Annotated in this window: 64 protein-coding genes and 1 tRNA gene (2 of these 65 only partly in view); 31 read left to right on the plus strand and 34 right to left on the minus strand. The window is 61.5% G+C overall.

The window, feature by feature from the left end; translation table 11 throughout:
- A protein-coding gene (locus AC1DIJ_RS04975) for a glycine betaine ABC transporter substrate-binding protein (RefSeq protein ID WP_112387094.1) crosses the window boundary here: on the plus strand, window positions 1-65 show its 3' portion. It extends 934 nt beyond the left edge of the window; 65 of the gene's 999 nt are visible here — the last part of the coding sequence; the start codon falls outside the window, past its left edge; the stop codon is at window positions 63-65.
- Between the two features lie 88 nt (window positions 66-153).
- Entirely contained in the window at window positions 154-504 is a 351-nt protein-coding gene (locus AC1DIJ_RS04980) for a hypothetical protein (protein WP_112387093.1), read from the plus strand.
- Here the strand turns inward: AC1DIJ_RS04980 and AC1DIJ_RS04985 are convergent, their stop codons facing one another.
- Together AC1DIJ_RS04985 and AC1DIJ_RS04990 are read right to left on the minus strand one after the other, a co-directional pair.
- On the minus strand, window positions 505-660 hold the full coding sequence (locus tag AC1DIJ_RS04985; RefSeq protein WP_112387092.1) for an entericidin domain-containing protein: 156 nt from the start codon (window positions 658-660) through the stop codon (window positions 505-507).
- Window positions 661-756: 96 nt separating this feature from the next.
- Window positions 757-1,698, minus strand: coding sequence for a LysR family transcriptional regulator (locus tag AC1DIJ_RS04990; protein ID WP_477831255.1), 942 nt, complete (start codon window positions 1,696-1,698; stop codon window positions 757-759).
- 68 nt (window positions 1,699-1,766) lie between these two features.
- Here AC1DIJ_RS04990 and AC1DIJ_RS04995 point away from each other — a divergent pair, with 68 nt between their 5' ends.
- The 3 genes from AC1DIJ_RS04995 to AC1DIJ_RS05005 all read left to right on the plus strand — a co-directional run bounded on the left by AC1DIJ_RS04995 (window position 1,767) and on the right by AC1DIJ_RS05005 (window position 3,560).
- A complete protein-coding gene (locus AC1DIJ_RS04995; RefSeq protein WP_112387090.1) occupies window positions 1,767-1,988 on the plus strand; it encodes a hypothetical protein in 222 nt (73 codons plus the stop codon).
- Window positions 1,989-2,052: 64 nt separating this feature from the next.
- The gene (locus AC1DIJ_RS05000) at window positions 2,053-2,247 is read left to right on the plus strand and encodes a hypothetical protein (protein ID WP_112387089.1); all 195 of its coding nucleotides are present in this window, start codon (window positions 2,053-2,055) and stop codon (window positions 2,245-2,247) included.
- Between the two features lie 293 nt (window positions 2,248-2,540).
- The gene (locus tag AC1DIJ_RS05005) at window positions 2,541-3,560 is read left to right on the plus strand and encodes a GlxA family transcriptional regulator (protein ID WP_112387088.1); all 1,020 of its coding nucleotides are present in this window, start codon (window positions 2,541-2,543) and stop codon (window positions 3,558-3,560) included.
- Between the two features lie 37 nt (window positions 3,561-3,597).
- Here the strand turns inward: AC1DIJ_RS05005 and AC1DIJ_RS05010 are convergent, their stop codons facing one another.
- The 7 genes from AC1DIJ_RS05010 to AC1DIJ_RS05040 form a co-directional block, all read right to left on the minus strand.
- Window positions 3,598-4,929 (minus strand): diguanylate cyclase, encoded by a 1,332-nt coding sequence (locus AC1DIJ_RS05010; protein WP_112387087.1) that lies wholly within the window; start codon window positions 4,927-4,929, stop codon window positions 3,598-3,600.
- 210 nt (window positions 4,930-5,139) lie between these two features.
- Window positions 5,140-5,970 carry a response regulator gene (locus tag AC1DIJ_RS05015; protein ID WP_112387086.1) on the minus strand — a complete coding sequence of 277 codons (831 nt, stop codon included), beginning with the start codon at window positions 5,968-5,970 and terminating at the stop codon, window positions 5,140-5,142.
- 213 nt (window positions 5,971-6,183) lie between these two features.
- Entirely contained in the window at window positions 6,184-6,447 is a 264-nt protein-coding gene (locus AC1DIJ_RS05020; protein WP_112387085.1) for a hypothetical protein, read from the minus strand.
- Between the two features lie 123 nt (window positions 6,448-6,570).
- The gene (locus tag AC1DIJ_RS05025; protein ID WP_112387084.1) at window positions 6,571-9,159 is read right to left on the minus strand and encodes a mechanosensitive ion channel family protein; all 2,589 of its coding nucleotides are present in this window, start codon (window positions 9,157-9,159) and stop codon (window positions 6,571-6,573) included.
- An 88-nt stretch (window positions 9,160-9,247) separates the two neighbouring features.
- Entirely contained in the window at window positions 9,248-9,799 is a 552-nt protein-coding gene (locus AC1DIJ_RS05030) for a DUF924 family protein (protein ID WP_112387083.1), read from the minus strand.
- 13 nt (window positions 9,800-9,812) lie between these two features.
- Window positions 9,813-10,868, minus strand: coding sequence for a response regulator (locus tag AC1DIJ_RS05035; RefSeq protein ID WP_112387082.1), 1,056 nt, complete (start codon window positions 10,866-10,868; stop codon window positions 9,813-9,815).
- A gap of 272 nt (window positions 10,869-11,140) precedes the next feature.
- Complete coding sequence (locus AC1DIJ_RS05040) at window positions 11,141-12,580, minus strand: MFS transporter (RefSeq protein WP_477831256.1); 1,440 nt, start codon at window positions 12,578-12,580, stop codon at window positions 11,141-11,143.
- A 227-nt stretch (window positions 12,581-12,807) separates the two neighbouring features.
- On the opposite strand from AC1DIJ_RS05040, the gene AC1DIJ_RS05045 reads away from it, so the two are divergent.
- The 4 genes from AC1DIJ_RS05045 (at window position 12,808) to AC1DIJ_RS05060 (ending at window position 14,698) form a co-directional block, all read left to right on the plus strand.
- Complete coding sequence (locus tag AC1DIJ_RS05045; protein ID WP_112387080.1) at window positions 12,808-13,068, plus strand: hypothetical protein; 261 nt, start codon at window positions 12,808-12,810, stop codon at window positions 13,066-13,068.
- A 98-nt stretch (window positions 13,069-13,166) separates the two neighbouring features.
- Window positions 13,167-14,102, plus strand: coding sequence for a DMT family transporter (locus AC1DIJ_RS05050; protein WP_112387079.1), 936 nt, complete (start codon window positions 13,167-13,169; stop codon window positions 14,100-14,102).
- A 70-nt stretch (window positions 14,103-14,172) separates the two neighbouring features.
- Window positions 14,173-14,403: a hypothetical protein gene (locus AC1DIJ_RS05055; RefSeq protein WP_112387078.1), complete on the plus strand. Its 231-nt coding sequence runs from the start codon at window positions 14,173-14,175 to the stop codon at window positions 14,401-14,403.
- 58 nt (window positions 14,404-14,461) lie between these two features.
- The gene (locus tag AC1DIJ_RS05060) at window positions 14,462-14,698 is read left to right on the plus strand and encodes a hypothetical protein (RefSeq protein WP_112387077.1); all 237 of its coding nucleotides are present in this window, start codon (window positions 14,462-14,464) and stop codon (window positions 14,696-14,698) included.
- A 15-nt stretch (window positions 14,699-14,713) separates the two neighbouring features.
- Here AC1DIJ_RS05060 and AC1DIJ_RS05065 read toward each other — a convergent pair whose 3' ends face one another.
- Window positions 14,714-14,902 carry a hypothetical protein gene (locus tag AC1DIJ_RS05065; RefSeq protein ID WP_112387076.1) on the minus strand — a complete coding sequence of 63 codons (189 nt, stop codon included), beginning with the start codon at window positions 14,900-14,902 and terminating at the stop codon, window positions 14,714-14,716.
- Window positions 14,903-15,213: 311 nt separating this feature from the next.
- Here AC1DIJ_RS05065 and AC1DIJ_RS05070 point away from each other — a divergent pair, with 311 nt between their 5' ends.
- Window positions 15,214-15,618 carry a hypothetical protein gene (locus AC1DIJ_RS05070; RefSeq protein WP_112387075.1) on the plus strand — a complete coding sequence of 135 codons (405 nt, stop codon included), beginning with the start codon at window positions 15,214-15,216 and terminating at the stop codon, window positions 15,616-15,618.
- Window positions 15,619-15,663: 45 nt separating this feature from the next.
- On the opposite strand, the gene AC1DIJ_RS05075 is transcribed toward AC1DIJ_RS05070, so the two are convergent.
- Window positions 15,664-15,819 carry an entericidin gene (locus AC1DIJ_RS05075; protein WP_112387074.1) on the minus strand — a complete coding sequence of 52 codons (156 nt, stop codon included), beginning with the start codon at window positions 15,817-15,819 and terminating at the stop codon, window positions 15,664-15,666.
- 251 nt (window positions 15,820-16,070) lie between these two features.
- On the opposite strand from AC1DIJ_RS05075, the gene AC1DIJ_RS05080 reads away from it, so the two are divergent.
- From AC1DIJ_RS05080 to AC1DIJ_RS05090, 3 genes are all read left to right on the plus strand, one after another.
- Window positions 16,071-16,277: a hypothetical protein gene (locus AC1DIJ_RS05080; protein ID WP_112387073.1), complete on the plus strand. Its 207-nt coding sequence runs from the start codon at window positions 16,071-16,073 to the stop codon at window positions 16,275-16,277.
- A 93-nt stretch (window positions 16,278-16,370) separates the two neighbouring features.
- A complete protein-coding gene (locus AC1DIJ_RS05085; protein WP_112387072.1) occupies window positions 16,371-17,087 on the plus strand; it encodes a YoaK family protein in 717 nt (238 codons plus the stop codon).
- 58 nt (window positions 17,088-17,145) lie between these two features.
- Window positions 17,146-17,454: a hypothetical protein gene (locus tag AC1DIJ_RS05090; RefSeq protein ID WP_112387071.1), complete on the plus strand. Its 309-nt coding sequence runs from the start codon at window positions 17,146-17,148 to the stop codon at window positions 17,452-17,454.
- Window positions 17,455-17,544: 90 nt separating this feature from the next.
- On the opposite strand, the gene AC1DIJ_RS05095 is transcribed toward AC1DIJ_RS05090, so the two are convergent.
- From AC1DIJ_RS05095 to AC1DIJ_RS05125, 7 genes are all read right to left on the minus strand, one after another.
- Window positions 17,545-17,620: transfer RNA gene (locus AC1DIJ_RS05095), tRNA-Lys, on the minus strand.
- A 146-nt stretch (window positions 17,621-17,766) separates the two neighbouring features.
- Window positions 17,767-18,681 carry a PhzF family phenazine biosynthesis protein gene (locus AC1DIJ_RS05100; protein WP_112387070.1) on the minus strand — a complete coding sequence of 305 codons (915 nt, stop codon included), beginning with the start codon at window positions 18,679-18,681 and terminating at the stop codon, window positions 17,767-17,769.
- Between the two features lie 65 nt (window positions 18,682-18,746).
- Window positions 18,747-19,493: an NUDIX hydrolase gene (locus AC1DIJ_RS05105; RefSeq protein WP_112387069.1), complete on the minus strand. Its 747-nt coding sequence runs from the start codon at window positions 19,491-19,493 to the stop codon at window positions 18,747-18,749.
- Window positions 19,490-20,599: an endonuclease/exonuclease/phosphatase family protein gene (locus AC1DIJ_RS05110; RefSeq protein ID WP_112387068.1), complete on the minus strand. Its 1,110-nt coding sequence runs from the start codon at window positions 20,597-20,599 to the stop codon at window positions 19,490-19,492. Before AC1DIJ_RS05110 ends, AC1DIJ_RS05105 begins: the two co-directional genes overlap by 4 nt.
- A 70-nt stretch (window positions 20,600-20,669) precedes the next feature.
- A complete protein-coding gene (locus tag AC1DIJ_RS05115; RefSeq protein WP_112387067.1) occupies window positions 20,670-21,698 on the minus strand; it encodes an ABC transporter ATP-binding protein in 1,029 nt (342 codons plus the stop codon).
- Window positions 21,686-23,380, minus strand: coding sequence for an ABC transporter permease (locus AC1DIJ_RS05120; protein ID WP_112387066.1), 1,695 nt, complete (start codon window positions 23,378-23,380; stop codon window positions 21,686-21,688). Before AC1DIJ_RS05120 ends, AC1DIJ_RS05115 begins: the two co-directional genes overlap by 13 nt.
- A gap of 16 nt (window positions 23,381-23,396) precedes the next feature.
- A complete protein-coding gene (locus AC1DIJ_RS05125; protein ID WP_112387462.1) occupies window positions 23,397-24,377 on the minus strand; it encodes an ABC transporter substrate-binding protein in 981 nt (326 codons plus the stop codon).
- Window positions 24,378-24,555: 178 nt separating this feature from the next.
- On the opposite strand from AC1DIJ_RS05125, the gene AC1DIJ_RS05130 reads away from it, so the two are divergent.
- On the plus strand, window positions 24,556-25,614 hold the full coding sequence (locus AC1DIJ_RS05130; protein ID WP_112387065.1) for an aldo/keto reductase: 1,059 nt from the start codon (window positions 24,556-24,558) through the stop codon (window positions 25,612-25,614).
- 57 nt (window positions 25,615-25,671) lie between these two features.
- Here the strand turns inward: AC1DIJ_RS05130 and AC1DIJ_RS05135 are convergent, their stop codons facing one another.
- The gene (locus AC1DIJ_RS05135; RefSeq protein ID WP_112387064.1) at window positions 25,672-26,118 is read right to left on the minus strand and encodes a GNAT family N-acetyltransferase; all 447 of its coding nucleotides are present in this window, start codon (window positions 26,116-26,118) and stop codon (window positions 25,672-25,674) included.
- A 103-nt stretch (window positions 26,119-26,221) separates the two neighbouring features.
- Complete coding sequence (locus AC1DIJ_RS05140) at window positions 26,222-27,445, minus strand: aminotransferase-like domain-containing protein (RefSeq protein ID WP_112387063.1); 1,224 nt, start codon at window positions 27,443-27,445, stop codon at window positions 26,222-26,224.
- Window positions 27,446-27,728: 283 nt separating this feature from the next.
- Between AC1DIJ_RS05140 and AC1DIJ_RS05145 the strand changes: the two genes are divergently transcribed.
- Together AC1DIJ_RS05145 and AC1DIJ_RS05150 are read left to right on the plus strand one after the other, a co-directional pair.
- On the plus strand, window positions 27,729-28,829 hold the full coding sequence (locus AC1DIJ_RS05145; protein WP_112387062.1) for a branched-chain amino acid aminotransferase: 1,101 nt from the start codon (window positions 27,729-27,731) through the stop codon (window positions 28,827-28,829).
- Between the two features lie 79 nt (window positions 28,830-28,908).
- On the plus strand, window positions 28,909-29,496 hold the full coding sequence (locus AC1DIJ_RS05150) for a class I SAM-dependent methyltransferase (protein WP_112387061.1): 588 nt from the start codon (window positions 28,909-28,911) through the stop codon (window positions 29,494-29,496).
- A 52-nt stretch (window positions 29,497-29,548) separates the two neighbouring features.
- Here AC1DIJ_RS05150 and ilvC read toward each other — a convergent pair whose 3' ends face one another.
- The 3 genes from ilvC to AC1DIJ_RS05165 form a co-directional block, all read right to left on the minus strand.
- Window positions 29,549-30,568 (minus strand): ketol-acid reductoisomerase, encoded by a 1,020-nt coding sequence (gene ilvC / locus AC1DIJ_RS05155; protein WP_112387060.1) that lies wholly within the window; start codon window positions 30,566-30,568, stop codon window positions 29,549-29,551.
- A 51-nt stretch (window positions 30,569-30,619) separates the two neighbouring features.
- On the minus strand, window positions 30,620-31,285 hold the full coding sequence (locus tag AC1DIJ_RS05160; RefSeq protein ID WP_310294738.1) for a TetR/AcrR family transcriptional regulator: 666 nt from the start codon (window positions 31,283-31,285) through the stop codon (window positions 30,620-30,622).
- 96 nt (window positions 31,286-31,381) lie between these two features.
- The gene (locus AC1DIJ_RS05165; RefSeq protein WP_112387058.1) at window positions 31,382-32,290 is read right to left on the minus strand and encodes an AraC family transcriptional regulator; all 909 of its coding nucleotides are present in this window, start codon (window positions 32,288-32,290) and stop codon (window positions 31,382-31,384) included.
- A gap of 190 nt (window positions 32,291-32,480) precedes the next feature.
- Here AC1DIJ_RS05165 and AC1DIJ_RS05170 point away from each other — a divergent pair, with 190 nt between their 5' ends.
- Window positions 32,481-33,527 (plus strand): NAD(P)-dependent alcohol dehydrogenase, encoded by a 1,047-nt coding sequence (locus tag AC1DIJ_RS05170; RefSeq protein ID WP_112387057.1) that lies wholly within the window; start codon window positions 32,481-32,483, stop codon window positions 33,525-33,527.
- A 108-nt stretch (window positions 33,528-33,635) separates the two neighbouring features.
- Here the strand turns inward: AC1DIJ_RS05170 and AC1DIJ_RS05175 are convergent, their stop codons facing one another.
- A complete protein-coding gene (locus tag AC1DIJ_RS05175) occupies window positions 33,636-34,901 on the minus strand; it encodes an NAD(P)/FAD-dependent oxidoreductase (RefSeq protein ID WP_112387461.1) in 1,266 nt (421 codons plus the stop codon).
- Window positions 34,902-34,990: 89 nt separating this feature from the next.
- Complete coding sequence (locus AC1DIJ_RS05180; RefSeq protein ID WP_112387056.1) at window positions 34,991-35,455, minus strand: Lrp/AsnC family transcriptional regulator; 465 nt, start codon at window positions 35,453-35,455, stop codon at window positions 34,991-34,993.
- Between the two features lie 156 nt (window positions 35,456-35,611).
- Between AC1DIJ_RS05180 and AC1DIJ_RS05185 the strand changes: the two genes are divergently transcribed.
- From AC1DIJ_RS05185 to AC1DIJ_RS05200, 4 genes are all read left to right on the plus strand, one after another.
- The gene (locus AC1DIJ_RS05185; protein WP_112387055.1) at window positions 35,612-36,325 is read left to right on the plus strand and encodes an aspartate/glutamate racemase family protein; all 714 of its coding nucleotides are present in this window, start codon (window positions 35,612-35,614) and stop codon (window positions 36,323-36,325) included.
- Window positions 36,326-36,384: 59 nt separating this feature from the next.
- Window positions 36,385-37,302, plus strand: a complete 918-nt coding sequence (locus AC1DIJ_RS05190) for a helix-turn-helix domain-containing GNAT family N-acetyltransferase (RefSeq protein ID WP_112387054.1) — start codon at window positions 36,385-36,387, stop codon at window positions 37,300-37,302.
- 61 nt (window positions 37,303-37,363) lie between these two features.
- Complete coding sequence (locus AC1DIJ_RS05195; protein WP_112387053.1) at window positions 37,364-37,981, plus strand: TetR/AcrR family transcriptional regulator; 618 nt, start codon at window positions 37,364-37,366, stop codon at window positions 37,979-37,981.
- Window positions 37,982-38,056: 75 nt separating this feature from the next.
- Window positions 38,057-39,265 (plus strand): MFS transporter, encoded by a 1,209-nt coding sequence (locus AC1DIJ_RS05200; RefSeq protein WP_112387052.1) that lies wholly within the window; start codon window positions 38,057-38,059, stop codon window positions 39,263-39,265.
- 8 nt (window positions 39,266-39,273) lie between these two features.
- Here AC1DIJ_RS05200 and AC1DIJ_RS05205 read toward each other — a convergent pair whose 3' ends face one another.
- Window positions 39,274-39,693, minus strand: a complete 420-nt coding sequence (locus tag AC1DIJ_RS05205) for a winged helix-turn-helix transcriptional regulator (protein ID WP_112387051.1) — start codon at window positions 39,691-39,693, stop codon at window positions 39,274-39,276.
- A gap of 114 nt (window positions 39,694-39,807) precedes the next feature.
- Here AC1DIJ_RS05205 and AC1DIJ_RS05210 point away from each other — a divergent pair, with 114 nt between their 5' ends.
- Entirely contained in the window at window positions 39,808-40,695 is an 888-nt protein-coding gene (locus AC1DIJ_RS05210) for an SDR family oxidoreductase (protein ID WP_112387050.1), read from the plus strand.
- Between the two features lie 47 nt (window positions 40,696-40,742).
- Here AC1DIJ_RS05210 and AC1DIJ_RS05215 read toward each other — a convergent pair whose 3' ends face one another.
- Window positions 40,743-41,495 carry a pyridoxine 5'-phosphate synthase gene (locus AC1DIJ_RS05215; protein ID WP_112387460.1) on the minus strand — a complete coding sequence of 251 codons (753 nt, stop codon included), beginning with the start codon at window positions 41,493-41,495 and terminating at the stop codon, window positions 40,743-40,745.
- Here AC1DIJ_RS05215 and AC1DIJ_RS05220 point away from each other — a divergent pair.
- Both AC1DIJ_RS05220 and AC1DIJ_RS05225 read left to right on the plus strand, forming a co-directional pair.
- Window positions 41,494-41,787 (plus strand): hypothetical protein, encoded by a 294-nt coding sequence (locus AC1DIJ_RS05220; RefSeq protein WP_148194310.1) that lies wholly within the window; start codon window positions 41,494-41,496, stop codon window positions 41,785-41,787. The genes AC1DIJ_RS05215 and AC1DIJ_RS05220 overlap by 2 nt on opposite strands.
- Before the next feature lie 141 nt (window positions 41,788-41,928).
- Window positions 41,929-42,621, plus strand: a complete 693-nt coding sequence (locus AC1DIJ_RS05225) for a MerR family transcriptional regulator (protein WP_112387049.1) — start codon at window positions 41,929-41,931, stop codon at window positions 42,619-42,621.
- A gap of 65 nt (window positions 42,622-42,686) precedes the next feature.
- On the opposite strand, the gene AC1DIJ_RS05230 is transcribed toward AC1DIJ_RS05225, so the two are convergent.
- The gene (locus tag AC1DIJ_RS05230; RefSeq protein WP_112387048.1) at window positions 42,687-43,814 is read right to left on the minus strand and encodes an ATP-dependent DNA helicase; all 1,128 of its coding nucleotides are present in this window, start codon (window positions 43,812-43,814) and stop codon (window positions 42,687-42,689) included.
- A gap of 172 nt (window positions 43,815-43,986) precedes the next feature.
- Between AC1DIJ_RS05230 and AC1DIJ_RS05235 the strand changes: the two genes are divergently transcribed.
- The 6 genes from AC1DIJ_RS05235 to AC1DIJ_RS05260 all read left to right on the plus strand — a co-directional run bounded on the left by AC1DIJ_RS05235 (window position 43,987) and on the right by AC1DIJ_RS05260 (window position 48,232).
- Window positions 43,987-44,538: a DUF922 domain-containing protein gene (locus AC1DIJ_RS05235; RefSeq protein ID WP_112387459.1), complete on the plus strand. Its 552-nt coding sequence runs from the start codon at window positions 43,987-43,989 to the stop codon at window positions 44,536-44,538.
- A 22-nt stretch (window positions 44,539-44,560) separates the two neighbouring features.
- Complete coding sequence (locus AC1DIJ_RS05240) at window positions 44,561-45,769, plus strand: YcaO-like family protein (protein WP_162705948.1); 1,209 nt, start codon at window positions 44,561-44,563, stop codon at window positions 45,767-45,769.
- Entirely contained in the window at window positions 45,766-46,479 is a 714-nt protein-coding gene (locus AC1DIJ_RS05245; RefSeq protein ID WP_112387047.1) for a TfuA-like protein, read from the plus strand. The genes AC1DIJ_RS05240 and AC1DIJ_RS05245 overlap by 4 nt, the downstream gene beginning before the upstream one ends.
- Window positions 46,480-46,546: 67 nt before the next feature.
- Window positions 46,547-46,927, plus strand: a complete 381-nt coding sequence (locus tag AC1DIJ_RS05250; RefSeq protein WP_112387046.1) for a COG4315 family predicted lipoprotein — start codon at window positions 46,547-46,549, stop codon at window positions 46,925-46,927.
- A 10-nt stretch (window positions 46,928-46,937) separates the two neighbouring features.
- A complete protein-coding gene (locus AC1DIJ_RS05255; protein ID WP_112387045.1) occupies window positions 46,938-47,453 on the plus strand; it encodes an RNA polymerase sigma factor in 516 nt (171 codons plus the stop codon).
- Window positions 47,450-48,232 (plus strand): anti-sigma factor family protein, encoded by a 783-nt coding sequence (locus AC1DIJ_RS05260; RefSeq protein WP_112387044.1) that lies wholly within the window; start codon window positions 47,450-47,452, stop codon window positions 48,230-48,232. Before AC1DIJ_RS05255 ends, AC1DIJ_RS05260 begins: the two co-directional genes overlap by 4 nt.
- Window positions 48,233-48,234: 2 nt before the next feature.
- Here AC1DIJ_RS05260 and AC1DIJ_RS05265 read toward each other — a convergent pair whose 3' ends face one another.
- The 4 genes from AC1DIJ_RS05265 to AC1DIJ_RS05280 form a co-directional block, all read right to left on the minus strand.
- Window positions 48,235-48,606, minus strand: a complete 372-nt coding sequence (locus AC1DIJ_RS05265; RefSeq protein WP_112387043.1) for a nitrile hydratase accessory protein — start codon at window positions 48,604-48,606, stop codon at window positions 48,235-48,237.
- Window positions 48,593-49,252, minus strand: a complete 660-nt coding sequence (gene nthB / locus AC1DIJ_RS05270; protein WP_112387042.1) for a nitrile hydratase subunit beta — start codon at window positions 49,250-49,252, stop codon at window positions 48,593-48,595. Before nthB ends, AC1DIJ_RS05265 begins: the two co-directional genes overlap by 14 nt.
- On the minus strand, window positions 49,249-49,902 hold the full coding sequence (gene nthA / locus AC1DIJ_RS05275) for a nitrile hydratase subunit alpha (RefSeq protein ID WP_112387041.1): 654 nt from the start codon (window positions 49,900-49,902) through the stop codon (window positions 49,249-49,251). Before nthA ends, nthB begins: the two co-directional genes overlap by 4 nt.
- 73 nt (window positions 49,903-49,975) lie before the next feature.
- Complete coding sequence (locus AC1DIJ_RS05280; RefSeq protein ID WP_112443972.1) at window positions 49,976-50,569, minus strand: LysE family translocator; 594 nt, start codon at window positions 50,567-50,569, stop codon at window positions 49,976-49,978.
- 162 nt (window positions 50,570-50,731) lie between these two features.
- Between AC1DIJ_RS05280 and AC1DIJ_RS05285 the strand changes: the two genes are divergently transcribed.
- On the plus strand, window positions 50,732-51,580 hold the full coding sequence (locus AC1DIJ_RS05285) for an aldo/keto reductase (protein WP_112387457.1): 849 nt from the start codon (window positions 50,732-50,734) through the stop codon (window positions 51,578-51,580).
- A gap of 73 nt (window positions 51,581-51,653) precedes the next feature.
- Here the strand turns inward: AC1DIJ_RS05285 and ilvN are convergent, their stop codons facing one another.
- Entirely contained in the window at window positions 51,654-52,226 is a 573-nt protein-coding gene (gene ilvN, locus AC1DIJ_RS05290; protein WP_112387039.1) for an acetolactate synthase small subunit, read from the minus strand.
- Window positions 52,227-52,248: 22 nt separating this feature from the next.
- Window positions 52,249-53,188: the 3' portion of an acetolactate synthase 3 large subunit gene (locus AC1DIJ_RS05295; protein ID WP_112387038.1), read on the minus strand. 857 nt of this gene lie beyond the right edge of the window; 940 of the gene's 1,797 nt are visible here — the last part of the coding sequence; the start codon falls outside the window, past its right edge — the gene reads right to left on this strand; it ends in the stop codon at window positions 52,249-52,251.

A 53,188-nucleotide genomic window follows, 5' to 3' on the forward strand; every position in this document is an offset into this window, starting at 1 on the left:
ACCCGGAGCTCTGGACCCTGTGGGTGCCCGAAGAAGTGGCGGCCCGGGTGAAGCGAGCGCTTTAGCAAGCTTCGCGAAGGCCAGCGCCGTCATGATATGGCTTCGACAACGAAAACGCAGCCAGGCTGCGCCCATTGATATTGCAGGTGCTTAATGACCCCCGCCGCTTCCTTTCCCGATCGCGACACTGTTGCCCAGAAATTTGCCGGCAGCAGCGATGCCGACAAGTCCTACCTCCAGCTCCTGATGGAGAATGCGGCGCAGGACGACAATCTGGTCGACGGCCTGCACCGCTATCTCGATCAATCGGCCGAGAGCCGGTTTCTCAATTCGCTGAAGCTTGAAACGACGGGGAAATGGATCGGCTCAGCCGCTCCGGACCGCCTTCAAGTCCGCCTGATGGAAGCCGCCAAGTCCAGCCAGCATCCGGCCTATGAGGCCTTCCGCACTGGACTGGTGCGCTCCGGCGGCCTTGAAAGGGCCTATCCGGCAGCCAAGATCTGATTAGCGGCGTGCGGCCCGATCGACGGACCGGCCGGCATCCTGTGTCGCATTGACGGCGTTGGCCGTATCGCGGCCGACGCCGCGGATCGTGTTGCCGCAGGACGAAAGAGCAAGCAGGAGCATGAGGGCAGCGCCGATTTTGGCTGTGGTCGTCATCGTGGAATTCCTTTGAAAATATGACCTCTCCGAAGCGGCGAACGCCGCTCCGGCCGATAAACGCATCAAAGCCAAAAAGGTTCACGCCAGAATGGTTTAGGCAGCCGCGGCCTTCGCTTTTTCAGCAAAGGCAAAGCGGATGCTGTCGGCAACCGCCTGCATCGGACCAGAGAGTTGCGACGCCGTCAGAAGGCGAATCTCGAAGGAGCCGAGCTCCGGCAGGCCCTCCTGCGCGCCGAGGATCACCATATCGTCGCTGACATAAGAGCGCGGTAGCGGCGCAATCGCCAGATCGGAAACCACAGCCGCCCTCTGCGCCATCGTATGGCCGCTGAGATAGGCAACGCGATAGGGCCGCTTGTTGCGCTCAAGCTGCGATAGCGCTTCCTGGCGCCAGATGCAGCCCTCTTCCCAGATCGAGATCGGCAGGGGTTCCTTGCGGTGCGCCGTGCCGCACTTGGCGCCGGCCCAGACAAGCTTCTCGCGGTAGACGATCTCTCCGCCGGTCGGGAACGGCCTGGTGGCGAAATTGACGAGCGCCAGATCGAGGCGCTGCTCTTCCATCCGCTTCTTCAGCCCGATGCTCATATCGATGGTCACATCGACCATGATGCCGGGATAGCTTTCGGCGAAACTCTTGAGAATGCTCGGCAGCAGCCGTTCGCCGATATCTTCGGGCGCGCCGAGGCGCACCACGCCGCTGAGCTCGGGCATGATGAAGCGCGACACGGCTTCGTTCGACAGCGCCAGGATATTGCGCGCATAGGTGAGCAACAGCTCGCCATGCTGCGTCAGCGTCACCGAGCGGGCGTCGCGCAGGAACAATGTCGCGCCGAGCTGCTCTTCGAGCTTCTTGATCTGCATGGAGACGGCAGAGGGTGTTCTGAACACCGCTTCGGCGGCCGTCGAAAAATTGCCGGTTTCCGCGATCGCCACGAAGGTGCGCAGAACATCGTTATCGAGAAGCGGGATTGGCCTGCGAAAGGGCATCGTCATCGGCGCATCTTTCAATTTTTCTGATCTTAAGCACCATATCATTTCGTTTGGCTGAAAGTCAATCGAACCTTATATTTCACCCATGGCTGATAGACAAAGAGGAGGCCATGATGACTGACACCGTCCATTCTGCAATCGACGCCTTCTTCGCGTTCCGTTCGCGGCAGATCCAGCGGGCCGCATGGGACAACACCATGCGTCAGATGACGGCCTTGCCGCACCACCTTATCGCCGATGTCGATCCCTACGCTTCCGCATCTGCCGAACGCGAATTGATGCGAAAGACCTTCAACAAAACTGATGGTATCCATAAAATCTATTCGTTTGATTGATGGATACCAAAGGCCCATATCAGGTAACGGGCGCAAGACGCTCAACGATCAAAGGACAAGGAAAATGACCACCATCACCTATCGGGATAGCAAGAGCTCATCCGGCCTGCATTTCGACGTCGGCAGCCTTCTGCACAAGGCGTCGCACGCATGGCACCAGTGGAAGGCAGCACGCGAAATCGAATCCATGCCGTTCGACGTCCGCAAGGACGTTGGCTATCCGTCGGCAGAAGCAGCGGATGACCGCAAGGATATGTAATGAATGCGACATACCTCCCAGCGTGAGGGCGGCGCCCTGCTAATGGCAGCGCCGCCCTCATCGTTTCCGGACTGGTGAAATTTAATCTTGAATTTCAGACGCATATATTTGAAATCAGTTTCAGCTTGCGACTTTTGACGAAGCCGTCGCGCATTTGGCAGGCCACTTAGAGCGGCATGTCGCAAAATAGCGCTTATCAGCCGCAGATTTCCATGCGAATGTCGCTTTCAGAACATCTAAGCGACGCATTCCACGCACCAATAGCGCATCGCCCTCCAGCATGGATTTTGCTCATGAACAAGATGCTGACCAAGAAGCGCTCACTCGTCTTCTTTATGGTTCCCCAGTTCACCATGCTGCCCTTTTCGGCGGCGATCGACACGCTGCGTATCGCCAACCGCATGCTCGGCTATCAGGCCTATACGTGGCGCCTCACCTCGGTTGACGGCAACAAGGTCTATTCTTCCTGCGGCATCGGCGTCGAAGCCAATTCCTCGCTCGCCGAAGAGCGCCGCCATCTCGGCGGCGAGAACCGCCCGAGCATGGTGCTGGTCTGTTCGGGCATCGATGTCGAGGATTTCAACAACAAGTCGGTCAATGCCTGGCTTCGTGAAAGCTATAACCGCGGCGTCGCCGTCGGCAGTCTCTGTACGGGCGCGCATGTGCTTGCTCAGGCCGGGCTCCTGAATGGCAAGCGCTGCGCGATCCACTGGGAAAACCTGCCGGGCTTCTCCGAAGCCTTCCCGCAGGCGGAGGTCTATGCCGACCTCTATGAAGTGGACAGCAATCTCTATACCTGCGCCGGCGGCACTGCCTCACTGGACATGATGCTGAACCTCGTCGGCCAGGATTTCGGCGAGAGCCTCGTCAACCGCATCTGTGAGCAGCACCTGACGGACCGCGTCCGCAGCCCGCACGACCGCCAGCGCCTGCCGCTGCGCGCTCGCCTCGGCGTCCAGAACGCCAAGGTTCTCTCCATTATCGAGCTGATGGAAGGCAATCTTGCGGAGCCGCTGTCGCTGCTGGAAATCGCCGATGGCGCCGGTCTTTCGCGCCGCCAGATCGAGCGCCTGTTCCGTCAGGAAATGGGCCGCTCCCCTGCCCGCTACTATCTCGAGATCCGCCTCGACCGCGCCCGCCATCTGCTGGTGCAGTCGTCGATGCCTGTCGTCGAAGTGGCGGTCGCCTGCGGTTTCGTCTCCGCTTCGCACTTCTCCAAGTGTTATCGCGAACTCTACAACCGCTCGCCCCAGCAGGAGCGCGCCGAGCGCAAGATGACGATGGCGACCGCGCGTCAGGCGCTGGCAGCCTGAAAACCAGACGATTGAGATCGAAAATGCGAAGCGGCGTCTATTGCGCCGCTTCCTGCGTCATGCGGGCATCCGAATAGACCATGTTGCGGCCCTTGTGCTTGGCCATATAGAGAAACTGGTCAGCAGCATTCAGATAGTTCTCGAAGCTCTCGTAGCCGGCAATCTCGGCAACGCCGATCGAAACGGTCACCGACAGCTCCTCGTCATCAGCCGATACCTTCAGCCGTGACAGATCGGACCGGACTTCGTCGCACAGCTTTGTGGCGGCATGCGAATCCATCATCGGAAACAAGATCGCGAATTCCTCGCCGCCGAGCCGCGAGAGAAGATTGTCGCTGCCCTCGAAGATCGTTGCCAGGCGCGCGGCGACGGCGATCAGAACCTTGTCGCCGATCTCATGGCCATAAGTATCGTTCAGCCGCTTGAAGTGGTCGATGTCGAGAATGGCAACCGAGCTTACCGCCTTCTGGCGCAGACACTGGTTCACGACTTTGGGGCCTGAATCGTAGAAATAGCGGCGATTGTAGAGGCCGGTGAGATAATCGCAGGCCGCCGCCGCCCTCAGCTGCTTCAACTGCGTCAGCGTCTCGACATTGTTGGCGATCCGGCACTGCAGCTCTTCGGCAACGAAGGGCCGGTAGACGAAATCGCTGGCGCCGGCCTTCAGGAAACTCGCCGACAGCATCCTGTCGTTCGACGAAGACACGCCGATCACCCGGATCTTGTCGGATCCGAACCGGTGGCGGATACGCCGCGTCAGCTCGTAGCCGCTCATATCGGGCATATGATGGTCGGTAACCACAAGCTCAATATCGCTGTATGCCTCCAGCGCCGCCAGCGCCTCAAGTCCGGAATTCGCCTCGACCACCATATATTGCTGCGCCGTCAGCAGATCGACCAGGACCTGGCGGGCGGATTGGACGTCATCGACGACGAGAACCCGGGTCTTGCGGTTCAGGATTGCCCTGCGCACGGTGCCAACCAGGTTATCGAGCGCAAACTCGTTGTCCTTGAGCACATAGTCGATGACGTTGCGCTCCATAATCCGGTTGCGCGTCGCAATGTCGAAGGTGGCGGTGAAGACGATGGCCGGGATCTTGTGCTCGATGGCGCAATCCAGTGCCTCGCCATAAGGCGAATCCGGCAGGTTCAGATCGACGACGGCCATCGTATAGCCATGCGGATCCTGGGCCAGCGCTTCCTGAAGCGCCTTGAGCGAAGGGCACGTCTTGACGTTGAGACCGAGCTCGGTCTGGAAGCGGTGGCACAAAACGGCAGAAAACATCCGGGAATCTTCAACCAGAAGTATTTTGTGCCCGCCAAAACGCGGCACAGAGCTATCCCGATTGAAATCCGCCTGAAAAGCCATCCAGTCCCTTACTCCCCGCGGCGCCTGGAGCAGCCGAATCGGCTGTCCCCATAACAGCTTGGACGATAGCGGACACACCCAATTGGGTGAAGAGGCAGAACAGGCTCAAAATAACCTGAAATTGCAGAAATTCGAAGTCTCTTAACAACGGCAGCAGGTCCCCGCGTCGATCGGGGACCTTCCATACTCCGCGGCTCAGGATCACTCGTCTCAGGCAACCGCCCGTTCCCGTTTCATCGTCTTGATTTGCAGCAATGTGTCGAGGTTCTGATTGACGCGGCAATAGAACTCCTCGTCGATGAACGGACGCAGCATGAAATCGTTCCCGCCGGCCTTCAGGAAGCGCGCCGACAACAGCCGGTTCGACGACGACGAGACGCCGATGATGCGCAGTTCGTGGGAGCCGATGCTGGCGCGAATGCGGCGCGTCAGTTCAAAGCCGTCAATGTCAGGCATGTTGTAATCGGTGACCATCAGGCCGATATCGCGGTTGGCCTTGAGGATCTCGAGCGCCTTGGCTCCGCTTTCGGCAACGCTGACGCGGAAATTATAGCGCTTCAGGCGGCTGGAGAGCAGCGCGCGGGCCGTGGCGCTGTCATCGACGATCAGCACGTGATGACGCTTGTTGGTGAGGAATCGGCAAATGGATTCGGCCAGCAGATCGACGGCGAAAACATTGTCCTTGAGGATGTAGTCGACGATATCCTTGGCCATCAGTTCGTCGCGCAGGCCTTCGTGGAAAGTGCCGGTAAAGACGATCGTCGGGATGCTGAGATCCACCAGATATTCGAGCGCTTCACCCTTTTCGGCGCCGGGAAGATTGATGTTCGAGATTGCTAGCGTGATCGGGTCGGAGGACTTGTCATAGGCCAGCTGGAGGTCTTCGAAATTGCGGCAGACCTCGACATTGATATCAAAAAGCTCCTTGAGCCGAGCGCTGATCATCGACGTGAAGACATTGGAATCTTCCGCGAGAATAATACGCGCACCCGCAAACATTTCGCCGGAATATTGCATTCCCGAAATACCTAAAAACGACATAGCAAAACCTTTGAATGAAAATGTGTCCCTGGATGAGACAGATATATCAATTCATTTGAATAATGATTAATCGAGGCACCCGGAAAACCCGCCCGGAAGTTCTTGCAGATCGCGGCAAATGCTTTCTTATTCTTATGATTAAGAGAGTGTGCGCGCGCATACCGGTGAGGCTGCGAAAACCGCAGCCCTGCGCGGCCAGGGTGCAGGCCCCGGCTACTTGATGACGGCCGAGCCCTTGACGATATCGATCGTCTCTCCGCCATCAAGCCCGATCCGGTCGCCATCAGGTGCGGTCATGAAGCACCCGGACGCACACAGCGTCTCGGAAGCGCCGCTATCGACGACGATCTCGACCTTGTTGCCGCCTTCGGTGATGACAACCACGACGGCGGCGGGATCGGTATTGGTGACGGTTGCCGCCCACACGTTTGCAGCGGCAAAGAGGGAAAGAAGCAGTCCAACGGCAAGTCTTGCCATTCACAACGGCGCCTGTAGGCGCCCTCCCCAAGGGCTTATCGGCGCTGCTGCCCCCAGCAGCGAAAACCCGATTGCCAGGATCTTATAGCCAACGGCGCGTGAATGGCCGCTGAATAAGACCCCTTACCCCTTGAGAGTGCCATCGGCGGCCTTGCCGCGCAACTGGCGGACGGAGCCACCATCATCCTTCGGCGTTTTATCCTGAAGATTTTCCTCCATCGACGGCTTTGCCGCTGGCGCTGGAGGCAAAGCATTCTCGCGATGATAGGTGATGTCGCTCTGCGGCAGCGGAATCTCGATGCCCTCTTCCCTGAACCGCTTGAGGATGGCGATGCGCAAACCGTTGCGCACCTTCAGGCCGTCGCCCATATCGGCGAGCATGAAGCGCAGTTCGAAATCCAGCGAATAGGTGCCGAAGCGCAGGAACTCCACATGCGGTTCCGGATTACGCAGCACCTGCGGTACGGCGTTCACCAGCTCCAAGAGGATATCCATCACCTTCTGCGGATCCGCCTCGTAGCTGACGGACACCGGAATTTCCGAACGGCCGACCTTGTTGCGATGCGTCCAGTTGCCAACCGCGGCATTGATCAGCTCCGAATTCGGCACGATGATCGACTGCTTGCGGAAGGTCTCGATCTCTGTGGCGCGCACCGAGATACGCGTGACAATACCCTCGGCCGTGCCTGAGACGACATGGTCGCCGACCTTGAACGGCCGCTCGACCAGCAGGATCAGGCCGGAAACGAAATTCGAGACGATGTTCTGCAGGCCAAAACCGATACCGACCGACAGGGCAGAGGCGACGAGCGCCAGGCTCGAAAGGTCGATGCCAGCAGCCGAGACGCCGACGATCGCCGCAACGCCGACACCGAGATAGCCGATGCCGGTCTTGACCGAGTTGCGAACGCCGATATCGACATGGCTCCGCGCCATGACATTGCCGTCAAGCCAGCGCTGCACCCAGCGCGTCACCAGATAGCCGCCGGCAAACAGCAGGATGCCCGTAAATATCCCCACCAGCGAAATGCTGATGCCGCCAAGGCGAACCTCGGTGAACAGCCTGTAGGCGATCTGCTGGAGATCCTGGATATGGAAGCCCCAGAGAAGGAGCACGAGCGGTATGCCGGTCATCAACGCCACGGCATAGATCGCAAGACCTGCTACAAGGCCCGCCTGATCGATGGCAACCGCCCCCAGCTTGAAACGCTGGCTGAGGAAGCGGCCGATGAAAGTGTCGCCGAACGTCTCCGTCTTCGAGATCGCCTTGCCCGACAGCAAGCCGATATAAGTGGTGACGACGATCGCGCCCGTGATGATCAACTGGGTTGCGACGAAGCGTGCCAGGCCAACATAGCCCGTCAGCGCGGTGACGATCAGGCCGACGCCAAGCACCCTCAGGATGATCGCCATGCCGCGCGGCCAATGGCGGCCCGGCGCATCCGGATCGCCGCCCCGGGCGAGCATCGGCCGTCCGAAAGAAGCGGCAATCAGGATCAAACCGATGATCATCGCGGCGATCAGGCTGCGCACCACGGTCAGAACCAGCGGCGATCCCATCGCCTCGCTGACGCTGCCGAACAGATAATCGAGCGCGTTGACGACAGCCATGGCCAGCAGGCAGGCGCCGATCGACTGTGCGCCGCGATTGGAAAGCCTGACCAGCCGCCAATGCGGTTCGCGCGGTGCAAACACGGCATTGGTGAAACGCCGAACGAAATAGATGAGCCCGATCGCACCAAACAGCGCGGCAATCACAGGGGCGATATCCGGCCGGAGCACATTGAAACTGTCGAGGAAGAAATAGGACGTGACGAGCAGTGCGGCCAGCGACGATGTGCGGATCACCGTTGCCCAGAACGCAATCGACAGGCGGCTGATGTAGCTCGGATGCTCGATGCCATCGTCGCGCTTCAGGTAGCCGCCGAAGATCCGGTAGCCCCCCGACAACAGGATCAGCGCGGTCGCCAGCGACAGCAAGAGCGCGGTGAACAGCGGCAACCGCTTGAACTTCCAGACGAACACCATCCAGCCGGTCATGGCGTCGTTGAACTTGCCGATCTCGGTGAGGAAGGCGCTGCCGGCATCGTCGAGAACCGACATCGACACATCGGTGCGGCGCAGAAGCGTTGCGGCAAACAGACGGCGGCGGGTTTCGGCAACCTCGTTGATCAGCTTGTTGACCGCCATCGACAGGTTCTCGGCATCACCAGTCACGGCGTTGATCTGCGACCGCTCGGCGGTCAGCGCGTTGCGCTCGTTGGTGACGATCTCCGCTTCCGGCGGCTGCCCGTCCTTCGGCGGCTCGCCGATTTCGGCAAGGCGGTTCTTGATCTGGTCGAAGCGCGGACGCAGGCCGACGGATGTAGCGATCACGGCACGGCCGAGCTCGTCGACCTGACCGGAGAGCGTCACCAGCCCATCGTCATTGTCGGAATTGACTTTGGCGCTCTCCTGATAGGCCGCGAGCTTCTTCTTCGCCGCCTCGATATCCTTCAGCGCCTGATCGAGGCCGCTATTAGCAAGCGGCGCATCTGCGGCCGGGGCCGGAGTTGCGGCGGCCGCAGGAGCGGGTGCCGGCTGCGGTTGGGAAACGGCGGGAGCAGCGGGCTGTGTGACCTGCGCCAGCGGCACACCCACGGACTGAACGAGCGTCGCCAGCGTCAGCGCCACGAGTACGAAGGGTCGAAGCAGGAAATGGTTGAGCCGCAAAATAATCCCCGCAGGATTCGCTTTTATCGATGAGGCCGCTTCTTATAGCAAAGAAAGGCGACAGAAAGGCGGAAGTCGAAATCCGCCGTTAGAAGCCTGCGCCGGGCTTTGACAGATACGCAAGTTCTGCCGCGCTGGAATCGCGCCCGACAATGGGGTTCCGATGCGGGAAGCGTCCGTAAGCAGCAATCACCTCCCGGTGACGCCGGGCATAATCTGCATATTCCTCATCGCCGAGAGCCGCAAACAGCGCCACCGAGCGATCCTGCTCTGCCAGCACCTCGGAATGCTCGAACGGCATGTAGACGAAACAGCGATGCGCCGCGTCGATCGCCATGTCGGCGCCCGCATCGACGGCAAGCTTCGCTTCACGCAGTGCCAGAGGATCAGTGGCAAAAGCGAGAGGCGTCGCTCTGTAGATATTCCGCGGAAACTGGTCGAGCACGATGATTGCCGCCAGCCGCTGCTCCGGGCTCGCCCGCCATGTTTCCACGGCACCTCCGGCCAGAGCCAGATGCGTGTCGCGAAACCGCGCCGTGATTTCCGAGTCCAGCTCCGGGGACGAACGGAACCATTGATCGCGTCCGCATTCCTCCAGCCAGAAACGCAAAACCTCATCGGGCGTACAGATCGCTGCCAATACGGCCTCCAGCTCAGTTGATCGAAAAGACGAGCGTAGCCCGGGTGCCGCGGTGCTGGCGGTCGTAACCGAGCTCGGATTTCAGACTTGCGGCCATTGCCGTCAGTATCTTTGTGCCGAGACCGGTTCCCTTGGCCGGGCTTGCATCGTCGAACCCCGCACCGTCGTCCTCGACGATCACGGAAAGCTGGCCATCCGTATGGTCAATGATGACGCGAACCTCACCCTCGACGCCGTCGCCATAGGCATATTTGAAGGCGTTGGTCACCAGTTCGCTGACGATCAAGCCGAGCGTGATCACCTTGTCGGTGGCGAGATTGACCGCCTGCGCCGTCAGTACCACGCGATGCGGCCGCTTGTCGTCACGCATCGACGCTTCGAGTTCGCTGAGCAGGCTGCCTAGATACTCATCGATCTGGACGGTACCGACCTGCCGGTTCGTATAGAGGCGGCGGTGTACGCTGGCGATCGCGTTGATGCGCATCTGCGTTTCCTGCAGCGCGTCGATCGCCACCTGATCCGTCGTCACCGAAGACTGCATGCGGATCAGCGCGCCGACAAGCCCAAGGCTGTTGGCGATGCGGTGGTTGACCTCGGCGAGCAGCATTTCCGCGTGGTCGCGCTGCTGGCGGATAACCTCCTGCGCATGCGCCGTGTCGCGGCGGAACCGCGCCCGCTCCAGCCCCTGCTGGAGGGCCGCCGCCAGAAGGTCGAAATAGTCGTGCGAGATTCCCTTCAGCACATAGTCGTCGGCGCCGGCCTTCAGGGCCGCGACGGCAACGCTGGTATCGCCGGAAGCCGTTGCATAGATGACCGGCGGATGATCCGGCAGCTCCATCAGCTTCGGCAAAATGTCGAGCCCGGTCTCGGCCTTCAGGAAATGGTCCAGAATGACGGCATCGATTGCACCTTCGGCAACCCGCTTCAGGCCGGTTGCGCCATCTTCGGCCCATTCGACGGTGAAGCCGCGCCGCGACAGATTCCGGCGCATTAGCATGGCCAGTGCTTCATCGTCGTCGATGTAGAGGATACGGATCGTCTTCTCCGTATCGCCTTTGACCTCACCCATTCCGCCTCCGGACTCTGCCGCGCAGAAACGTGGCAGCCTGTCGGCCGAATCGTCTGCTCCCGATTGTGGTATTGCATCGATCATCGCGCGTAAACAGCGGCAAATCCTCCGCTTCCCGGCAACTGAATCGACTGTCCGATTTCAAACGAACTCATCCGGCAATAAGACCTCAGCCTCCCGGAAGAACCGGCAGAGGCGCAATATGTGAAAGGTAAAACTCAGGAAGACACACTCACCCGCGCTGAAAACGCCTGCGGGCGGAAATGGTTCCATCACTTTTCCAGTTTTTTCACATAACGGCGGTGGCGCGAAACCTCGGCCCCTGCATTATCGGGAAGCTTGATAAAACGCAGGCAGGCGATCACACCGATGATGCCGATGGTTAGAAACGCCCAGCGGAAATCCGCAAGCTCCGGACGCTGCGCGCCGCGGCTCGCAGCCGAGATGTTGAGGGCGGCCGCAGCGACCGCCACGCCAAGCAGCATCGACACCTGCTGCAGCATGCTCGACAGGGTCGACGCAGAACTGCGCTGCGCTGCATGGATATCGGCGAAAGATAGCGTGTTGAGCGCCGTAAACTCCATCGATCGCGAAAGCCCGGCAATGAAGAGAACCGCGTAGATCAGCAGCGTCGATGTATTCTCGCCGAAAAATCCGCAGGCGATGATCGAGCCCGAGGCGATGAGACCGTTGACGACAAGGACGTTACGGAACCCGAAGATCGCCAGCAACGGCGTCGTCACCGTCTTCATGCCGAGATTGCCAAGGAAATAGACGAGCAGATAGGCGCCAGCCGCAATCGAGCTCATGCCGAAGCCCAATTGAAACAGCAGCGGCAGCAGGAACGGCGTCGCATTGATGGCGACCCGGCAGGCAGTACCCGCCGATAGTGTCGACAAGGCAAACGTCTGCACTTTGAAGGCCGACAGGTCGAGCAGCGGATTGGGCACTTTCAGGAAATGTCGCGTCGCAAGATAGGAAAACAGCACGCCGCCGCCAAACATCGCCGCGACGGGCAGCAGCCCGCCGCTCCATTTCACCGACAACTCAAGTGCCGCCAGCAGCAAAGTCAGCCCTGCAGCACTCAGCACGAAGCCGAGGACATCGAGCCGCCCGGCCTCCTCCTCCCGCTGTTCAGGAACGAAGCGCAGCACCAGCGCAAGGCCGATCAGGCCGATCGGAATATTGATGAGAAAATTCCAGTGCCAGCTGGCATAGGTTGTGATGAAGCCGCCGAGCACGGGGCCGACGACCGGCGCCGTCAGCGCCGGCCAGGTGATCAGTGCGATCGCCTGGACGAGCTCCGATTTCCGGGCGTTCTTCAGGACGATGATCCGTCCGACGGGCGTCATCAGGGCGCTGCCTGCGCCCTGGATCGCCCTGGCAATGATGAATTCGCCCAAGCTGCTCGAAAGACCGCAGAACAGCGACGCCGCAGTGAACACGGCGATCGAGAGCAGGAACACCCGCCGGGCGCCAAAGCGGTCGCCGAGCCAGCCGGACAGCGGAATGAAGGCCGACATGGTCAGCATGTAGACGGTGATGCCGATGCTCATCGAGACAGGCTGCACACCAAAACTCGCCGCCATCTGCGGCAGCGAGGTCGCGACGATGGTGCCGTCGAGGATCTGCATGAAGAAGGATACGGCGACGACGAGCGCCACGATCTTCGCCTGGCGTGCGCTGGCGGCTTCGTTAGAAGTGTCTGTCATGTCCGCCGGGGTCATCGAGTGGCCAATGCGATTGCAACTTTGTGGCACCGGCATGAAGCAGCCGAAAAGGCCAGCCGGCAGGGCGATGACAGTGCATACGCCGGTTATCGGATACCGGAAAGGCCAAATCTTGCATCATCTGACGGTTCGCTTGGCACAAAACGCCTCGCCGCACGTTCTTCGATCGTAAGGGCAATTCGCCACTTTTTTCGATTGAGGACATTTTCATGACGCCGGAAGACAGACGCACCGTTTTCAGCAACCGTAAGATTGAAGCCGTCGTTGAAGGAATGACCCAGGATGACGGCACAGACAATCCGATCACCGGCAAATCGCTTGGTGATGCCATTCTCTTCGTCGTCGAACAGGCGGCCACCGATGCATCGAGCGTCCATATCATCTATGGCGGCAAGGGCACGCTCAGCTATACGGATTGCCTGAGCATCTATCGTGAATACGGAGCGCAGCTACGCAGCGAGGCAAGCTGACCGGGTACCGCATGGCAGCTATTCGCGGTCACCCCTGCCCGCGCCTGCTTTTCTTGCGTATGTGAGGGTGCGATCCCTCTCAAACGCGATTCTATATCATGCCCTCTTCTGCCTCGCCGCTCCGCGGCGTTCTCGTCGCGTTTGCGGCTTACGCCGTTTTTGCCTTCAGCGACGCTTCCATCAAGATCCTGCACGGCGCCATCCCCGCCTATCAGATCGCCTTCCTCGGCTGCGCTTTCGGTCTCGTCGTCATGCCGTTCATCAAGTCCAGGGACGATAGCTGGTTCGACATGGTCAAGACGTCGAACCGCACGCTCTGGATGCTTCGTTTCGTCTGCGGTGCCGTCGGCGCCATCGCCTCGATCATCACCTTCACCAAGCTGCCGATGGCCGAGGCCTTCTGCCTACTCTTCCTGCTTCCGTCCTTCGTCACCATCCTGTCGGTCATCTTCCTCAAGGAAGATGTCCGCTGGCAGCGCTGGACCGCTGTCGTCGTCGGCTTCATCGGCGTGCTGATCGTCCTTCGCCCGGGCTTCCGCGAATTGTCGGTCGGCCATCTGGCGGCCGCGATCGGCGGCCTCAGCGCGGCGATCTCGATCGTCATCCTGCGCGCCATGGGACCGGCCGAAAAGCGGCTCTCCCTCTACGGCGCCGGTCTTCTTGGAACATTGACGGTCAGCGGCCTGCTGATGATCTCCAACATCGCTGTGCCGACCGCGCAGGAATGGTTCTTCATTGCCAGCTACGGCATACTCGGGGCGATCGGCAACGTGCTGCTGATGAGCGCCGCCCGCCTGGCGCCGGCCAGCCTCGTCGCCCCGCCGCAATACAGCCAGATGATCTGGGCGATCGCCTTCGGCTACCTGATCTTCGACGACGCCATAGACCTGCCGATGGCAGGCGGCATCGCGCTGATTATCTGCTCCGGACTGCTGACGCTGATCCGCGAACGCAAGCGCGGCACACCGCTGCCAACGGCCGTGGTATCGACCGACAATCAGGCGCCCGCAGTCACCACGGCAGCAACCGACTGATCCGATTTGAGGCTTCGTAAGCGGAACAATCCCGTCAGCGGCCTGTTCCCCATAAAACAACGGAGGCTTCATGGCTGACACAAAACCAGACGAGGGCCGGCAACCCTCGCTTTCCCCGGCAGAGGAAGAACAGCGTATCTACGCGGCGGAGCGCCGCAGCTGGCTGATCTGGACCTTCGGGATCGCCGGCGCCATCGTCGCGGTCATCATCGCCGGAACGGTGGCGATTTCGCCCTGGCCGGATCCGGCAACCACAGGCTCGACGCCGAAACCACAGCATATCGAGGCGCCGGCGCCGTGAACGGCTTTCCCGGCGCGGATTTCGTCTGTATGACCGGCTCAGTTGAAGAGGATAGCAGATGGCCGCACGCGACCGTTTTTCGAAGAAGCTCACTTGCCCGCAATGCGGCAACAGCGGTATCGCGGAAGTCTCGGAAGACGATCACCCGACCCGCAAGCACCCGGCTTTCCTGGTCGATAAAATGCCGCGCGGGTTCTTCGAGGAAAAGGCCTCCAACTTCCAGGAGACCTATATCATCCGCTGCGAATGCGCCCGGAAATTTCCCTTCCGGGCATTGACGGAAAAGACTGCCTGACGCCGGAGAAAGCGCTCAGGCAAGCCCGAGCGGCATTTCTGCAACCTTGCGGCCCGGACCGTAGTCACGCTCATGCGAAGAGCGGTAGCGCCCGTCGCGGCGGGTGCTGACATCGATGCGCTGGCTGTCGAAAAGGCCATCCGCATAGGTACCGGTATCGTCGCTCTGGACTTCCGATTTTGCGGCAAAAATTTTAAAGATCATCGTTTCCTCCAGTTCGCTGCCTTAACGGCAAGCAGCTCGCTTCCGTTCCACCCTAACGCCCATATAGTTAAAAAATTAACCATAACCCGGCCAGAAATTTCCACTCCCCAGGGCTGGCCTGTCGCTGGCCGTGCCCTACCTCATTCCTGGCGATGGAGATCGCTTTTACTCTCACTTCCCCAGCTACCCCCGCTTCGGCGGGGTTTCTTTTCCCTCGAAGAAAAAATAGGGCGAGACCACTAACAAAGCATGGATTTTCCCATGCCGGAACAGGTGGTATTCTTGCTGTGGGTTAACAGAGGGAAAATGTCATGCCGCGCCTAGCAGAACTGTACTTCAAGACTGCCGTTATCTTCTTCATCATCGGTATATCGATCGGACTGAAGATGGCGATATCGGAAGATCACACCGTCATCGGCGCCCATGCGCACTGTAATCTCTTGGGTTGGGTCAGCATGGCGCTGTTCGGAGGCTACTATGCGCTCAATCCGAAGAAGGCAGAGCGGCGGATCGCGATGATTCAATATTATGTCTATACGCTGGGCGTCGCGATCATGGTCCCGGCGCTCTACATGATGCTCGAAGGCAACATGGCGATGGAGCCGCTGGTGGCGGTCTCCTCTCTGATCGTCTTCGCCGGCGTGCTGCTGTTTGCTTTCGTCATCTTTTCGCCGAAAGACAGCGTCGCCACACCGACGCCGCAGCCGCTGCGCTAGCCGCATCCGGCATCAGCATCAGGCGCCGTTCGCCAGCGGACGGCGCTATTTCTTCGCGCCTGCAGACAGCACGCGATGCGTGGCATTGTCCATCGCGTGGCTCGCGTCCTGGCCGTCACGCTTCAAGCCCCAGGCGGTATTTCCGCAGGACGCAAGCAAGAGAGCGGAAAGGCAGACGAAAGCGAGAGAAAATTTCGGCATTGATATCCCCTGTGTCGAAACTGGCAATGGGATGAAGATGTTACCAAGCTCGCCGAAATCAATAGCCGCGGCAGGCACGCGCCGCTTTATTCAACACGGCCGTGAAAAAGCCTGTGTCACGGCCATGTCACGCGAAATCCTCAGCGGCGGATGTTACAAGAATAACGAGGCGCCTGTTTTGCGTTATGCCTCCTGTTCGTAGGCCCGCCTCACCCCAAAAGCGGCGGGCCTCTCCACCTTCGGGATCCGACATGTTCAAGAGATTGGCCAAGTTCCTGAATCCGCCACCGCCGAACAGCTATATCTGGCACGAATGCACGCCACCCTACCCGCCGCACAGCACCATCGACGGCGCCTTCACGCGCGACGGCCAGCCGACATGGCGCCGGATCACCGCTGATGGCTGGGAGTACCGCCAGGACGGCGAAACCGCAGCCCTCCACCGCCTCTCCGCCTGAGGCCGCCACCGGCTATTTCTAGCAGCTTGCGCTACAGCGAGACTCACGGCTGACTGCGGCAATCGCAAAGCCGTTTCAGCGAGCCGTCTGCACATGCTGGTCCATGAAGGCGAAAGCCGGACATCGAAGATCGATCTGCTTCTTGCAACCGCCCTCGCCTTCGTCGCTGGCGGCGTCAACAGTGCCGGATATCTGGCCTTCGGCTATTTCTCGGCGAACATGACAGGCAACGTCTCGATGATCTCCGATCATCTGTCCATCCGTGAACTCAACGCCGCCATCGCCTTTGCGACCATCGTCGTGATGTTCATCCTCGGCGCCTTCTGCGCCTCGTTGTTCATCGAGATTGGCAGGCAACGGCGGCTTTCGAATATCTATGCGCTGACTCTGCTGGCCGAATCCGCCCTCCTGATGGGCGTCGGCGTCTACACCGCTTCATCGGCCTTCGGCGGAATCACCATTGCCGGCCTGCTTGCCTTCACCATGGGCATCCAGAACGCCGCCTCGACTCGCATATCAGGCAGCCGGGTGCGAACTACCCATGTCTCCGGCATCGCAACTGATATCGGTGTCGGTCTTGCGCTTCTGATCGGCAACAGCACCGCATCCGACCGGGCGCAGACCGTCCGCCGCCTGAGCCTGCACGGTACCACGATCCTTTCCTTCCTGCTGGGCGGCGTCGCTGGCGTGCTTGGCTACAAGCTGGCAGGCGGGATGGTCTTCTGTGTCTTCGCAATCATCCTGCTGGCTCTGTGTGCCGGCTATCTGCGCGGCCGCACGGCAGCGGCCTTGCCGGGGACGAAAACATAACCATCTGATTGGGATGAGGCCGCAAGAGAGCGATCAGTGGCCCGAACTGGAGGCTAGAATGAAGATCCTGATTGCCGCGCTTGCCGCAGCCGCCCTGTTGCCATCGGCAGCCCTTGCGCTCGACGCGATCGAGGTCAAGGCGCGCGACCATTCCTGCGAGGAACTGGCAAAGATCATCCGCCAGAACCCGGCGGTCTTCGTCCGGATCGGCATCGGTGGCCGCAGTTTCCGTCACCCGCCGTCGCAGTGCCGTCTGGGCGACAAGTGGGCAACCACGAGCCTCAGAGACGCCACGGGCAAGCAATGCGTGCTCGACTATGCCTGCGTCTACGATCCGGAATCTTTTTACAACAAATTCCCGCACTGACAGCCGCAGACGCATGGCCGAAGAAACGAAAAAGCGGCCTTTCGGCCGCCTGCGTCATCAGCGATATATCTAATCTTTTCAAAGAGAAGATGGTGGGTGATGTAGGGCTCGAACCTACGACCCGCTGATTAAGAGTCAGCTGCTCTACCAACTGAGCTAATCACCCATTCCCTAGCGTTTCCGCCGGTGTCCCGTGCATCTCTGCGCGGTGTGAGGGGGCGTATAAACAGGATATTCGACCTTGTCTAGCGCCCCTGGAAAAATTCTTCGATTAATTCGGAGATTTTTCTGCATGGCTGAAATGCAATGAAATCAAAGGTCGAGCGAACCCGTTGCCAGACGCACTGCCTGGCCGCCGATCCGGGCATTCGAGATCGCCCCGCCCTCCACATCCATGTGAAGATGGATCATCGAGGGCCGCCCCATTTCCACACCCTGCTCGACGGTGATCGGGTGATGGCCATCGGGCAGCCGGTCGAAATGATGGATCGCGCCCGACAATGCGGCGACCGCGGAGCCCGTCGCCGGGTCTTCGGTGATCCCCATTCCGCTCGCAAACATCCGGGCATGGAACCTCGCCGAATGGTTCGGTCCGCCGCGGCAATAGATATAGGCGGACGCCAAGGCCCCGTCGACGAAGGGCACGGTCTTTTCCCAAAGCTGCGGATCGAACTCCATGCGCTTGGCCGCGCCGATATCGTGGATGGGCACCAGCAGGAACGGCACGCCGGCGCTCCAGATGCAGGGCACGTGATTCTCGAAGCCGATCTCGGTCACCTTCAGCGAGAGCGCGTTGGCGATCCCGAGCTTTTCGAGCGGCATGCTGATCTGCTGCGATTTGCGCGGCAGGTCGAACTCGGCGAAGCTCGCCTCGCCCTCGCGAAGCTTCACGGCACAGCGCACCGGGCCGACATTCTCCTCCAGCACGCAGACGAGATCGAGCGCCCCATCCTTGCCATGTGTCCGCTCGGCCAGCGCGATCGCGGTGCCGACGGTCGGGTGACCAGCAAACGGCAGTTCGCGCCCCGGCGTGAAGATGCGGATCCTGGCGCTGTAAGCCGGATTCGTTGCCTTCTGGACGAAGACGGTTTCGGAAAGATTGGTCTCACGGGCGATCGATTGCATCGCCTCATCGCTCAAGTCCTCGCCGTCGAAGATGACGGCCAGCGGATTGCCGGCGAGCTTGCGGTCGGTGAACACGTCATAGACGCTGTAGCTGCGCGCCACATCGGCCTCCTTGAATCGGTCATCGAAGGCTCAACCTGCCCGACCGGCGAAACGAGTGCAAGATATCAGGTTTCGATTGGATTACCGAAATACCAATCGATCACCGGGAACATCGCGACGTTATAGGGAAAGGCGGCGTGATCGGCCGAACGGATAGCAACCGCACCGGCGATTTCCTTGTCCTCGGCAACAAGCATATGGGCCGCGATCCTCTCGACGATCTCGTCGGCGGTCAGATCGAAGCGGAACAGCCGGAAGACCGTCACCGTGCGCCTGAAATGGCTGGCATAATAGCGTTCGCCCGGCGTCGAATCGGCAAGGTCGAGGCCGGTTTCCTCCAGCACCTCGCGGCGCATGTTGAATTCGACATCGCAGACACCGGATACGATATCCTCGGGCTCCAGCGAACCGGCGGCGAAATAGACCTGCCCGGGATTGGCGGTATGCGCGCCCATGCGGATCGCCACCAGCGCGCCGTCGGAGCTTTCGATGACAGGATAGGCGAAGAGATGCATGCCGCCCATGCGATCCTGCTGGCGGCGCCAGTACATGAAGGTCGAGAAGGGTATGATATATCCCTGCCCCTGTAGCCCCTCCTCCCCGAATGCCAACTGGTGCTGAAACACCATGCGCCCGTCGAACAGAGCCGGATTGGCCTCGACTTCAGCCTTCCAGTTCGCGGCGATCTCGTCTCGCCGCGATTCGCGGTACGGATGTTCGCCATCGAGCACCCGAAGGTTCAGGGCGGCGACGGGAAATACGGTCTGCTTCGGCGGCCAGCCGGCAAGATCCTCGGAAAATATGGAATTCATTTTAAATCCAATGTCATGACTACGGGGCAATGGTCGGATGCTTTCGGCCGGTCCCAGCCTGTGCGCGGATAGCGCTCCACCTCCTGGCCCGGCGGAAACACGGTGCGGAAGGGCTGGCCGTTGCGGATGATCTCGGGCTTGCGCCCGGCATTGGCGGCGGAAAGCGCCGGTGACAGCCAGATATAGTCGAGCTGACAAAGCCACTGCTCCTGCGGGCCGCGGGCGTGGTAAAGCGTCCAGCGATCGATCGGGTCGCGGCGGCGCATGACATTCTCCGCAAAACCGTCATGGCTGAAAGCGTCGAGCGCACTTTCCGTCTCGTCGCGATGCTCGAAGCGGTAGCCGGTCCGCCGGCTTCCGATCACGTCGACGCGCTCCTGATAATCATTCATGTCGCCGCAGATGGCGAAATTCTTCGAGGCTGTCGCGCCCGCGCCGAATCGATCCTCGATGATCCGCCGCACCGCCCTCACCTCGGCCCGCCGCACCGGCATGGTCGATTGCCTTCCATCGAGGCCATCGCGCGGACTGCCCATCGATTTGAAATGCACGACATAGAGCGTGAACGGCACGCCGCCGATCAGGAGATCGAGCTCCAGGCAGTCGCGCTTGAACACCTTGTCGTCCATATGTCCATGCGGCGCCAGTGTGTCGTCGAACAGGCCGAGATCGCGATAGGTCATCATCGCGTGGCTCTTGATCTCGCGAAGCTCGATCTTCTGGCCGTCGCGGGTCTCCTCGCGCATCAGCACGGCGACGTCGATGCCGCGGCTGTCATTGCCCTCGACCAGATATTTCTGCCGGTAGCCATTGCCGACCATGCGGAAGAGGTAGCCGTATTCGAAGGCCTGCAGCGCCGCCATGTTGTCGATCTCCTGCAGGCAGAGGATATCGGCGTCGGCATCGGCAATCGCGAGCGCCGTCATCTGCCGCGTGTCATCGGTGGAGGCAACCACACGCGCCTGCTCCAGCTGCTGGTAGACACCTTCGTTGCGCACTTCGAAGAGCTGGATGACGCGGTCCTGGCGCAGCTGGTTGCGAAAGCCGGTGAAGTCGAAACGCGTCATCAGGTTTTCGACGTTGAACGTGGCAAGGCGAAGCGACATCAGGCATTCCCGGTTGGCATCGCAGCCATTAGTAGAGTCGAAAATCGCGTTCGTGAAGGCCGCAAAGCGATCAGAGCCGCCAGGCCGACCGCACGGTGACAGCCAGCCGGTCGCCCGCCGAAACCGGCTCGCGGCTGAAAGCGCGCAGGATCTGCCCATCGGCCAGCGACAGCTTCAGCGCGTAGCGCTCGCCCTCGAACAGCACGGATTCGACCAGCGCAGGGATACCTTCGCCGCCAACGCTCACATCTTCAGGTCGAACGAGGATATCGCTGCCGGCGCCATCGGCGGCCGCGCCGCCGAGCGCCTCGCGCATCGCTTCCCAGTCAAGGCTTCTGGCATCACCGGCAGGAGACCTCAGGCGAAGGATCGCACCGCGGCCGATCAATCCGCCGACCATGCGCCCCTCCGGACGGGCATAGATTTCGGCAGGTGGCGCGACCTGCAGCAGCCGTCCTTCGGACATCACGGCGACATCGGTCGCCAGGGCCATCGCCTCGCTCTGATCATGCGTGACATAGATCATCGTCGCGCCCGAACGCTGGTGAAACTCGCGAAAGGTCTCTTCCATTTCCTGCTTCAGGTGGCGGTCGAGATTGGCCAGCGGCTCGTCGAGCAGCACCACATCCGGCGACGTTACCAGGCAGCGGGCGAGCGCCACACGCTGCCGCTGGCCGCCCGACAGGTCCGCGGGGCGCCGCTCGGCATAATCGCCAAGCCTGACGGTCGCCAGCGCCTCCTGCACCCTGCGGCGATAGGCATCGCCGGTGATGCCCCTGACCTTGAGCGGATAACCGGCATTGTCGGCAACGCTCATATGCGGCCACAGCGCATAGGACTGGAAGACCATCGCCATGTTGCGCTTCTCGGGCGGCAGCGCCTGCGATGCATCGGCCAGCAGCCGCTCGCCGAGATGGATCGACCCGTCGGTCGGCGTCTCGAAACCGGCGATCATCCTCAGAACAGTCGTCTTGCCGCAGCCGGAAGGGCCGAGCAGCGCCAGGAAACCGCCTTCCCGCACATCGAGCGATAGCCCATCGACCGCCGTTCGCCCGGTGCCGAAATCCTTGCTGACATGATTGAGCGTCAGTTTCGCCACGGCACCACTCCCTTGGGCAGCCGCTTTGCCAGCAATTCCAGAAGCAGCATCATGAAGACGACCATCAGCACGACCAGCACGGACAGAGCCGAAGCGAGATCCGAGCTGCCGCTGTCGTCGAGATTATAGATCGCCACGCCGAGCGTCTGCGTCCCCGCCGACCAGAGCAGCGCCGAAATCGTGAGCTCATTGCAGGCGATCAGAAAGACGAGAATGACCGAGGCACCGGCCGCCGGCGCAATCAGCGGCACGATGATATCGGCCAGCCGGCGGAAGAAACCGGCGCCCGAAAGGCGCGCCGCCTCTTCCAGCGCCGGATCCAGCTGATGGAAGGCGCTGACGACGGGCTTCAGGCTGACGGCAAAGAAGCTCGACAGATAGGCAAGCAAAATGATCCAGACCGTGCCGTAAAGCGTGATGTTGAGCACCGGCAGCGGCGCGGCAAAGACGAGGATGAACGAGACTGCGACGACGATGCCGGGCAGCGAATAGGGAATTTCGATCACGCTCGAGACGGTCCGCGCCAGGAGATCGCGGCGACGGCTCAGCGCATAGGCGGTCAGGATCGTCACCAGCAGGAGACATACCGCGGCACCTGCGGCCAGCGACAGCGAATTGACGAAGGCCGTCCGCGTCACCGCCTGCCGGAAAAGGATTTCGTCGAAGGCATGGAAGGTCATGGTCTTGAAGGTCAGCGGCACGCCATAGGCAGGCACCAGCGCACCGGCGACGAGCGCGAAGAACGGCGCGGCCAGCATAAAAAACAGGATGAGCCAGAGGAGCGGCGTCAAGAGAAGCTTCCACGATCCGAGCTCGAAGGCAGCGGTCGCCCCCGACAAGCCCAGCACCCGGTAGTCGCGGCCGCGCAGCGCCCGGTCCTGTATCGCCAGACCGGCGACCGAGATCAGCGCGATGATGGCCGAAAGCAGCGCGACGTCGCCGAACGTCCGGCTGGTGAAGGCGGAGAATTTCGAGAAGATCAGCGTCGGCAGCGTATAGATCGATGCCGGAATGCCGAGAATGGCGGGAATGCCGAAATTGCCGGTGCAGGAAACGAAGGATATCGCCGCACCCGCGATGACACCGGGCAGTGACAGCGACAGAATGATATCGCGGAACACGCGAAGGCTCGACGCACCCGATAGCCGCGCCGCCTCGACGCCATCGCGCGGCAGGCTCATCAGACTGGCCCGCAGCGCCAGGTGAACCAGCGGCGCATGCTGTACCCCATAGAGCAGCGCGATGCCGCCAACCGAATAGAGCGGCTGAGGCGTACCGAGCGGCGGCGCGATATGAAGCGCCTTCAGAAGCGGACTGGAGGGGCCGGACATCTGCACCCAGGCAAGTGCCGTCACCTGCGGCGGGATCATCATCGGCAGCACGAAAAGGAAGCTGACGAGCCCCCTGCCGCGGATATCCGTCAGCGTCAGCACGAAGGCGAAGATGCAGCCGATCACCAGCGAAATGATGGTGCCGAGAATGGCGGTCACCAGCGTGTAATAGGTCGCGGACCAGAGCGCCGGATCGGAGAGCACCGCTGCTGCGCCGCCCTCTGCGAATGCCTCAATGCCGGCGGCAGCAAGCCGCACCAGCGGCAGGACGCTGAGAATAAGCACCACCAGAACGATAAAAGGAAACAGCCAGACTGGCTGGCTGTTTCCCGGACGAACATAACCTTGCATCGGCGATCCGGTTCGATCAATTCGATCCGTAGATGCCCGAGAAGGTCTTCAGATCCTGATCCGTGTTCTTCAGTGCTTCAGCGGCGTTGATCGGCAGCACCTTGATGCTGTCGCGTGCCGGAAAGCCTTCCGGAACGTTCATGCCGTTGCGGGCAGGAATATAGCCGAGTTTCAGAAAGCCTTCCTGGCCTTTTTCCGACAGAACGTAGTCGACGAATTTCTTCGCCGCGTCGGCATTTTTGGCACCGGCGAGAATGCCGACCGGTTCGGTCACGGCCGAAACACCCTCTTCCGGGAACACGAACTCGACAGGCGCGCCCTTGGCCTTTTCGCGGATCGGCATGTAGTCGACGACGACGCCGTAAGCCTTTTCGCCCGAAGCCACCGACTTCAGGATCGCGCCATTGCCACCGGCAGCCGTCGCACCATTGCCGGCAAGCGCCTTGTAGTAATCCCAGCCGAGGCCCGGAACAGCCGCCAGCGTCTGCGCGTGGATCAGTGCCGCACCGGAGGTGAGCGGGCTCGGCATGGTCACGAGGCCCTTGGCCTCAGGCTTTGCCAGATCCTTCCAGCTCGTCGGCTTCATGCCGGCGGAGGTGTTGTACATGATGCCAGTGGTGATCAGCTTGGTCGAATAGTAATAGCCATCGGCGTCGTAGAGCGCAGCGTCGTAGTTGACTGCTTCCGGCGACTTGTAGGCGAGCAGCTTGCCCGCTTCCTTCAGGCGCTCGAGCGTCACGGTATCTGCGATCAGCAGCACGTCGGCAACCGGATTGCCGGCTTCGATCTCGGCCTGCAGCTTCGCCATGATCTTCGGCGTGCCGTCGCGGACCCAATCGACCTTGATATCGGGATTGGCGGCCATGAAGCCATCGACGGTCGCCTGCGCGTCTTCGTTCGGCTGGCTGGTATAGAGAACCAGATTGCCGGCATGGGCCGAAACGGAGGCAAGACCTGCCGCGATCAGCGCGGCCAGTGCGGAGAGCTTCTTGTTCATGGCGATATCCCTGAGCGTGAATGTTAGCCGTTCCATAGACAGGCCGAATAACATGATTGTGACATCCGGCCAAAGATGCCGGATGCGTGACATCAGCTCTGCGCTTGACCGCAGCGCGCCAGCGCTATTTTCTTGCGGCGGATTGCGTGTTTCCGTTCAAATTTTGGGAGAGAGAATTATGGAATACCGTCTGCTTGGCCGTTCCGGCCTGAAAATCTCGACAGTCACCATGGGCACCATGACCTTCGGCGGCGTCGGCTGGGCCAAGGCAACCGGCAGCCAGGATGTGGCCGAAGCAAGCCGCCTCGTCGACATGTGCCTGGATGCCGGCGTCAACCTGATCGATACCGCCGACGTCTATTCGTCCGGCGCCTCGGAGGAAATTATCGGTGAAGTGCTCGGCGGCAAGCGCAAAAGCGGCGTCATGCTCGCCACCAAGGCCCGCTTTCGCATGGGCGACGGGCCGAACGATGTCGGCTCCTCGCGCCAGCACCTTATCGAAGCCTGCGAGGCAAGCCTGCGCCGCATGAAGACCGATGTCATCGATCTCTACCAGCTGCATGAATGGGACGGTCAGACGCCGGTCGAGGAAACCATGGAAGCGCTCGATACGCTCGTGCGCCAGGGCAAGGTCCGCTATATCGGCTGCTCGAACTTTTCCGGCTGGCATATCATGAAGGCGCTCGGTATTTCCCGCGAGCACAATTACCAGCGCTTCGTCAGCCAGCAGATCCACTACACGCTGGAAGCCCGCGACGCCGAATACGAGCTGCTGCCTGTGTCGATCGACCAGGGCCTCGGCGTTCTCGTCTGGAGCCCGCTGGCCGCCGGCCTGCTCTCCGGCAAGCACCGCCGCAACCAGGCGACACCAGAGGGCACCCGCCAGTTCGCCGGCTGGCCGGAGCCGCCGATCCGCGACGAGAACCGCCTGTGGAATATCGTCGATGCGCTGGTCTCGGTTGCCGAAAGCCGCGGTGTCTCGGCCGCCCAGGTAGCCCTCGCCTGGCTGATCGGCCGCCGGGCGGTGACTTCAGTCGTCATCGGCGGACGCACGGAAGCGCAGTTCAAGGATAATCTCGCCGCCGCAGAACTGACGTTGACCGCCGAAGAGCGCAAGCGCCTCGACGATGTCAGCGTCCCGCCGCTCCTCTATCCCTACTGGCACCAGCGCAACACCGCGAGCGACAGGCTGAGCGAGGCCGATCTCGAGCTGCTCGCCCCGCATCTCAACCCGTAAAAATCAGAGCATAATCGGCGCCCTCGGGCGCCGATTTCCTTTGCGATCAGCGAAGCGTTATCCGCCGAGCCCTTCAAGCGCCTTCGTAAATCTCAAGCCGGTATGTTGATACCCGCAACGTTCATAGAGGCGGTGCGCGTCTTCGCGGCGGGAGCTGGGTTTCACTGTCGCGAGGCGGGCGCCGCGGTCATATAGCCAGCGCTCGCCATGAGCAATCAACAGTCCGGCGATGCCTTTGCCTCTGAAGTTCGAGGAAACCACCAGCGCTGTAATGGCGCCATCGAGATCGTCTCGATAGAGAGTAGGAATGACGGACAAGGCGATCATTCCCGCCACTGCACCGTCTTCATCGGCGACAAAGATCGCATAGTCCGGACGGTCGCTCAGCCGCTCGATTCGGGTAGCCATTTTGTCCGACGTTGTCGGATACCCCAGCTCAGCCATCAGTTTTGCCAATTCCTCGACATCCGACGGAGTAGCACTCCTGACCTTGATCCCGCTCATCGTCTTCCCTCAAACTTCGAAATTGGCGGGAAGATGCAGCGCGAGGCGAGTCGATGCAACCGAGCATCCGGCGTGAAAAAGCCAACCTTTGCCGGACCGGCTCCTAAAGCGCACCAATCTCACCGGCCACCAGCCTGCCGAGGCGGCCGATGCCCTCCTCGATCACCGCATCGTTGGCGCAGGAGAAACTGAGGCGGATGGTGCTGGCGCCCGAGCCGTCGGCGAAGAACGCCTTGCCGGGCACGAAGGCGACCCTCGTGGTCTCGATCGACTTGGCAAGTAGCGCCGCGCCATCCATGCCCTCAGGCAGGGTGATCCAGATGAACATCCCGCCCTCGGGCTTGGTCCAGCTGACGCCGGCAGGCATATGCCGTGCAAGGGCATCAAGCATCGCATCGCGGCGATGGCTGTAGGCCGCCTTGATCTTCGCCACCTGCGCATCGAAGCCACGCTCGGCCACCTCGGCAATGGCCATCTGGTTGATGGTCGAGGAATGCAGGTCGGCCGCCTGTTTCATCAGCACCAGCTTGCGGATGACCTGGGTATTGGCAACGATGAAGCCGACGCGCAGACCCGGCGCCAGCGTCTTCGAGAAACTGCCGCAATAGATCGTGCGGGTATCGTTGATATGACCCTTCCTGGCGATCTCGAGCGCCAGTATCGGCGGGATCACCTCGCCGTCATAGCGCAGGTTCTGATAGGCAGCGTCTTCGATGACGGCGACATCCAGCTCTTCGGCCAGTGCCAGCACCTTTTCGCGCCCTTCGCGATCGACACTCTCGCCGGTCGGATTGGAGAAATCGGCGGAGAGATAGGCGAACTTCACCTTGCCGCCATGCTTTTCGGCCGCCGCGCGATAGCTGTCCGGCGTCCGGTTGCCATTGGGCGTCAGCTGGTCGTAGGAGGGCTCATAGGCGTTGAACGCCTGCAGCGCACCGAGATAGGTCGGCCAGGTGACCAGCGCGGTATCCTTCGGCGACAGGAACAGCTTGCCGAGATAATCGAGCCCCTGCTGCGAACCCGAGACGATGAAGACGTTCTCGGTCTCGCAGGCAATACCGAGCCCGGCCATCTGCGTCACCAGCCATTCGCGCAGCGGCTTGTAGCCTTCGCTGACGGAATATTGCAGCGCCGAATTCACCGCCGCGCCGTCGAAGATGCCGGCATAGGCCGCCTTGAATTCCTTGTCCGGAAACAGCGCCGGATCCGGAATGCCGCCGGCAAAGGAGATGATATCGGGCTGGTCGAGCAGTTTCAGCAGCTCGCGAATCTCAGACGCACGCATCCGCGACGAACGCGTCGCAAACATTTCATCCCAGTTCAACATGGGGTTTCCTCGCACTCTTTTTATAATATCAGCAGATCATCACGGTCCGGAATTTATGTCAACAATGCTGACCTATTTTCTTGTCGCGGTGACAAGTTCGTACGGATTGGCATCCAGAAGGCCTGCTCATACGGAAATCGGGCGGAACTCCCCGGACATTCGCCGCATCCCGCCGCGATTCCGCTCACGAAATGCCGAAACTCGGTGAAACAGACCTTTCCAAAACGGGGGCGGCGGCAGTAGTGTGCCGCGCATTATTCAATGGACTACCAAGGTGCCAGCAATGACCGCGACGTCGCCCTCTCCTGAAATCACAATCGAATTCCACAAATCTCCCGTCTCCGACGCAGACCGCATCAAGGCGATCGAAACGCCCGGCTTCGGCAAGGTCTTTACCGATCACATGGTTCTGGCGAAATGGACGGCCGACAAGGGCTGGCACGACGCAAAGGTCACCGCCCGCCGCCCGCTGGAACTCGACCCGGCAAGCGCCGTGCTGCACTACGCCCAGGAAATCTTCGAAGGCATGAAGGCCTACAAGGCCGATGACGGCCGCGTGCTGCTCTTCCGGCCGGAAGAAAATGCCCGCCGTTTCGCCCAGTCTGCAGCCCGCATGGCAATGCCCGCAGTGCCGGAAGAACTGTTTCTGAAGGCCGTCGAGGAGCTCGTCCGCGTCGACAAGAACTGGATCCCCACGGGTGATGCCAGCCTCTACCTTCGCCCCTTCATGTTCGCCAATGAAGCATTCCTCGGCGTACGCCCGGCGCAGGAATATATCTTCTGCGTCATCGCCTCGCCGGTCGGCGCCTATTTCAAGGGCGGCGCCAAGGCCGTCTCGCTCTGGGTCGAGACCGAATATACCCGCGCGGCCGCCGGCGGCACCGGTGCAGCAAAATGCGGCGGCAACTATGCAGCCAGCCTCGTAGCACAGGCAGAAGCCTCAAAGAAAGAATGCGATCAGGTCGTCTTCCTCGATGCAGCCGAACACCGCTGGGTCGAAGAACTCGGCGGCATGAACGTCTTCTTCGTCATGAACGATGGATCGGTCGTCACCCCGCCGCTCGGCGGCACGATCCTGCCCGGCATCACCCGCGCTTCTGTCATCGTGCTTGCCGAAGAAAAGGGCCTGCGCGTCGAACAGCGCCCCTATTCCTTCGCTGAATGGCAGGCCGATGCCAAGAGCGGCAAGCTCGTCGAAGCCTTCGCCTGCGGCACCGCGGCCGTTCTCGCCGGTATCGGCCTCGTCCGCCATGCCGGCGGCGAGTTCCTGGTCGGCGACGGCCATACCGGCAAGCTGACCACCGATCTACGCCAGCAGCTCGTCGGCCTGCAGAAGGGCACCACCAATGACGAGCGCGGCTGGACCCGTCTCATTCCGGCCTGATCAGCATTTGGCCGAAACACCAAACGTTTTACGGAAACCGGGCCTCTCGCCCGGTTTCTTGCTTTAGGGAGCAGAGCAAGTGTCCAAAGACGAAACCTCAGCCTTTTATGACGGCAACGCCGAGACCTACGCGTCCCGCGAGCGCCGGCTTCCAACCGCAAGGCTCGACGCTTTGCTCGCAGCCCTGCCATCGGGCGCGAACATCCTCGAACTCGGCTGCGGCGGCGGGCAGGACAGCGCCTACATGCTGGAGAAAGGTTTCGATGTAACGCCGACCGATGGCTCCTCCGAACTCGCCAAACAGGCGGAAAAGCTGATCGGCAGGCCTATAACGGTGATGCGCTTTCAGGATCTGGAGACGGTGGACACGTTCGATGGCGTCTGGGCCGAAGCCAGCCTGCTGCATGTTCCCCGCGGCGAACTCCCCGATGTCTTCACCCGCATCCACCGCGCCTTGAAGGCCGGCGCCCCACTGCATGCAAGCTTCAAGAGCGGCGAGGCAGAAGGCCATGACGGCCTCGGCCGCTATTACAACTATCCCTCGGCCACTTGGTTGACGGAATGCCTGTCTTCAGGCGGCTGGCGCGACATTGCACTATCGGAAGCCGATGGCGGCGGATACGACGGCAAGCCGACCCGCTGGCTCTTTGTTACCACCCGCAAATGAAAAAGGCCGGAGCTTTCGCCCCGGCCTCCCGAAATTCCAATCACAGAAGCGACTAATTGACCGACTTGTCGACCAGCTTGTTCTTGCCGATCCACGGCATCATGCCGCGCAGCTTGGCGCCGACTTCTTCGATCTGGTGGCTGTCGTTCATGCGGCGGATGCCCTTGAAGCGCGAGCCGCCTGCGCGGTATTCCTGCATCCAATCCGAGGTGAACTTGCCGGTCTGGATGTCGTGCAGGACGCGCTTCATTTCAGCCTTGGTTTCAGCCGTGATGATGCGCGGGCCGGTGACGTATTCGCCCCATTCTGCCGTGTTCGAGATCGAGTAGTTCATGTTGGCGATACCGCCTTCATAGATCAGGTCGACGATCAGCTTCACTTCGTGCAGGCATTCGAAATAAGCCATTTCAGGAGCATAGCCTGCTTCCGTCAGGGTTTCGAAACCGGCGCGGATCAGCTCGACGAGACCGCCGCAGAGAACGACCTGTTCGCCGAAGAGGTCGGTTTCGCACTCTTCGCGGAAGTTGGTTTCGATGATGCCCGAACGGCCGCCGCCGACGCCGCAGGCGTAGGAGAGAGCGAGTTCAAGAGCGTTGCCCGAAGCGTTCTGGTGAACGGCAACGAGGCAGGGAACGCCGCCGCCCTTCTGGTATTCGCCGCGAACCGTGTGACCCGGGCCCTTCGGCGCGATCATGACGATGTCGACGGATGCCTTCGGCTCGATGAGGCCGAAATGGATGTTGAGGCCGTGGGCGAAAGCAATCGCAGCGCCGTCACGGATGTTGGCGGCGATATCGGCCTTGTAGATGTCGGCCTGGAGCTCATCCGGGGTCGCCATCATCATCAGGTCGGCCCAGCCGGCAGCTTCGGCAACGGTCATGACCTTGAAGCCGTCGGCTTCGGCCTTCTTGATCGTCGGCGAACCGGCCTTGAGGCCGATGACGACGTTCTGTGCGCCTGAATCCTTCAGGTTCAGCGCATGGGCGCGGCCCTGCGAACCGTAGCCGATAATGGCGACCTTCTTGGACTTGATCAGGTTGAGATCGGCATCACGATCGTAATAGACGCGCATTGTAAAGTTCCTTCCCTTTTGCTTGTCGCATCGTTTGATAGAAGCGGAAAATCAGGCGAGTGCCGGCATTTCCGCGAGAACCTTCTCCGTTCCGTACAGACGCAGGAAGGCGGTGACCGCCCTCTCCGCCTGACGGGCGGTATCCTTGAGGCCCGGTTCGCCGAGCAGCATGCGCACATGCAGATCGGAGACAACAAGGCCGTAAAGCGTGTGATATGCCTCATCGGCATCATGGAAGCGCAGGAGCCCTGCCCGCTTGCCGGCATCGATCAGCGCCATGGCGCGGCGGTCGATCTGGCGGCGGCCGCGTTCGAGCAAAAGCTTTCCGAGCTTGGAGCCGTCGCGATGAGACTGGCCGATCGCCAGCCGGTTCAACGCCAGCGACACGTCGCCCGCCAGAACCTCCAGCAGATCGCGTGCAAAGATGACGACATGATCGTGCAGGCTGGCCGATGTCAGGCGTTCGCCGTTGCGCTCGAAAGTGCGTACCTTGCTCGCCTGATAGGCGATCATCGCCGACAGCAGGCCGTCGCGGTCGCCGAACCACTTGTAGAGGCTTTCCTTCGAGCAGTTGGCGGCGCGCGCCACACCCGAGGTCGTCAGTGCTTTTTCTCCGCCATCGACGAGAAGCTGCAACGCCTGCTCCAGAACAGCGTTCTGACGCGGCGAAAATTCGCTGGGCTCCAAGGTTTCGACAGACACGATATGCGCTCCCAAATACGTACCGTACCGTACGGTTCGCGACGTCTTATGCCGGAGCCTATAATCGCCGTCAAGCGAAATTCGTTGCTGCAACGCATCAAAAAACAGCGGCTATTCGGCGGCTATCTGCCCGCGCATGGCGTCGATGTCCTTCAGCGGCGGCAGACCGTAGAGGCGGCCATATTCGCGGCTGAATTGCGACGGGCTCTGGTAGCCGACGCGGTAGCCGGCGGTGGCGACATCCACACGCTCGGTCAAAAGCAGGCGCCGCGCCTCGTGCAGCCGCAGCTGCTTCTGATATTGCATCGGCGTCATCGCCGTCACCGCCTTGAAATGGTGATGCAGCGACGAGACGCTCATGCTGACATGATCGGCCAGCGCCTCGATCCGCAACGGTTCGGCAAAATTCGTCCGCAGCCAGGCGACGGCGCGGGCAACCTTGTGGCTCTGGCTTTCCGCCAGCGTCATGTCGAGCAGCCGCGAACCATCAGGTCCCGTCAGCAGCCGGTAGGAGATCTCCTGCTCGATCAGCGGCGCCATGGCGGCGATATCATCGGGATTGTCGAGAAGCCGCAGCAGCCGGGCCGATGCATCGATCAGCTCCGGCGGTGCCGTCTTGACCACCAGGCCGCGCGAATCTTCGGGCGACGGCGTGGCGCGCGAAACCTTGGTTCGCGGCAACAGGTCGCTCAGCTTCTCGCTGTCGATGAACAGCGTGAAGCAGAGATAGGGAACATCGGCCGTCGCCTGCGTCACATGCGAGGCGACAGGCAGATCGAGCGACGTCAGCACATATTGCCCGGCGCCGTAGACATGCACGTCGGAGCCGACCATCAGCCGCTTGCTGCCCTGCAGGACGAGCGAGAAACTCGGCTTGTAGGCCACATGCTGCAGCCGTGTCGGACAGCTGCCCTTGAACACATGCAGGTTCTCGATCGCCGTTTCGGAATTCCCGTCCTTCTTGGCATAACGGGCAATGATCGATGTCATTTCATCGAAGGGGCCAATATGTAACGTCATAACATTACCGTTTATTTTCTTGATATTACGCCTGCGGCGCTTGCCCAAATGATGGGATGGATCGTGCTCTTGCGCAAGGAGATTTGCAGGATCGTACAAAAAGCTTGCAGGATCGCTATACCGCTTTTGATGCGACCCGGGGCATAGTCCGCCATCCCTTCCACCCTCCCTGAAATGAAGGAAACTACCCATGCCCATCGCAAAAGGCTACGCCGCTACCGATGCATCCAAGCCGCTGACGCCGTTCACCTTCGAACGCCGCGAACCCAATGCCGATGACGTCGTCATCGACATCAAGTTTGCCGGAATTTGCCATTCGGACATTCACACTGTCCGCAACGAGTGGAAGAACGCCGTTTATCCAATCGTTCCGGGCCACGAAATCGCCGGCGTCGTCACGGCCGTCGGATCCGCCGTCACCAAGTTCAAGGTCGGCGACCACGTCGGCGTCGGCTGCTTCGTCGACAGCTGCGTTGGCTGCGCCAGCCGCGATGTCGACAACGAACAGTATATGCCCGGTCTCGTCGGCACCTACAACAGCGTCGAAGCCGACGGCAAGACGGCGACCCAGGGCGGTTACTCCGACTCGATCGTCGTCAAGGAAGGCTACGTCCTGTCTATTCCGGAAAACCTGCCGCTCGACGCTTCCGCGCCGCTGCTCTGCGCCGGTATTACCCTCTACTCGCCGCTGAAGCACTGGAATGCCGGCCCCGGCAAGAAGGTAGCAATCGTCGGCATGGGCGGTCTCGGCCATATGGGCGTGAAGATCGGCGCCGCCATGGGCGCTGACATCACCGTGCTCTCGCAGTCGCTGTCGAAGAAGGAAGACGGCCTGAAGCTCGGCGCCAAGGAATATTACGCCACCAACGATGCCGAGACCTTCACGAAGCTCGCCGGCACCTTCGACCTGATCATCTGCACGGTCAGCGCCGAAATCGACTGGAATGCCTATCTCGGCCTGCTCAAGGTCAACGGCTCGATGGTCGTGGTCGGCGCCCCCGAAAACCCGATCCCGGTTCACGCCTTCTCGCTGATCCCGGGCCGCAAGAGCATCTCCGGCTCGATGATCGGTTCGATCAAGGAAACCCAGGAAATGCTGGATTTCTGTGGCGAGCACAACATCGTTTCGGAGATCGAGAAGATCAACATCCAGCAGGTCAACGAAGCCTACGAACGCGTCCTGAAGAGTGACGTCCGCTACCGCTTCGTCATCGACATCGCCTCGCTGGCAGCTTGATTTTTGTGAGGGTGGTGCCAAACGCACCACTCTCATTCCTTTGCTCGTCACAGAGACGAGGGGCGCTAGGAGGACCGCCGCCTTGCAAAAAGCGGAAGCCCGGCCCCCCTAATTCTCCTCCCGCATCGTCTCCTTCTGGGTAATCAGCCGTGCGCTGTGCTGGCCACTGAGATAGATCCACAGCCAGCTCCAGGCGACGGCGAAGCGCGAGCGGGTGCCGATCAGGAAGTAGATGTGGGCAAGGCCCCAGACCCACCAGGCCAGCCACCCCTTCAGCTTGATCCTGCCGAAATCCATGATCGCCGCGCTCTGGCCGATGGTCGCAAGGCTGCCCTGATGCCGGTAGCGGAAATCGCCGGGCGGCTGCCTGCCCGCGATCCGGGCGCGAATGACTTTCGCGGCATAGGCGCCCTGCTGCTTGGCGGCCGGCGCAATGCCCGGCACCGGCTTGCCACCCTCCTGGATCACCGACGCCGTGTCGCCGATGACGAAGACATCCGGCAGTCCCGGCGCCGTCAGGTTCTTCTCGACCACGGCACGCCCTGCCCGGTCGGCCTCCACACCCAGCCATTTCGCCGCCGCTGACGCCTGGACGCCTGCAGCCCAGACGATCGTCCGGCTGGGAATGAATTTCTCGCCGATCGATACGCCCTCGGCGCTGCAATTGGTGACGGGTTCGCGCAGATGCACCTCGACGCCGAGCTTTTCGAGCTCGCGCTGCGCATAGGCCGACAGCTCCTCGGCAAAGGCCGGCAGCACGCGCGGCCCGGCCTCGACCAGCACCACCCGCGTCTTGCGGGTATCGATGTTGCGGAACTCGCCGGGCAAGGTCTTGCGCGCCAGCTCGGCGATAATGCCGGCCAGTTCCACGCCTGTCGGACCCGCGCCGACGATGGTGAAGGTCAGGAGCGCCTCGCGGGCAACGGGATCGGTTTCGACCTCGGCACGTTCGAAGGCGATCAGCAGGCGGCGGCGGATCGTCGTCGCATCCTCCAGCGTTTTCAGCCCTGGCGCCACCGGCTCCCACTCGTCGCGGCCGAAATAGGCATGTGTCGCACCGGTGGCGAGCACCAGCGTGTCGTAAGGTAAGGACATCCCGTTACGCAAGGTGACGGTCTTTGCCGCGGTATCGACACCGGCGACCTCGCCGAGCAATGTCGTTACGTCAGGACGGTTGCCATAGAGATGGCGGATCGGCCAGGCGATCTCGGAGGTGGAAAGGATGGTCGTTGCGACCTGGTAGAGCAGCGGCTGGAAAAGATGATGGTTGCGCCGATCGACGAGCGTGATCGCCGCGCCTGCGCCCTTCAGATCGTTGACGAGCTGCAGCCCGCCGAAACCGCCGCCGACCACGACGACGCGATGTTCGCTCATGACAACCCCCTTGTGCGCCATTCGGCCAACGCCAATGTCGTCAATTCCGCGGGGCTTTCAATGGATGTTTGCGAATAGCTCCCTTGCGCCTACCCGGCATAACCGACGGGAACGGTGGTGCCGCTCTTCAATATCTCCATCGAGATCGATGCCGAGACGTCGAAAAGCTCTATCTTGCGAACGATCTGCTTGTAGATCACGTCGTAATGCTCGACGCGCGGCAGAACGATCTTCAGGATATAGTCGTGATTGCCGGTCAGCCTGTGCGCCTCGACGATCTCAGGAACGCTGCTGATCGCGCTGCGGAAGCTCTCGATCCATTCATCCGAATGATGCGCCGTCTTGATCAGTGCAAAGACGGTGGTCGGCACGCCCATCTTTTCGCGGTCGAGGACAACGATCCGCCGGGCGATATAGCCGCTTTCCTCCAGCCGCTGGATGCGCCGCGAGCAGGCCGAGACCGACAGCGAAACACGCTCCGCAAGATCGCTGACGGATATGCCTGCGTCCGCCTGTAGCAGGTCGAGAATCTTCCGATCGCGATCATCCAACATTGTCAAACCTTAAATTGACGCCGGTTTTTTGCACATTACTGGAAAATGGCGCAAACTCAAAGCCACTTGCTGCAATATCGCCCGAACAATGCAAACATTCGGCGCCACACCTGCGGCATGATTTGCCTATCGAAATCAACAAACGGGAACATGGAAATGCGGACAATCGGCCTGATCGGCGGCATGAGCTTCGAAAGCTCGGCAGTCTACTATCGCCTGGTCAACGAGATGGTGCGCGAGCGCCTCGGCGGCCTCGCCTCGGCCGAAGTGCTGATGCATTCCGTGAATTTCGAAGAGATCGTTTCAATGCAGAAGGCCGGCGATTGGGATGGCGCGGCGCGCCGCCTCGGCGACGTTGCGCTGAAGCTCCAGGTCGGCGGCGCCGACTGCGTGCTGATCTGCACCAACACTATGCACCTGATCGCCGAACAGGTCGCCGCACGCATCTCCGTGCCGCTGATCCATATCATCGACGAAACGGCTTCGGCGCTGAAGGCTGCCGGGCGCAGGCGGCCTCTGCTGCTCGCCACCCGCTACACCATGGAACACGGCTTCTATGCCGACCGCATGAAGAGCCTCGGCGTCGAGATCGCCGTGCCGGAAGCCGAAGACCGCACCATCGTTCATGACATCATCTTCAGCGAACTCTGCGCCGGTAAAGTACTGGATTCCTCGCGCGAAAAGCTGATGCGGATCATCGAACGCGAGATGGCCAAGGGTGCCGACAGCATCATTCTCGGCTGCACAGAGATCTGCCTGATCCTCGACCCGAACAATCTGCCACTGCCGGGCTTCGACACCACAACGATCCATGCGAAGGCTGCGATTGAATTTTCACTGGGTGCCGATCGCAAGCGGGAAGCCGCCTGATGGATACTTGACTCAGTCAACTAAACATTGGACAAGGTCTCCAACAGGAGATCTTGTCCATGACCGATTCAGCGCTCATCGAAGCCGCGCGCGATTTCAACCGCTTCTATACGAACCTGCTCGGCGTGCTGAACAAGGCCTATCTCAATACGCCCTTCACGCTGACGGATGCACGGGTGCTGTTCGAAATCGGCTCGCATGACGGCATCGGCGCCACCGCACTTGCCGCCGATCTTCATCTCGACCCTGCATATCTCAGCCGCATCCTCAAACGCTTCAAAGCCGAAGGCCTGGTCGAGACTGAGGCCGATCAAAGTGACCGGCGCAGCCAGACCGTCCGCGTCACCAGCAAGGGACAGGCGCAATTCCAGGATTTCGGCCGCCGCTCCAATGCCCAGCTGGCCGAGCGTTTCGACCGTCTGGCGGATGGCGAGCCGCAGAGCGTCGTGTCCGCAATGCAGACGATCCGCTCGCTTCTCGATCCCAAGACGCAGCCGCCCGCCCCGGTCATCCGCGCCCACCGCCCCGGCGACATGGGCTGGATCGTCCAGAGCCAGGGCAAGGCCTATGTTGAGGAATATGGCTGGAACATGCGCTTCGAAGGCCTCGTCGCCGAGGTCGCCGGCAAGTTCCTGGCGAATTTCGATCCCGCCATGGAATATTGCTGGATCGCCGAGCGCAACGGCATCAACATCGGCTCGGTGCTGATCACCAATGGCGGCGACGGCATTGCCAAACTCCGGCTGCTCTATATCGACAAGGCGGCGCGCGGCCTTGGCCTTGGCAGAACGCTGGTCAACGAATGCATTCGCTTCGCCCGCGCAAAGAATTACCGGCAGATCTCGCTCTGGACCAACGACATCCTGCATTCGGCGCGGGCGATCTACGTCAAGGCGGGATTCCAGCTTGTCTCCGAGGAGAGACACAGCATGTTCGGCACCGAAGAGAACGGCCAGACCTGGGTGCTCGATCTCTGAAATCAGCCGTCACGAATATTTCGCTTGATTTGGAAACGATCATTTCCTAATTGAGTGAGCCATGAACACGCTCGCCCCCGAAGATATAAGCCGCAGCCGCGGCCGCCCGCGCGAATTCGACATGGACGCCGCCCTCGACAAGGCGCTCGCCGTCTTTTCCGAACGCGGCTACCACGCCACCTCGATCAGCGAACTGACCGAGGCGATGGGGCTGACCTCGGGCAGCGTCTACAAGGCCTTCAAGGACAAGCGCGGCGTCTTTCTCGCCGCCTTCGACCGCTATCGCAAGATCCGGCGCGGCAAGATCACCGAGAGCATGGCGGGTGCCGAGACCGGACGGCAGAAACTGCGCGCCCTGCTCGGCCTCTACGCCGTCTCGTCGCACGGTGAATCCGGCCGCCGTGGCTGCCTCGTCGTCGGCAGCGCCAATGAGATCGCAACCTTCGATCCGGAAGCCGCGAAACGCATCGAGGACGCCTTCACCTCGAATGAGGAATTCATTCTCGACCTCATCCTGATCGGACAGGCCGATGGCTCCGTCGCGCCGTCGATCGATGCTGCATCGGCGGCGATCAGCCTGCTCTGTGTGATGAACGGCATGCGCGTCGTCGGCAAGACCGGCAGCACCGCGGCCGAAATGAACGCCGTCGCCGACACCGCCATGAAATTACTGACCTGACGCCGCCCGCCAAAGCAGGTGGTCTGAACCGACTTTTATACCGATCCTCCCCCAGATCAGCATACTGGAGTTCCCATGAGCATTTCCTCAGCAACGGACGAGACGGCCGCCTCCCCGGCCATCTCGTCCCTGATGACATTTCTGTTTGCAGCCACCTGCGGCCTCGTCGCCGCCAATCTCTATTACGGCCAGCCGCTGGCAGGCCTCATCAGCGCCGATCTCGGCTTCACGCCCGCCGCCACCGGCCTCATCGTCACCTTGACCCAGATCGGCTACGGCCTTGGCCTGCTGCTGATCGTGCCGCTCGGCGATCTTCTCGAAAACCGCCGCCTGATCCTGCTCCTGATCGGCGTCTCCGCCATCGCCCTCATCGGTGCATCCTTCGCCTCGACGCCGGCGCTCTTCCTGCTGGCCTCGCTCTGTATCGGCCTGTCCTCCGTCGCCGTTCAGGTGGTCGTGCCCTTCGCCGCCCATATGGCGCCGGATGCAAGCCGCGGCCGTGTCGTCGGCAATGTCATGAGCGGCCTGCTCTGCGGCATCATGCTGGCACGTCCCTTCGCCAGCTTCGTCGCCGAAGCCTCCTCATGGCACATGGTCTATTACGTCACCGCCGTCTTCATGGTGCTGCTGGTCCTGTTGCTGCGCGCCACGCTGCCGGTGCGCACACCGCATACGAAACTGAGCTATGGTGCGCTCCTCGCCTCCATGGGCCATCTCGCCATGACCTCAAGGGTCCTGCAGCGCCGTGCGCTCTACCAGGCCGGCATGTTCGGCGCCTTCAGCCTGTTCTGGACGACGACGCCCTTGCTGCTCTCCAGCCCGGCTTTCGGCTTCAGCCAGAACGGCATTGCGCTCTTCGCCCTTGCAGGCGCTGCCGGCGCCATCGCTTCGCCGATCGCCGGACGCCTCGCCGACCGCGGCCTGACGAAGGTGGCATCGACGCTTGCCATGGTGCTTGCGATGGTATCGTTCCTCGTCAGCCATTTCGCCACCGACGGATCGACGCTGGCGATCGGCCTGCTGACGGCTTCCGCCATCATGCTCGACTTCGGCGTCACCACCAACCTCGTCTGCAGCCAGCGCACGATCTTCTCGATCAGCGCCGAACATCGCAGCCGCCTCAACGGCCTGTTCATGGCAACATTCTTCATGGGTGGCGCTGCGGGCTCGGCAATCGGCGGCTGGGCCTACGCCACGGGCGGATGGACGATGACGGCCTGGATCGGCTTCTGCTTCCCGGCCTTCGCCTTCCTGCTGTTCCTCACCGAGGGACGCGGCAAGTAAGCCGCGTCTCAGCCTTCCGAGGCATCGAAACGAATTCGGGCGGCGCGAACGGCTTCATGGTTCGCTTCCGCCCAATTCAGCAAAAGCGCCAGCGTCGCGTAGAGCGAGACGCCAAGCTCGGTGATCCGGTACTCGACGCTCGGCGGCTTCGTCGCAAATACCTCGCGCTCGATATAGCCTTCGCGCTGCAGGTCCCGCAGCGTCTGCGTCAGCATGCGCTGTGAAATATCGGGGATCTTGCGTCTCAGTTCACCAAAGCGGTACGGCCGCGCCGCAAGCGCCTCGAGCATCAGCGTCGACCATTTTCCGCCGATCTGCTGCATCATGTCCCTGACCGGGCAATTGCCGAAATCGAGTTGCTCGAAATCGATCTCGCGGCGAACGCCGGAGGCCGGCTTGCTCTTCAGGCTGACGACAGTGCCGCTCATGGCGTGTGGTTCCCTTTTGGTAACGTAGAGCTAAAAAACTGCCTCCTTTACAGAAGGACGTCAATTCCTATTTTAGTGCTAGTCTCTTTTAGAGACCATAAAAAGGATAGATCCATGAGCGATACAATTCTCGTCACCGGCGCCGCCGGTCAGCTTGGCCAGCGCGTTCTCCACCACCTGCTTGAGACCTACAAGGTACCCGCTTCACGGATCATCGCCGCGACGCGCGATCCGTCGAAGCTTGCCGATCTGGCCGCCAAGGGCGTTGCCACCCGCAAGGCGGATTTCGACGAAGCCGCAGGCCTCGTCTCGGCCTTTGAAGGCGCAGGCACGGTCCTCATCATCAGTACCGACGCGCTTGCCGTCCCAGGCCAGCGCCTGAAGCAGCATACGGCTGCCGTCGATTCCGCCAAAAAGGCAGGCGTCAAGCAGCTCGCCTACACCTCGATGCCCTCGCCCGACAAATCGCTCGTCACCTTCGCGCCCGATCATCTCGGCACCGAGAACACCATCAAGGCCAGCGGCATCTCCTACACGATCCTGCGCGACGCCTGGTATTTCGACAATTTCATGCATTCGCTGCCGCATAATCTGCAGGGCGGCAAGTGGTACACCGCCACCAAGGGCGGCAAGGTGCCTTACATCTCGCGCGAAGACTGCGCGCTGGCGATTGCCGCCACGCTCGCTTCCGGCAAGGCTGAAAACAAGACCTACACGCTGACCGGTTCGACCTCCTATTCGATCGCCGATGTCGCCTCCGCCGTTAGTGCCATCACCAGCCGCCCGCTGGATGTCGTTGACGTCAGCGACGAACAGCTTTCCGCCGGCATGACCGGTGCCGGCCTGCCCTCTTTCGTGGTCGAGATGCTGGTGTCTGCCGATGCCAATATCCGCGCCGGGAATTTCGATAGCCTGAGCGGCGACTTCACAACGCTGACAGGCAAGCAGCCGCAGACGCTGCGCAGCTTCATCGAAGAGAACAAGGCAGCGCTCACTGCCTGAGCGAAGCCTGAGAGCCCGCCGTGCACCACCGCGGCGGGCTTTTCAGATCAGATCTTCTGACCGCAGGCGCGGCAGAAGCGGCGTACGGTTTCGGCCATCCCGTATTCCAACGCATCCGCCGTCAGCCCATGGCCGATCGAGACTTCCGCGAGAGCCGGAATACGCTTCACCAGCGGCGGCAGATTGGCAACCGTCAGATCGTGACCGGCATTGACGCCGAGGCCGATCGCCAGCGCCGCATCCGCGGTCTTGCCAAGCGCTTCGAGAATGGGGCCGACCCGCTCAGGGGCGTCGTAGCAGCCGCCATAGGGGCCGGTATAGAGCTCGATCCGGTCGGCGCCGACAGCCTTGGCGATCTTCACCGCTTCCACATCGCCGTCACCATCGGCAAACAGCGACACCCGGGTTCCCATCGCCTTCAGCTTGGCGATCACATCGGTCAGGAAACGCTCGTCCTTGCGGAAATTCCAGCCGTGATCCGATGTCGCCTGTGTCGGATCGTCAGGCACCAGCGTCACCTGTTCAGGCGCAGCGCCGCGGCAAAGGTCAAGAAATTCCTCGGTTGGATATCCCTCGATGTTGAACTCGGCTTCGGGGAATTCGTCGTCGATCAGGTTGCGGATCACCGGCAGGTCGGAGAAGCGGATATGCCGCTGGTCGGGCCGCGGATGCACCGTCAGCCCGCTCGCCCCCGATTTCAGCGCGATACGGCCAAGGCTTTCGACGCTCGGCCACGGCAGATCGCGGCGATTGCGCAGCATGGCGACGGCGTTGAGGTTCACGGAAAGCGTGGTCGGCATGACGATGATCCATTCGATGGCAGATGCGTGCTCCGCTTTTATGCCAATGGCGCCGCCAAGGCCAACGAGATTCGCAGATGGCAGCATGCAAATTCGTGATGCTTCACGCTGCGTGACGCGATCCGTACCGCGAGGAGTATTTCCCGTTCCGCTGGAAGAAACGCTGACGCTCGCGCAAACGGCATCCGGCTATCTTTTCACGGCGTTTCAAGCTTTTCCGCCCGCATTGCTATCCTATTTAAAAACGATTATTTTTAGCACTTACAAAAAAGACCGTTCACGCATAACGTGAAGAATATGTATCGAGTTTAGTACGCCGCGTACTGCTTCCTTCCCCAACGACAAGAACGCCTCGAGGAAAACCCCACTCCGCAGCGCCGTCGAAAGCAACTGGCAACCGCATGAGGTGCAACAGTATGCCCTAGGAGGGTTCATGCCAGACGGTTCCAAACGCATGTTTGCTGCCGCCGGCAACGCTTCGGAGGCCCGGTCGAAATACCGGTTCCTGCCTTCTGCCGCGCTGCCGCCGGATCTCCCTGATGGACCGGTGCCGATCGCCGACATGGCGAATGCATTCGGTGTCACCCACAGGACCTTACATTTCTACGAGGAGAAAGGCCTGCTTTCGGCCAATCGCATCGGCCTGATGCGAGTCTACGGTCAGGACGACGTGATGCGCATGGCCGTCATCAACGTCTGCCGCGAGACCGGCATGCCGATCGCCGTCATCCAGGATCTGATGGATGAGCTGCGCCATGCGCGATCGCAGGAGGAAGCAGAGATCATGTTTCGCGAGGCGCTCGGGGTGCGCAAGCGCGAACTGACGGCCGAAATGTCGACGCTGCACCGCCAGCTGCAGCAGGTCGGCGATCTGCTCGATCTCGACGCCCATGGTGAGATGCCGCCGCTCAACGACAACGAGGATCCCGACGGTCTCTCGGAGAAGGAACGGCGCTGCCTGTCGCTGATGGCCGAGGGCTATTCGACACAGCGGATCGCCAGAGCACTCAGCCTTTCCCATGACGAAGCAAGGGCGCTGGAATCGGCAATCATCCTGAAATTCCGGGCCAACAACCGCTTCCAGGCGATCGCCAAGGCTGTGCTGCTCGGCATCGTCCAGGTCTGAAGACTGTCCACCACGCCGGAACGGCGTCCGCCACGCCTGCCCGCCTATCGCACGATCGTCCCGATCTATCGAACGATGGTCAAAGTCTCGGCTGCGCGGGTGATTGCCGTGTAGAGCCAGCGCTCACGCGTATCGCGGAAGGCCCAGCTTTCATCGAACAGCACCACATTGTTCCACTGCGAGCCCTGCGCCTTGTGGACCGTCAGCGCATAGCCGTAGTCGAACTCGTCGTAGCGCTTGCGGGTGTTCCAGGGGATTTCACCCTCGACATCCTCAAAGGCCTGCTTCAGCAATTTGATCTTCGCAGCACCACGATCCATGTCGTCGTCTTCTGGACGGATCAGCAGGTTGATACCGGGCTTCGTCGTTTCCTTGGAAGACGTCATCACCTGCCAGAGCGAGCCGTTGAGCAGCCCCTTGGCCGGATCGTTGCGCAGGCAGACCAGCTTGTCGCCTGTCTGAGGATATTCGGCATTGAAGCCCTTCAACTCGCGCAGCCGCTGGTTATAGCGCCGTCGCGTCCGGTTGGTGCCGACGAGCACCTGATCGGCCTTCATCACCAGGTCCTGATTGACCTCGTTTTTCGAGATCACCTGCGCGGCGCCATAATCGCCATACATGATCTCATTGCCTTCGCGCACCTGCATCGCAAGCTTGATGATCGGATTGTCGCGCGCCTGGCGGTGAATATCCGTCAGCAGGTAATCCGGATCCTGATTGGTGAAATAGCCCCCACCCGAAACCGGCGGCAGCTGGCCGGGATCGCCGAGCACCAGGATCGGTGTGCCGAAACTCATCAGGTCCCTGCCGAGCGCCTCGTCCACCATCGAACATTCGTCGACGATGATCAGCGCCGCCTTGGCGACCGGACTCTGGCGGTTGATGGTGAACATCGGCGCGATCGAGGTCTTGCCGGTCTCCTCATCCTCCACCGCCTCTTCGCCACGCGGGCGGTAGATCAGCGAGTGGATGGTCTTGGCATTCGATGCGCCGCGCGAGCGCAGCACCTGCGCCGCCTTGCCGGTAAAGGCCGCAAACAGCACGTCGCCATCGACATTCTCGGCGAAATGGCGCGCAAGCGTCGTCTTGCCGGTTCCGGCATAGCCGAAAAGACGGAAGAGCGGCGACCGTCCCTCCTTCAGCCATTTCGAAACGGCCTTCAGGGCTTCATCCTGTTGCGGAGCAAATTGCATGATGCGCGACTTGGCAGGATTCGTGCGCCGGACGCAAGGCGAAAACGCCTCTCAGTTGCGCGATCACCAGATTGAAAGCCGGAGAGCGCGCCTCTAGTCTCGCAGCAGTCCGGCGAAAGGGATTCGAGTGAAGAAAACGGCCGCGTTGTTTCTCCTGACGGTATCGGCATCGATGCCGGTTGCCGCCCATGCCGACTGGCAACCCGTCGAACAGATCAAGACCTATGCGATCTCGGGCACGACAGGCGCCGGGCTGTATCAGTCGATCGGCGAACGTGGCCCGGCGGCCGGCAACGGTCAGGTCATCGCCCACACGACGTTCAAGCTGACATGGACGCGCAAATACGCGGTCCAGCCGGACAAGTCCTGCAAGATCACCGTCGCGCGCCCGAAGCTGATCATCACCTACACATTACCGAAACCATCATCCGCGCTTTCCCCCGCCGTGCAGGCAAGCTGGCAGAGCTTCATCTCCGGCGTCGAGACCCACGAGCGCTGGCATGGCGGCACGATCAAGGAAATGGTCAAGCAGATCGAAGGCTACAGCCTCGGCCTCAGCGCTGCCGACGATCCGCAATGTAAGAAGATCAGGGTCACGCTGCAGCAGCGGCTGGGCGAGCTTTCAGGTTACCAGCGCCAGCAGGGCCGCGATTTCGACAAGGTCGAGATGGGCGACGGCGGCCATATTCAGGGCCTGATCCTGAAGCTGGTCAACGGTCCCTAAACCTCGAAAGCAAGGAGCTGATGTGACGATACCTGACGCAACGCTCCTGACCCGAAGCACCTATTCGGACCGCGCCTGCGCGCCGGAGGAAACGCTTGCCCGCATTGCCCCGCTGCTTCCCCGCTTCGGCATCACCCGGCTCGCCCGCGTCACCGGCCTCGATTGCATCGGCATTCCGGTCTGGAACGCCATCGTTCCCAATGCCCGCTCGATCGTCGTCAATCAAGGCAAGGGCCTGACCGATATCGACGCCAAGGTCTCCGCCGCCATGGAAGCGTTGGAGCGGACCATTGCAGGCAGTCCGGCACTCAGCACCCGGCTTTGCAGCGGCCTGGATCTGACCGCGGCAGGCCACGCCTGGCATCCGCTGAACGAACTGATCGCCACCGGCGCCGCCGATATCGAACCGGACGAGACGATCGGCTGGGTTGCCGGCACAAGCCTCGAGGACGGCAAAACCATTTTCGTCCCGAAGGACGCAATCCTGCTCGACCGGACTATCGGCCATTGCCGCTTCTGGCAATCGTCCGACGGCCTCGCCTCCGGTAACACCATCGACGAGGCACGCCTTCACGCCCTTCTCGAACGGATCGAGCGCGACGCCTTCGCGCTCTGGCAGATGACGCCGCCGAAGCGTATCGAGGCGATTGCCCCGGAAAGCTTCGCCGATCCGGCCATCGGCGCGCTCTACACGAAGATTGCCGCTGCCGGTCTCGCCCTTCGGCTCTTCGACGTGACCAGTGATATCGAGATTCCCTGCATCGCCGCCCTGCTCGGCCCCGGCGATGTCACCGCCGCCAGACATACCCGCTATGTCGACGTCACCCACGGATGCGGCGCCCATCCCAATCCGGTCCGCGCCGCGATCCGCGCCATCACCGAAGCCGCGCAGTCGCGCCTGACATTCATCAGCGGCGCCCGCGACGATATCTTGCCGGAGGTTTTCGAACGCCCGCTTCCTCCCGGGACGCGCGCACTCTTCGCCGCCCCCGTTAGGGAGGTGGTGATGGAGAGGCCTGATCTGCCAGATGGCGCCGCTGCGCTGCTGGCGGGCGTGGTGGGCAAGCTCAGCCATATCGGCCTCGGCCCTGCCATCGCCGTCGAGCTGCACGAACCCGGCCTCGCGATCGCCGTCTCCAAGGTCTTCGTCCCCACGCTGGAAAATCCCGAGGGAGACTGCAAGCACCGTTTCGGCCCGCGCGCGCTCTCGCGGTCGATGGAGTTCCTATGAAGACCGTCTTCGTTGGCCCCACCCTGCCCGATGCCGCAGCGCTGACCGGCGTCCACCTCGATATCCGGCCACCGGCTGCCCAAGGCGATATCCTGACAGCCGTCAGACAGGGCGCAACGGCGATCGGCCTGATCGACGGCTACTTCGAATATGCCGCCCCCGTCTGGCACAAGGAAATCCTCTTTGCGCTCTCCAAAGGAATACCGGTCTTCGGCGCCGCCAGCATGGGCGCGCTGCGCGCCGCCGAATGCGCCGCCTTCGGCATGATCGGCATCGGCGAAATCTATGCGATGTATGCGAGCGGCGCACTGGAGGATGACGATGCCGTCGCCCAGCTGCATGCGCCCGGCGAACTCGGCTACAAGGCGCTCAGCGAACCGCTGGTCAATGTCCTATCGACGCTCGGTGACATGCTGGCGCGCGGCATCATCGATGCGGCCGAGCGGCAGGCGCTGCTGGCCGCATCCCGCGCCATCTTCTTCAAGAAACGAACCTGGCGATCGATCCTCGACGGAACGGCACTTCCCGCCGCACGCTGCAGCGATCTGCTGCAATGGGTGGGCGGCAACGCGGTCAATCAGAAGCGCCGCGATGCCGAGGAGCTGATCGCAGTCCTTTCGGCTTTCACGCCCGGGACGACAATCCTCGCCCGCGATTGGACGTTCGCCCGGACCTCGCTCTGGAACGCCCTTGAAAACGGCATGGAATAAAACGGCGGGCTCGCGTGTCTCATATCCGGCAAGGCAACAAAGCCTGCCGAACGTGAGGAGAGACCGCATGAAAATCGTATCATTCGCAACCGCATTTGCCGTTGCCGCCATGGCTGCGACCGCCGCCTTCGCCGCCGCCCCGGTCCAGACCGTCGAATCCGCCAAGGGCAAGGTTCTTGCCGGCGAAAACGGCATGACGCTCTACACCTTCAAGAAGGACGCGATGGGCACCTCCAATTGCAACGGCGATTGCGCCAAGAACTGGCCGCCGCTCGCCGCCGCTGGCGACGCAAAGGCAGATGGGGCATACTCGGTCATCGATCGCAAGGATGGGACGAAGCAGTGGGCCAAGGACGGCATGCCGCTCTATTTCTGGGTCAAGGACAAGAAGAAGGGCGATGTCACCGGCGATGGCGTCGGCGGCAACTGGGACCTTGCCAAGCCCTGAGTATCCGCGCGTGAAAACACCCGCACCCGAAACCTTCGAGGGCCAGATCCTGGCCCTCCTTCCCTCGCTCAGGCGCTATTCCCGGAGCCTGACCCGTTCCGATAGCGAAGGCGAGGATCTTCTCCAGGACTGCGTCGAAAAGGTCCTGGCCCGCCGTTCGCAATGGCGCGGCCTGAACCTGCGCGGCTGGGCGCTGACGATCATGACCAATCTTTACCGCAACGCCCGCCGCAACGGCCCGCGCAACATGACCGTGGAGCTCGACGCGGCCGAAAGCCTTCCTTCGCCCGCTGTGCCTTCCGATCCGCTGGAGCGTGCCAGGCTGGAGGATGCGCTGAACGGGCTTTCGGAAGAAAACCGCGCCGTGCTGATGCTTGTGGTCGTCGAGGGCTACACCTACAGCGAGGTCGCGGCCGCACTCGATATCCCCATCGGCACCGTGATGTCGCGCCTGTCGCGCGCGCGCCAGCGGGTCGCCGAGAGAATGAAAGCCGATAATGTGATTACGCTTCGGAGACCGAAATGACCGAACCCAACCCGACCGTGACCGAAGCGGATCTGCATGCCTATGCCGACGGCCAGCTGCCCGAAGCCGAGCAAGTCCGCATCGAGGCATGGCTGAAGGACAATCCCGAGGAAGCGGCAGCCGTCGCCGAATGGAAATCACAGAGCGCCGCCATCCAGAAAATGTTCGGCCCTTATGCTGTTGCGAAGCCCGATGACGCCCTGCTCGTGGCGCCGCACAACACTCGCGCGTCATGGCCACGCCGCGCCGCGATCGCCGCCTCTATTGCCGCCGTGTTCGCGACAGGCGCGGTGAGCGGCCACTATGGCCCCGCACTGTTCGAAAAGCCGCAACTGCAGCTCACCGCCTCTGAGACATTGCCGCAGCAGGCTCAGAACGCCTTTCTCGTCTATGCCAGCGAAGTCCGCCATCCCGTCGAAGTCTTCGCCAACGAGGAGGCGCATCTCGCCACCTGGCTCGGCAAGCGGCTGGCAATCCAGAACCTGAAGGTGCCCGACCTGCAGACGCTGGGTTTCCATCTCGTCGGCGGCCGTCTGCTGCCTGTCGATGGCAAGCCGGGCGCGATGTTCATGTATGAGGATCAGGGCGGCGAACGTCTGACGGTTCTAGTCGGCCGCAATGCCGGCAACCACACCACCAGCTTCCGCTTCGCCTCGGCAGATAATCTCGAGACCTTCTACTGGATCGACGGCGAGCTCGGCTACGCGGTGACGGGCGAGATCTCCCGTGACCAGCTGCGCCAGGTGGCCGAGGAATGCTACCGGCAATTCCCGTCCTAAATTCAGCGCAGCGGATCGTTGGCAAGCTCGATCGGCCTGCCATGCGGCGTCGCCTCGGCGGCGCGCTGCCAGCTCTGCTGCAGCGACAGGATCGTCTCACCGTCGGCGACGCCCTTGGTGGCGAGGATCTGCGAGAGCGCCGCCACCCAGCAGTCGAAATAGTCGCTGCCATCGATGGCGCGGCCGGGCTGGTGCAGCTCGGCAGAGAGCGTCTGCGCCCATTCGCTCCAGGTGAACAATCCGCGCTGGTGCAGATGCACGGTCATCGCGAAGGCTTCGGCCGCCCAGGGTTCGGGAAAGACCGGCTCGCCCTCGGCGGATTTCGGCAGCTGCGGCGAGTCCCGCAGCGGTGACACTTGATCACACTGGCTCAAGATAGCTCTCCCAGGCGTCGATCGACACCGTCAGCGACGGGTCTGCGCCCTCGCCCCAGATCTCGCCGCCATCGAAGACAACGGTGTAGATCCACTGCGGGTTCTCGCCTTTTCCGTGCGCATGATCGTCAGGAAAGACGAAGGAGCCCTGCACCGCCTCGACGACACCGGTCTTTGCCCGGGCGTAGCGTGGCAGCCGCGTATGGGTCTCGGGATTGAAGTTCCGCGTCCGCACCCGTTGCCCGGCAGCGAATTTCGCGGGCGCTTCGACCGGCCGGTCGCAGGGTGCGCCCTTTGCCAGGACACCGGCCACCATGTCGGCCTTCAGCACCCGTTTCGGCACGGCGCCGTCGTCATGCTTGTGGCCTTTGGCGATCTCGTCCTGCGCCACGAAACCGTGCCGCTCCAGCAGCACTTCGAGCGCCCGGGTCCAGATTTCGTAATAGCTGGCCGACAGGTAATCGGCCGGCGGGATGCGCTCGCGAGCATGGCGGCTTTCGTCGATCGTCCAGGCGCCGAAGGCACCGCACGAAAGCACCACGCCGAGCGCCCGCTTCTCCCATTCCGCATGAAAATACGGCTCGTTCGGCTCCGGCGCCACCGGCCCGAAGCCCATCTGTCCGCCGAGATCGTGCGGGCCGTTCATGCGACGGCTCCCGGCGCGGACGCAATGCCCGTGCCGATCATCGCGTCGCGGCTGACCAGGTCGGCCAGCGCCTCCTCGCCGAAACCGTCCGTGCCATTGGGACGTTCCGGAATGACGAGGTAACGCAGCTCCGCGGTCGAATCCCATACGCGGACCTTCTTGTCTTCGGGCAGTGACACGCCGAATTCGGCCAGCACGCCGCGCGGATCGATGACGGCGCGCGAACGGTAGGCCGGCGCCTTGTACCAGACAGGCGGCAGGCCGAGCACCGACCAAGGATAGCAGGAGCAGAGCGTGCAGACGACGAGGTTATGCGTCTCGGGCGTGTTGAAGACGGCGCGCATATGCTCGCCCTGGCGGCCCGTGTAACCGAGGCTGGCGATCGCCGCCGTCGCATCGCGCTTCAGCCATTCGGCGAAATCCGGATCGCTCCAGGCCTTGGCCACGACCCGCGCCCCATTGCGGGGACCGATCTTCGTCTCGTAGGTCTCGACGATGGCGTCGATCGCTGCCGGGTCGATCAGCCCCTTCTCGGTCAGCACCGTCTCCAGCGCCCGGACCCGCGCCTGCATGTCGGTGTAGCGGTTGTCGTGATGGTGGTCGTGCCCATGATCGTGGTCATGGTGATGGTCGTGATCATGATCGTGCAAGACGATGCCCTCCGCGATGTCGAACCCTGTTTAGGCCTTTGCGATCCAGCCGCCAAGTCACATCAGGCAAAACTCATTTCAGCATCGGCCAGAGGCTGAGCACCAGAAGCAAGGCCATGGTGATGTTGAACCATTTGAGCCTGACGGGATCAGACAGCCAGTCGCGCAGCGCCGAACCGAAGCCGGCCCAGGTGGAAACGCTGGGCACATTGACCAGCGCGAAAGCCAGGCCGACGATCAGGACGCTGACGACATAGAGATCCGGGTTCGTGTAGGTCGCCATTGCCGTGACGGCCATCACCCAGGCCTTGGGATTGATCCACTGAAAGGCCGCGGCCGACAGGAAGGACATCGGCGCAGCACTTGTCTTGCCCTCGCTCAGCGAGCGCGACGAACCGATCTTCCAGGCGATCCACAGCAGATAGGCGCCACCGGCGAATTTCAGAACCGTGTAGAGCGCCGGAATCGTATGGAGGACCGCACCGAGCCCCAGCCCGACGGCCAGCAGCAGCGACAGGAAGCCGGCGCCGATGCCCAGCATATGCGGGATCGTCCGGCGGAAGCCGAAATTCACCCCCGAGGTGAACAGCATCATGTTGTTCGGCCCCGGCGTGATCGACGTCGTGAAGGCAAACAGCACCAGCGCTGCGAACGTATCCAATGGCATCGACGTCCTCCCGGAAGGACCGGCTTTTTTGCGGCCCCTTATTTAGGTCAGTATAACTGTCCTAATTTTCCTGTTCCACCAGATCATTGTCACCGTGACAGGATTGCTTGAAAGATGGACTATCAGCGCAATCTCCTCAACTGCATCAGGAAAGGCAGAGCCATGCAGGAAGACATCATCCCGGCCATCGCGTTCCCGGATGGCACCGAAGTCCCGGCCCTTGGCCAGGGTACCTGGAACATGGGCGAGCGCGCTTCCGAGGCCGACCGCGAGATCACGAGCCTGAAGGCCGGCATCGAGCTCGGCATGACGCTGATCGATACCGCCGAAATGTATGGCGAAGGCGGCGCCGAGCGCATCGTCGGCCGCGCCATCAAGGGGCAGCGCGACAAGGTCTTCGTCACGAGCAAAGTCTATCCGCACAATGCCAGCCGCACCGGCACGATCGAGGCCTGCAACCGCAGCCTCTCGCGCCTCGGCATCGACCGCATCGACCTCTATCTGCTGCACTGGCGTGGCGAATATGCACTCACGGAGACGGTGGAAGCCTTCGAAGAGTTGATGGACGCCGGAAAGATCGGCGCCTGGGGCGTTTCGAATTTCGACACGGACGATATGGAGGAGCTCTTCTCGGTCCCGGGCGGCCGCAGATGCGCCGCCAATCAGGTGTTCTTCAATCTGGCGCGCCGCGGCATCGAATACGACCTCCTGCCCTGGTGCCAGAAGCACGGCGTCCCCGTCATGGCCTATTCGCCGATCGAGCAGGGGCGCATCCTGCACAATCCGGAGCTGATCCGTATCGCCAAGGCCAATCAGGCGACACCGGCGCAGATCGCGCTTGCCTTCGTGCTGGAACGCGACGGCGTCATCGCCATCCCCAAGACATCGAGCGCCGAGCGCGCCGCCGAGAACCGCGACAGCGTCACGCTCGATCTCAGCGATGAGGATTGGGCAGCACTCGACAAGGTCTTCCCTCCACCCGGACGCAAATCTTCGCTGGAGATGCTCTGACCGATCGTGGGAAAATGAAAACGCCCGGGCCAAAGACCCGGGCGCTCTCGAATTTCGCCGATCAGCGTCAGGCTTACATGCCCTGCGCCCCACGGTTCATCGCCGCAATGCCGGTGCGGCAGACTTCGATGAGGCCGAGTGGCTTCATCACCGAGACGAACTGGTCGATCTTCGAGGACTTGCCGGTGATCTCGAGAATGAAATGATCGACTGTGGCATCGACCACCTTGGCATGGAAGGCATCGGCAAGGCGCAGCGTCTCGGCGCGTGCATCGCCGGAGCCGACGACCTTGATCAGCGCCACTTCACGCTCGATCGGCCGGTCCTGGCCGAGTTCGCGGGCCCGCACCGTCAGATCGACGACGCGGTGAACGGGAACGATGCGTTCCAGCTGCGCCTTGATCTGCTCCAGCACCTGCGGCGTGCCGCGCGTCACAACGGTGATGCGCGACAGATGCGCCTGATGCTCGGTTTCCGAGACCGTCAGGCTCTCGATGTTGTAGCCGCGGCCGGAAAACAGGCCAATGACCCGGGCAAGGACGCCCGGCTCGTTGTCGACGAGGACCGAAAGCGTGTGGCTCTCGGCGGCAGCGGTTTCCGGCGAAATGAAGTAGGCGGAACCGGTCGGCTGTAGGTGTGCGTTCATTGTCTTCTTCCTCTACTTCAGATCAAACGAGCGCACGGCCCTTGGCATCGATGGCATTGGCGACCGCTTCGTCTGTCGCTTCGTCCGGCAGCAGCATCTCGTTATGCGCCTTGCCCGACGGGATCATCGGGAAGCAGTTAGCGAGATTGGCAACGCGGCAATCGAAGATGACAGGCTTCTTGACGTCGATCATTTCCTGGATCGTCGCATCGAGCTCGCTGGGCTTCTCGCAACGCAGGCCGACAGCGCCGTAGGCTTCCGCCAGCTTGACGAAATCAGGCATCGCTTCGGTATAGGAGTTGGACAGGCGGTTGCCATGCAACAGCTGCTGCCACTGGCGGACCATGCCCATATACTGGTTGTTCATGATGAAGATCTTGATCGGCGCCTCATACTGGATCGCCGCCGACATTTCCTGGATACACATCTGGATAGAGGCATCGCCGGCAATGTCGATGACCAGGCTCTCCGGATGGGCGATCTGGACGCCGAGTGCTGCAGGCAGGCCGTAGCCCATCGTGCCCAGGCCGCCCGAGGTCATCCAGCGGTTCGGCTTTTCGAAACCGTAGAACTGCGCTGCCCACATCTGGTGCTGACCGACTTCGGTGGTGATGTAGGTGTCGCGATCCTTGGTCAGCTCGTAGAGCCGCTCCAGCGCATATTGCGGCATGATGACGTCGTTGCTCTTGGTATAGGCAAACGAGTTGCGCGCGCGCCAGCGGTTGATGTCGGCCCACCAGTCCGCCGTCTGGCTCTTCGCCGGCTTGTTCGGCAGCGCCCGCCACAGGCGAACCATATCCTCGAGGATACTGCCGACGTCGCCACGAACAGGGATATCGGCGCGGACGTTCTTGTTGATCGACGACGGGTCGATGTCGATATGGATCTTCTTCGAGTTCGGCGAGAAGGCGTTGAGGCGGCCGGTGATGCGGTCGTCGAAACGCGCGCCGATGCAGACCATG

The sequence above is a fragment of the Rhizobium sp. 10N427 genome (assembly GCF_056394605.1).

What these genes read in the sequence shown, in the direction of transcription:
- AC1DIJ_RS04980 (WP_112387093.1), top strand. Translation starts at nt 154, where the DNA reads ATGACCCCCGCCGCTTCCTTTCCCGATCGCGACACTGTTGCCCAGAAA.
- AC1DIJ_RS04985 (WP_112387092.1), bottom strand. Translation starts at nt 660, where the DNA reads ATGACGACCACAGCCAAAATCGGCGCTGCCCTCATGCTCCTGCTTGCT.
- AC1DIJ_RS04990 (WP_477831255.1), bottom strand. Translation starts at nt 1,698, where the DNA reads ATGATATGGTGCTTAAGATCAGAAAAATTGAAAGATGCGCCGATGACG.
- AC1DIJ_RS04995 (WP_112387090.1), top strand. Translation starts at nt 1,767, where the DNA reads ATGACTGACACCGTCCATTCTGCAATCGACGCCTTCTTCGCGTTCCGT.
- AC1DIJ_RS05000 (WP_112387089.1), top strand. Translation starts at nt 2,053, where the DNA reads ATGACCACCATCACCTATCGGGATAGCAAGAGCTCATCCGGCCTGCAT.
- AC1DIJ_RS05005 (WP_112387088.1), top strand. Translation starts at nt 2,541, where the DNA reads ATGAACAAGATGCTGACCAAGAAGCGCTCACTCGTCTTCTTTATGGTT.
- AC1DIJ_RS05010 (WP_112387087.1), bottom strand. Translation starts at nt 4,929, where the DNA reads ATGGCTTTTCAGGCGGATTTCAATCGGGATAGCTCTGTGCCGCGTTTT.
- AC1DIJ_RS05015 (WP_112387086.1), bottom strand. Translation starts at nt 5,970, where the DNA reads ATGTCGTTTTTAGGTATTTCGGGAATGCAATATTCCGGCGAAATGTTT.
- AC1DIJ_RS05020 (WP_112387085.1), bottom strand. Translation starts at nt 6,447, where the DNA reads ATGGCAAGACTTGCCGTTGGACTGCTTCTTTCCCTCTTTGCCGCTGCA.
- AC1DIJ_RS05035 (WP_112387082.1), bottom strand. Translation starts at nt 10,868, where the DNA reads ATGGGTGAGGTCAAAGGCGATACGGAGAAGACGATCCGTATCCTCTAC.
- AC1DIJ_RS05040 (WP_477831256.1), bottom strand. Translation starts at nt 12,580, where the DNA reads ATGACAGACACTTCTAACGAAGCCGCCAGCGCACGCCAGGCGAAGATC.
- AC1DIJ_RS05045 (WP_112387080.1), top strand. Translation starts at nt 12,808, where the DNA reads ATGACGCCGGAAGACAGACGCACCGTTTTCAGCAACCGTAAGATTGAA.
- AC1DIJ_RS05050 (WP_112387079.1), top strand. Translation starts at nt 13,167, where the DNA reads ATGCCCTCTTCTGCCTCGCCGCTCCGCGGCGTTCTCGTCGCGTTTGCG.
- AC1DIJ_RS05055 (WP_112387078.1), top strand. Translation starts at nt 14,173, where the DNA reads ATGGCTGACACAAAACCAGACGAGGGCCGGCAACCCTCGCTTTCCCCG.
- AC1DIJ_RS05060 (WP_112387077.1), top strand. Translation starts at nt 14,462, where the DNA reads ATGGCCGCACGCGACCGTTTTTCGAAGAAGCTCACTTGCCCGCAATGC.
- AC1DIJ_RS05065 (WP_112387076.1), bottom strand. Translation starts at nt 14,902, where the DNA reads ATGATCTTTAAAATTTTTGCCGCAAAATCGGAAGTCCAGAGCGACGAT.
- AC1DIJ_RS05070 (WP_112387075.1), top strand. Translation starts at nt 15,214, where the DNA reads ATGCCGCGCCTAGCAGAACTGTACTTCAAGACTGCCGTTATCTTCTTC.
- AC1DIJ_RS05075 (WP_112387074.1), bottom strand. Translation starts at nt 15,819, where the DNA reads ATGCCGAAATTTTCTCTCGCTTTCGTCTGCCTTTCCGCTCTCTTGCTT.
- AC1DIJ_RS05080 (WP_112387073.1), top strand. Translation starts at nt 16,071, where the DNA reads ATGTTCAAGAGATTGGCCAAGTTCCTGAATCCGCCACCGCCGAACAGC.
- AC1DIJ_RS05085 (WP_112387072.1), top strand. Translation starts at nt 16,371, where the DNA reads ATGCTGGTCCATGAAGGCGAAAGCCGGACATCGAAGATCGATCTGCTT.
- AC1DIJ_RS05090 (WP_112387071.1), top strand. Translation starts at nt 17,146, where the DNA reads ATGAAGATCCTGATTGCCGCGCTTGCCGCAGCCGCCCTGTTGCCATCG.
- AC1DIJ_RS05105 (WP_112387069.1), bottom strand. Translation starts at nt 19,493, where the DNA reads ATGAATTCCATATTTTCCGAGGATCTTGCCGGCTGGCCGCCGAAGCAG.
- AC1DIJ_RS05110 (WP_112387068.1), bottom strand. Translation starts at nt 20,599, where the DNA reads ATGTCGCTTCGCCTTGCCACGTTCAACGTCGAAAACCTGATGACGCGT.
- AC1DIJ_RS05120 (WP_112387066.1), bottom strand. Translation starts at nt 23,380, where the DNA reads ATGCAAGGTTATGTTCGTCCGGGAAACAGCCAGCCAGTCTGGCTGTTT.
- AC1DIJ_RS05125 (WP_112387462.1), bottom strand. Translation starts at nt 24,377, where the DNA reads ATGAACAAGAAGCTCTCCGCACTGGCCGCGCTGATCGCGGCAGGTCTT.
- AC1DIJ_RS05130 (WP_112387065.1), top strand. Translation starts at nt 24,556, where the DNA reads ATGGAATACCGTCTGCTTGGCCGTTCCGGCCTGAAAATCTCGACAGTC.
- AC1DIJ_RS05135 (WP_112387064.1), bottom strand. Translation starts at nt 26,118, where the DNA reads ATGAGCGGGATCAAGGTCAGGAGTGCTACTCCGTCGGATGTCGAGGAA.
- AC1DIJ_RS05140 (WP_112387063.1), bottom strand. Translation starts at nt 27,445, where the DNA reads ATGTTGAACTGGGATGAAATGTTTGCGACGCGTTCGTCGCGGATGCGT.
- AC1DIJ_RS05145 (WP_112387062.1), top strand. Translation starts at nt 27,729, where the DNA reads ATGACCGCGACGTCGCCCTCTCCTGAAATCACAATCGAATTCCACAAA.
- ilvC (WP_112387060.1), bottom strand. Translation starts at nt 30,568, where the DNA reads ATGCGCGTCTATTACGATCGTGATGCCGATCTCAACCTGATCAAGTCC.
- AC1DIJ_RS05165 (WP_112387058.1), bottom strand. Translation starts at nt 32,290, where the DNA reads ATGACGTTACATATTGGCCCCTTCGATGAAATGACATCGATCATTGCC.
- AC1DIJ_RS05170 (WP_112387057.1), top strand. Translation starts at nt 32,481, where the DNA reads ATGCCCATCGCAAAAGGCTACGCCGCTACCGATGCATCCAAGCCGCTG.
- AC1DIJ_RS05175 (WP_112387461.1), bottom strand. Translation starts at nt 34,901, where the DNA reads ATGAGCGAACATCGCGTCGTCGTGGTCGGCGGCGGTTTCGGCGGGCTG.
- AC1DIJ_RS05180 (WP_112387056.1), bottom strand. Translation starts at nt 35,455, where the DNA reads ATGTTGGATGATCGCGATCGGAAGATTCTCGACCTGCTACAGGCGGAC.
- AC1DIJ_RS05185 (WP_112387055.1), top strand. Translation starts at nt 35,612, where the DNA reads ATGCGGACAATCGGCCTGATCGGCGGCATGAGCTTCGAAAGCTCGGCA.
- AC1DIJ_RS05190 (WP_112387054.1), top strand. Translation starts at nt 36,385, where the DNA reads ATGACCGATTCAGCGCTCATCGAAGCCGCGCGCGATTTCAACCGCTTC.
- AC1DIJ_RS05195 (WP_112387053.1), top strand. Translation starts at nt 37,364, where the DNA reads ATGAACACGCTCGCCCCCGAAGATATAAGCCGCAGCCGCGGCCGCCCG.
- AC1DIJ_RS05200 (WP_112387052.1), top strand. Translation starts at nt 38,057, where the DNA reads ATGAGCATTTCCTCAGCAACGGACGAGACGGCCGCCTCCCCGGCCATC.
- AC1DIJ_RS05205 (WP_112387051.1), bottom strand. Translation starts at nt 39,693, where the DNA reads ATGAGCGGCACTGTCGTCAGCCTGAAGAGCAAGCCGGCCTCCGGCGTT.
- AC1DIJ_RS05210 (WP_112387050.1), top strand. Translation starts at nt 39,808, where the DNA reads ATGAGCGATACAATTCTCGTCACCGGCGCCGCCGGTCAGCTTGGCCAG.
- AC1DIJ_RS05220 (WP_148194310.1), top strand. Translation starts at nt 41,494, where the DNA reads ATGACGATGATCCATTCGATGGCAGATGCGTGCTCCGCTTTTATGCCA.
- AC1DIJ_RS05215 (WP_112387460.1), bottom strand. Translation starts at nt 41,495, where the DNA reads ATGCCGACCACGCTTTCCGTGAACCTCAACGCCGTCGCCATGCTGCGC.
- AC1DIJ_RS05225 (WP_112387049.1), top strand. Translation starts at nt 41,929, where the DNA reads ATGCCAGACGGTTCCAAACGCATGTTTGCTGCCGCCGGCAACGCTTCG.
- AC1DIJ_RS05230 (WP_112387048.1), bottom strand. Translation starts at nt 43,814, where the DNA reads ATGCAATTTGCTCCGCAACAGGATGAAGCCCTGAAGGCCGTTTCGAAA.
- AC1DIJ_RS05235 (WP_112387459.1), top strand. Translation starts at nt 43,987, where the DNA reads ATGCCGGTTGCCGCCCATGCCGACTGGCAACCCGTCGAACAGATCAAG.
- AC1DIJ_RS05245 (WP_112387047.1), top strand. Translation starts at nt 45,766, where the DNA reads ATGAAGACCGTCTTCGTTGGCCCCACCCTGCCCGATGCCGCAGCGCTG.
- AC1DIJ_RS05250 (WP_112387046.1), top strand. Translation starts at nt 46,547, where the DNA reads ATGAAAATCGTATCATTCGCAACCGCATTTGCCGTTGCCGCCATGGCT.
- AC1DIJ_RS05260 (WP_112387044.1), top strand. Translation starts at nt 47,450, where the DNA reads ATGACCGAACCCAACCCGACCGTGACCGAAGCGGATCTGCATGCCTAT.
- nthB (WP_112387042.1), bottom strand. Translation starts at nt 49,252, where the DNA reads ATGAACGGCCCGCACGATCTCGGCGGACAGATGGGCTTCGGGCCGGTG.
- AC1DIJ_RS05280 (WP_112443972.1), bottom strand. Translation starts at nt 50,569, where the DNA reads ATGCCATTGGATACGTTCGCAGCGCTGGTGCTGTTTGCCTTCACGACG.
- AC1DIJ_RS05285 (WP_112387457.1), top strand. Translation starts at nt 50,732, where the DNA reads ATGCAGGAAGACATCATCCCGGCCATCGCGTTCCCGGATGGCACCGAA.
- ilvN (WP_112387039.1), bottom strand. Translation starts at nt 52,226, where the DNA reads ATGAACGCACACCTACAGCCGACCGGTTCCGCCTACTTCATTTCGCCG.